Here is a 53941-nt window from a genome sequence, read left to right as displayed (position 1 = left end):
TGGAAGTGTGTCGCGACATTGGGATTTCGCGGGATGTACTGACCGAGACCGCTGGGTTGGCGGAGTCGATAGTCGATCAAATTTTGGCTGTCGGGATCGAAGAACGCCCTAAGGTCGACATTTTTAGCGAAAACGCTAACCGCTCGCATAGCTCCGAAATCTAGTTCGCCGCCAGCTAAGAACACGGCTTCCCCGGTGTGTGCGATCTCTATCCGCTTATCGAGATGGCGCACACCGGGCGCTAACATACGCGAACGATTATGAAGACGCTGTTACCGCCTTCACCCAGGCAGGCACCGCATCGATGACCCTGAGGAGCGTCACCCTTTGGCCACGGTTCGACCATACGCCGGACCTTTGCCGCCGTCACGCCGTTCACCTCACTGATCGGACAAGCTGAGTAGGTCGGGTTGCGGACAGGCGAACCCCTCTTCGCGGAAGAGCGTGTATGCCGATTCGCGTACGGCTTCATTTTGAACGCGTGAGATGAACTCCTCGGGGGAGTCGCCGCACAGTCGCCGAAGGCTGGGCGACTGTGCAAGCAGTTGGCGAATCAGCTCTGTCTGTCTGCCCAGGCGGAACGGGATGCCCGCCTGGTCCACCAGGCAGCCGTGTTTGCCGACGTAGACGTGACACGCGGGAAGGTCCACCCCGGAGGTCAGTTTGATCGGGAACCTGCTCGTGGGGAGCAGGCGCCGGTGGTAGTTCGGCTCTGTCGCGTCCAGCACGGAGAGCTGCTCGTCGTCCAGCCACAGCACGAACAGCAGGTGTGCCTTCTCGGGAGTCTCGATCGGTACCGCGGGGACGTACCCGTTCCGGTTGATGTGCGCGGACACGCCCGGCGCGATCCCGGTGACACTGGCGCGCGTCATCGGGATCACTGGCCGGGCGCCGTGACTGACGAACTTCCGATGAAGTTGGCTGGGGGCGCCGTTCGACCCCACGGCAACGACCTGGTGCCGTGTTTCAAGCGGTGCCGCGCCGAGGTCGCTGAGGTACTTGGTCAGCGTCGGCCTGGTGCCGTTCACCTCGGCATGCCACCGGCCGGCGGGTTCGCCGTCGGCCGCGCGGAGCCGTACGTAGCGGTCGCCGGTCAGGATCCCTGAGGTCTGCGGGATGCGCCCCGGGTAGGTCAGAGGCTGGGACATCGGGTCGTCGGTGAATAGGTCTTCGTCCGTGGTCGCGTCAGCGGAGGGCGGGGGGAGATCGGTCACTGGGCTTCCAGCTCGTAGACGAGGACGTGACGGTCTCCGGGAACGATCGTGATCATGACTCTGAGAGGCTTGCCGTCCTCGCCGTAACCCGTCCGGACGTGCTCGGCCACGGGAGTGCCCGCAGCAATTCCGAGCTTGCTTGACTCCTCCTTCGTCGGCATCCGGATCTCGATTTCATCGACGATCTTGATCTGCGGGTACCCGATCGACGCGAGAATCCCGCCGGGAACCGACACGTCACGTGGCTGCATGAGCAACGTCCCACGGGCAATGGATTCAGGAAAGTAGCTGTCGGCAAGCTGGAATGCTTGATCATCCACGTAGCGCACGCGACGTCGGACGACGACGAGATCATCCTGATTCAGGCCCAGTCGTTCGGCCACTTTCGGTGTCGGCACATTGATCTCAACTGTGACGTCCTGATGGGGGTTGCGCCCCTGATCTGCAACGCCGTTGCTCCACGCGTCGGCCTCTGCGCTGTGTCGCTCCTGAGTCTCAAAGTGGGAGAGCTGCCAGTGCAGCCGTGTTTGTGAGCGGACAGTTCGCCCACGGCCGCGCCCACTGAGGAGGAGCCCCTCGTTGGTGAGCTGCTGGAGCGCCTGCCGCACGGTTTGCCGACTGACTCCGTGCCGGTCGGCGAGTTCCTGCTCCGGCGAGATGGGGTCCCCCGCCTTCAGGTCTCCACGGTTGATCTCGGCCCTCAAGTCGTCCGCCACGCGCTCCCAGAGAGCGCGGGGGTCTGCTGTCCCCACTTCGAAGTCCTCCTAGTTCGCCCTGACCGGCTTGTACGTACTCACCGTACCAATCTCCTTGACAGCGCAGCCTGAAGCATAGAGAGTACGTACTCAGAAGAAAGACCGGTGAGTACGTACTCTACGTACTTGAAGGTTCTCTCTTTGCCTTTGCACAGCTGGAAGACCTGGGAAGGCGGCGCAAGCCGCGCGCCCGTCAGGCTGTCGCGCTCGTTTCTTGGCGAACTGAATACGGGCTACCGCCTCCCACCGAATAAGGCGGCCCGCGCAGAGGCGTCGTCCCTGCGCATCACCACCATGCGTCGGCCTTGACCGGCTCGCGTGTTCGCTGCGCGGCGCCGGTGATCTGACCGGCCCGTTCTTCTCAGCCCCGATGGTCGAAAGGCAGGGTTCGACTCCCTGCCGGGGCGCTCCGGCCGACCTGGCCGGTAACCGCTGAGGGCGACCCCAATCCTCCAAGACCCGGGGCCGCCCTCGTCTCCGTACAAGGAGCGCATTCATCATGACGCACCCCAAGCCCCCCGCCAACAGCCCCGGCAGGCTGCTCAGCCGCGGCGGGGTCCTGTTCACCGAGTCCGGTGAGGCACAGACCGTGCGCACCGCCTACGACGCCCAGCTCCGGGTGGAGCGGGGCCTGCCCGTCCTGGCCCCCAAGGGCGGGAAGGGCGGCAAGAAGTGACCGCCGAGGTTGAGATCGTGAGCTTCGGCTACGGCCACGACGCCCCGCCGACCGCCGACATCACGCTCGACGTCCGCACCTCTCTCCACGACCCGCACGTCGACCCGGCGATGCGGCAGATGACCGGACTCGACAAGGCGGTCCAGCGGCACGTCCTCGCCACCCGCGGCGCGAACGAAGCCGTCCGCGGCCTCGCCTCCGCCGCGCTCGGCCTGCGTATCGCCCTCGACGTCCCCGACAGACGACGGCCGATCCAGATCGCGATCGGCTGCGTCGGCGGACGGCACCGCAGCGTCGTGCTCGCCGAGGCGCTGGCCGACATCCTCAAGTGGGTTCAGGTCACCGCTTCCGTCACCCATCGGGACGTCGCCAAGCCCGTCATTCAGCGGGTGACGCGATGACGCCCGCCGAGCGGCTCGCCGCCGCCCTGGTCGCCCTCAATCAGCTGGACAGCGCCATGGTCCAGCAGCCCGCCGATGACAAGAAGGACGAGGGCAAAGGCAAGGGGGGCAAGGCCCGTGCGTAGCCGGATGACCCCTGAGCAGCTGGCCAAGCTCAAGAAATCCTCCAGCGATGCCACGTACTTCTCGCAGCTGGCCGAGGCCGCCGAGGGACTCGGCGTGACCAGGGTGCAGCGGGACAAGGCCGCCGCCGAGCTGGAGAAGGCGTTGGGCCGCCGAGGAGCCGCCGCCTACCGCGAGTCCGCTCTCCAACGGGCCGGTGCTTCTCCCAAGGGAATCCGCCGCTTCTTCGGATGACCGCGTGTTGCGGGTCCCGCCCGGTCGGTGTGGCCGGGCGGGTGCCCGGAGCAGAGCGCTCCCTCCGATCGAAGGAGAACCACATGCTCAAGCCCGTGAAGTACCGCACCGCAGGCGGCGCCGTTGTCACGTGGACACCCGCCCAAGCCCGCACCGCCCCGCAGGAGGACGGTCGCCCTGCCAAGGACGTCACCGAGGCCAAGTGGGAGTGCGCCGGATGCGGCGACGAAACCGGTGGCTTCACCCACCGGATCTACGGGAGCGAGAGCCGGATACCGGGCGGTCCTGAGCGGAACGCGGCCGAGCAGCACGCCAAACGGTGCGCTGCCCTGCCGTAGGCCCTGGTGCGGGCGCGTGCCCGGAACGTCAGTTCCACCACTCACGAAGGAGAAGCACATGGCCAAGAAGCCTGACTACCGCACGTCTCTGCAGGACTTCACCGACGAGGAGTTGCGCGACAAGGTCCGCGAAGAGGTCTTCCGGCAGGAGAAGGAGCGCCGCGAGCTGGAGTCCTTCGGCGGCAACGCCCGGGCGCGAGACCTGGCCAAGCAGCGCATCGCCGAGATGGCCCAAGCCAAGGGCAAGAAGAGACGCCGGTAGCGCTGAGGCTGCGGGTGTCCGCCCGGCCGACCTGGCCGGGCGGGCACCTCGAAGCGCAGCGGCACCAGGCGGCCACCGGCCGGTGCCGGTGGCCGCGCCCCGACGAAACCCCCTTTTGAAAGGACCCCACCATGCCCCTGACTGCCTGCCTTCCCGCCCCTTCCCCTGCGATGTCGCTGTTCGACGCCGCCGCTGATCCGCCGCCGGAGCTGGCCGACGGCGCGCTGTGCACCTGCCCCGAGCTGCACACCGGCCCCGCCTCCGAGACAGCCGAGGAGCGGGCCGCGCGGGTGCAGGTCGCGATCGAGGTCTGCGCCGAGTGTCCGGTAAGGGTGCTGTGCCTGGCCCGCGCCCTGCAGCTGCGCCCCACGGTGGGGGTGTGGGCGGGCCTGGACGCCGAGGCCGTCGACTGGGCTGAGGTCGCCCGCCTGGCCGCCGCCGCGGCTGGGGTGAGGTGAGCTGTGGTCACCGGTCTGCTGGCGTCGGCGACGTTCGCGGCGGTGTTCGCCGCGCTCTGGGCCGCGCATTCCGTAGGGGATCACTGGGCCCAAACCCACCACCAGGCGACGACCAAGGGTGCCCCGGGTTTGATCGGGCGGTTGGCGTGCCTGCGGCACGTCGTCACCCTCACCGCCACCAAGCTCGGCGCGCTTCTGCTGCTCGTCCTGGCGACCGGGCGGGTGTTGTCCCCGGTGGCCGTCGCGCTCGCGCTGGGCGTGGACGCCGCCTCCCATTACTGGGCCGACCGGTCGGCGTATCACCCCGACCGCAGGGGGGCCGTCACTCTGGAGCGGCTCGCCGGGCGGTTGCGTAAGGCCGGGTTCTACCGGCTCGGTGACCGCGCCTTGGCCCCGACCGGGACCGGCGCCTACCAGCTGGACCAGTCCTGGCACCACCTGTGGATCTTCCTCACCGCTCTGCTCATCACCGCCGGAAGCGCGTGATGCGCGCCCGCGGCTGACCGACTCCGTCTGGCTGTTCGCCACTTTGAAAGGAGAAACAAGTGAGCCTGTTCAAGCCCCGTAAGGACAAGGACGTCCCCGCCCATCGCAAGTCCTGGGTGTCGGCCGTGGAGGGTTACACCATCTACTGCGCCTCCTCCTGGCGCCAGGTCGGCACCCTCGGCCAGTGGACGTGCGGCCACTGCCAGAAGACCAGCACCGACCCCCTGTCGCCCACGCAGCCCACCACCCTGGCCGACTGCCGGGAATGCGGCCGGACCAACCGCATCTCGCTGTGAAGAGCCCCAAAACCATGAAGGTCACCCGCCCCCTGCACGCCCCGCCCATCACCGCCGACATCGCCCTCGACCCCCGCAAGGAGAACCCATGAGCCGCGTCAACGCCGGAGTGACGATCCGCGACCCGCGCGCCGCCGAAATGTCCCTACAGGCCAGTACCGCCCCCGGATCGGACGTGCTGTTCCTCACCATCTCGTGGGACCACGTCTGGTTCAGCGTGGGCGCCGAGGGAGACCTGGAGGCCGAAGCCGCCGCGATGGACCGGCTGGCCGAGCTGGCCACCGAGACCGCCGCCCGGCTGCGGTCGCTGGCCACCGCCCGAACCGAAAGGAGCGCCGCATGAAGATCCGTCTCTTCGGGCTGCCCGACGAGGTCGAGCAGGCCGTCCCCCTGATCGAAGGCGCCTTCGACGTCGTCGAGCCCTCCGACCCGTACCCGTCGCGGGGCAACAGCCGCCAGGTCCGCGTCTACATGGAGGTCCGCCTGCCCCGTCCGTGACGTGGGTAGTTCCTGCCTGTCGCCCGGCGGGCAGGCCGTTCTCACCGCGAAGGCACCCAGTGACTCTCTCCCCGTTCTGTGCCGCTGACCGCCTGCTGACCGACTCCGCCGGACTGTTCGCCACCCTGACCGGCCTGGGCCTGCCGCACGGCTCGTATGTGATCTGCGGGTCCGCGGCCCTGTATGTGCGTGGCCTGCGGGAGCGCATCACCGATCTGGACGTGCTGGCCACCGGCCCGGCCTGGCAGATCGCCACCACCCTCGGCACCCCGCGCCCGGCCCCGTCCGGGCACGGCCTGAGCGTCCACCACCCGCACGCTGCGATCGAGTTCGTGGACCGGTGGACCCCCGGCTGGCCCACCGACCGCCTGATCGGCACCGCCGACGTCATCGACGGCCTGCCGTTCATGCGGCTGGGTGACGTGCTGGCCTGGAAAGAGGCCGCCCGCCGCCCCAGGGACTTGGCCGACATCGCCGCCGTTCACCGGCTGCGCCGGATGTGGACCGGCCGGTGAAACGCCTCGACGACAGCGGTAAGCCCGCCGGGCACCTGGTGCACGGCCTGGCGCTGCCCGCCCTGAAGAAGACCGAGGACGCCTGGCTGGAGTCCGACCGCCGGCGCGGCATGACCCGCTCCGCCCGCGACGGCTACGACCGCCGTCCGGCCCCGACCAACCGCCGCCCCTGAAGGAGGCAGCACGATGACCACCATGCCCGTCCCGGACCCGAGTCCGGAGGAGGTGACGCGCGGCATCGCCGCGCTCGAACGTCACCTGGCCAACCAGGCACCACCCGAGCCTCCGTCCGAGCCCGTGCCGGCACGTCCGGCCGAGCCGCCGAATGGTGAGACCAAGCGGGTGCGGCAGCTGCGTCAGCAGGTCGCCGAGGCGCACGCGCTGGCCGTTCTTCAGGACGACGACGCGCCGCTGACGCTGGACACCGACAAGGTCCGCAAGCGGCGCCGGGCCGCGCACGAGGCGGCCCGGCTGTATGAGCTGGCTCAGGCCCCGGCCATGCAGATCTACCAGACCGTACGGGTCCGGCGACTGCTGGTCATCGCCGCGATGCTGGCCCTGACCCTCGCTCTGGCGTGGTCGACGGCCGGGGTGCAGAAGTTCGCCGCCGACGGCGCCGCCGCCGGATCGCCCGCCTGGATCTTCGCGTGGCTGGTCGAGCCGTTCATGTCCATGGCCCTGCTCGTCGTGGTCGGCGCCCGCGCCTACCTGGGCACCCGCGGCACGATGCTGGACCACCCGACCGTGATCCGCATCGAGTGGCTGTTCCTGGGACTGACCGCGACCATGAACGCCTGGCCGTACCTGCCCGGGATCGCCGAGACCTTCAGCATGGCCGCCCTGGTGCTGCACCTGCTCGGGCCGATCGTGGCGGTGGCGATCGTGACCGTCCTGCCGATCATCCTGGCCGCGTTCGCCGGGATGAACCACACCCCGCCCACCGCCCCGCCCTCGACGGCGCCTCGTGTCGCTGACCAGCGATGGAGGACCCCTGGAGGAGGGATGGAGGACCCCCGTGGAGGAGGGGCGGAGGACCCCCCCGCCGAGACCGGCCGAGGCCGGACGGCCGATGAGCACCGCGCCGAGTTGCGGCGACTGATCGCCTCCGGGCAGCTGCCCGCCGTCCCGTCGGCGAAGACGATCCAGACCGCGCTGCGCTGCCGGGAGGACCTGTCGCGCACCCTGCGCGACGAACTCCGCAACCCCTGACCCCGACCACCAACCGATCAACCGAATCGCTCACCGAGGAGCAGCCATGAAGAACACCAAGCCCTGTGGTGCCGGGTTCGTCAGCGCGGACGGCGCCGAGTCCTACACCTGCGACCGCCCGAGCAGCCCACACGTCAAGCACCGCGACGGCGACACCATCTTCGTCCGCCTCCCCGGGGGCGCCCTGATCGGCAAGCCCGCCAAGCCCGGCAAGTAGCTCCGCCCGGGGCACGGCCCTCATCCGCCAAGACTCCGGCCGTGCCCCGGCCACCCGACCCGCATCTACGAGAACGAGGTGCCCTCATCATGACCGACAACATCACCCCGACCAACACCCACAACAACCACGCTCCCGCCGGTGCGGTCCACGAGACGGCGGGAACCCCTCGGTACGGCAAGAGCACGGTCGTGCGGTGGCTTCTGGCCACCGCCCTGACCTCCGACCGCGCCCACGACGAGCGGAACGGAGGGACGGCATGAACTCCCTGATATCGGCGATGTCCTTCCTGCTGCTGATCGTCCTGCTGGCCGGATCGGTAACCGAACCGGCCCAAGGCTCACGGACCCCGGCCCAGGTCAGCGCCCAGATCGCCACCGCATCGGCGCCACGCTGGGTCGGGTGGGCGGGAGCCGTACTGATCGCCGCGCCGCTGTATGCGCTGCTGGTGGCCACCCGGGGCGTGCTCTGGCTCGGTTTGGCCGCGCTGGCCTGGACGGCATGCAGGGCGGCCACCGCCCTGGCCATGGACGGCCGCGCCCTCCGCGTGGTCCGCACGGCAGGAGGCCGCGCATGACACTCCACCACACCCCTGACCCGCTGCCCGAAGACGGTGACTCCATGGGTGAGCTGGTGCGCTTCCCTCTCCGCGACGGCGGCGAGGCTGAGCCGTTGGAGGGCACGGTGGTGCCCCGCGCCCTGCCCGACACCTCCGACGGTCCGGCGCCGTTGGTGCGGTTGCTGGGGCAGGCCGTTGAGCACGCGGTGCGCCTGCGTGATGACGAGCGCGCCGTCCGCCTGACCCGGAGTGCGCTCGGTGTCACCGTCGCGATCGGCCAGGGCGGGCATTCCTGGCTGGTGCGGGCCTGGGACGCCCTCACCCTGGGCGCCTACCGCCGCCAGATCCGGGCCGCCGAAGCCATGGGCGACCGGGCCGCGCTGGCCGAGTGGATGGACCGCAAGCAGCAAGCCGCCGACCGGCGTCACACCCGCCTGGCCGCCCTGCCCGGCCTGGCGCTGGGGCTGGCCAAGGTCGGCGCCGGAGGCGTGGCCGCCACCGGGGTCGTGCTGCTGGGCACCTCGACCCTGGTGTGGGCCACCGGAGCGGGTGAGTTCCTCACCGTCCCCACCGCCGCAGGAACCCTCCTACGGTGGGTCTTCGACGCCGTGGCGTTCGGTATCTCCCCTGCCCTGACCGTCGCGCCGGTCGCTCTGGTGTGGGCGGCTTGGCGGGAAGGACGGCGGCGCGGCGCCCCGGTTTCGTGGCTGAACACCAACGCCGATGCCGACGTGGACGTGACGATCGACGAAACGACCATCGCCCGCGCCCTGGGCTCCTTGCGCATTCCGCAGATCAACGCCTATCTCAAGCAGGGCCTGCCGCTGCAGTTCCTGGTCACCGCCCGCAGGGACGGCCGCGGCACCTACGCCGAAGTCCGCCTCCCGCTCGGCGTCACCGCCGAGGAGATCTGCCTTCCCCAGAAGCGGGCCAAGCTCTCCGCCGGGCTCTACCGGGCGGTCAAGGAGACCTGGCCGGCCGTCGGTGGCGACGCTGGAATCCTGAAGCTGTGGGTTGCCGACAAGGGGGCGCTCGCCGAGGGCGCCGGGCCGTACCCGCTGCTTGAGGACGGGTTCACCGACGTGTTCCAGGGCCTGCCGTACGGCAAGACCCTGCGCGGCGATCCGATCGTCGTGCCGTTCATCGGCCGTAACACGCTCGTCGGCGGCTTGCCCGACCAGGGCAAGAGCTCTGCCGCCCGGGTCATCATGGGGGGTGCCTGTCTGGACCCCACAGCTGAGCTGCGGATCTGGGTGCCGGATGCGAACTACGACTTCGAGGTGTTCAAGCGGCGCTGCTCCCGCTACGTGATGGGCGCCGAGGACGAGAAGATCGAGCAGATCCTCTACGACCTGCGGGAGCTGCACGCCGAAGTCCAGAAGCGCGGTGAGTTGCTGGTCCAGCACCGGGAGCCGGAGGTCACACGGAAGCTGGCCAGCGCGGGCATCGGCATGCACCCGATCGCCGCGCTGCTGGAGGAGGCGCACGTCGCGTTCCAGCACAAGGAGTTCGGCGAGGAGATCGCCGAGCTGGCCATCAGCATCGTGAAGCTGGGCCGCAAACGCGGCATCCACCTCATCGTCTCCACTCAGGCACCGACGAAGGACTCGATGCCGCGCGACATCACCCGGAACTGCAGCAACGGCATCGCGTTCGCGGTCAGTGACCACGTGGCCAACGACGCGCTGCTCGGACAGGGCGCCTACCGGGGCGGGCACCGGGCGACCGAGCTGATTGTCGGCGTGGACAAGGGGACCGCGCTGGTCAAGGGGTTCTCCGGTCAGCGGTCGGAGATGGTGCAGGCGCACTTCCTGTCCGTGGCCGAGGGCAACGACCAGGTCACCCCGCTGATTGATCGGGTGCTGGCCGAGATCGAGCGGCTCGGCACCGGCATTCCCGGCAAGGGCCGTCCGGCCCCGCAGGTCGAGACCGCGCGGGACCTGCTGGAGGACCTGGCAGCGGTGCTGGGCAGCCAGACCATCAGGGCCGCGGATGTGCCCGCGCTGCTTCGGGAGCACGCGCCGCGATGGGTGCCCTACCGGACGTTGACCGGCAAGCAGCTGGTCGCGGACCTGGCCGACCTGGGGATCAAGGTGCCCTCGACCGGCAACCAGTGGAAGATCCCTCCGGAGTTGATCCAGCAGGCCCTGATCCAGCGCCAGGCGGACGACGAAGAGACGGAGTGAAGTTAGCTCCGCCCACCCCTCGAAAGGCGCTCTGAGAGCCTCCGGGAGCACCTCGCACGCCCCGATCTAACTGGCTAACTGACCTAACTTTCCGCAGGTCAGACCGCGAATTACCCCGCCGACGACGCCGAGTGAGAAACCTAACTCGATTTCGGCGACCTAACTGCCTCCTCCTCTTCTTCGGGACGCCATCGAGTCCCTTCCGCATGCCCACGACAGGAGAACTGTCATGCCCACGCCGAAGACCCGCCCTGCCCTTCCCGCCGCTCTGTCCGAGCCCTACATCGGCTGGCTCGACCACTACCGCCTCGGCTACCAACTCGCTCTCGTCAGACTCCGCGACGGCCGCCGCGTCGCCCTCCGGCTGGGCGGCGAGGCCCCGCTGGGGCACGTTCGGCACGCAGCCGAGGCCCTCGCCGAGATCACCGGTCTGCCTGTGGTCGGAGAGCTGTCCAAGCGGGGCTTCCTGCCCCTCGCCGATGTCCCTTCGGAGACCGGTGAGGGCGGGGTGGCCTCGTGCTGACCCTGATGGACTGGTTCTGCGGAGCCGGTGGCAGCAGCCAGGGCGCCCACGCGGTGCCCGGCGTCACCGTGACCCGGGCCGCGAATCACTGGGAGCGGGCCGTCGAATCCCACGCCGCGAACTTCCCCGGCGCCGACCACTACCGGGGCGACATCCGCGACGCCCCGGTTGAGAAGTGGCCTGTCTGCGACCTGTTCTGGGCCTCGCCCGAGTGCCCCCAGTGGAGCAACGCCCGCGGCAAGAAGCGCGACTTCACCCACTCCCAGCAGGGCGAGCTGTTCGGCCCGGGGCGCGACGAGGAGGCTGAGCGCTCCCGTGCCCTGATGGAGGAGGTTCCCATGTACCTCCGCGGCGTCCAAGGCCGTGGCGGGCTCGTCCTGGCCGGTGTCGTCGAGAACGTGGTCGACGTCCGCGCCTGGGATCAGTGGGACCGGTGGCTGGGTGAGATCCGGGCTCTTGGCTACTCGACCCGCGTCATCGCGATGAACTCCATGCACGCCGACCCCGTCGCCGCTCTGCGTGCCCCGCAGTCCCGCGACCGGCTGTACGTCGCCTACTGGCACACCTGCCTGCGCCGGGACCCGGACTGGGACAAGTGGCTGCGCCCTCAGGCGTGGTGCGCCTCCTGTGGGGAGTGGGTGCGCGCCGTTCAGGTGTTCAAGGCTCCCGGCGCCGACATGGGGCGCTACCGGCAGCAGTACCTCTACCGGTGCCCCCGTACCGCCTGCCGCAACGCCGTTGTGGAACCGGCGGCGCTGCCCGCCGCCGTCGCGATCGACTGGGCGCTGCCCGGCCAGCGGATCGGCGACCGGGCCAAGCCGCTCGCCCCCAAGACGCTCGCCCGCATCCAGGCCGGGATGGAGCGGTACGCCCGGCCGTGGGTCCTCGACAACAACCACCGGAATCGTGGCCGTGACGTGGCGGAGCCGATGCCGACGCTGACCACCGCCATGACCAAAGCGCTCGCCGTTCCACCGCTTCTGGTCCCGGTCGAAGGCCGCGACGGCAAGGAGCCGGCCCCGGTGGCCGCGCCGCTGCGAACCCAGACGGCCCGCAACGAAACCGGGTTGGCCTGGCTGCCGTTCATCGCCGAGCTTCGCGGCGGCAGCTCGGACGCCCGCCCCGTGTCGGACGCTCTGGCGACGGTGACCGCGTCGGGCAACCATCACGGCCTGGTGACCCCGGCCGCGATGGTGATGCGGAACTTCACCCCTCGCGGTGACGCCGGCCAGATGTGCACCAGCCCGGCAGAGCCGCTCCGCACCCTCACCGCGAACGGGAAGCAGTCCCTCATCACCTGGGATCACCTGCTCGTCCCCTACTACGGCAACGGCACCGCCCGCCCGGTCCGCGAGCCGATCGGCACCTTGTCCACCCGCGACCGGTACGCCGTCATCAAGGGCGTGGATGAGATCGCCGTCGAGGACGTCCTGTTCCGCATGCTGGAGCCGCACGAGATCGGCCGCGCCATGAGCTTCGCCGACGACTACACCGTCCTGGGCAACAAACGCGAACGGGTCCGCCAGTACGGCAACGCCGTCACCCCACCGGTCGCCGAGGTCATCGTCTCGGCCCTGGTCGAGGCCATCACCGGCACCGACCTGGAACGCACGCCGTGACCCTCGACTGGAGCAACCGCCCCGTCCTGAATCACCCCGTCGGGTGCGTGCTGTGCTGCCAGGAACGCATCACCACCGGCTCCAGCTCACCGGCCCGTCACCCGCCCAGCTGCCGCAACTGCGTGACCTACTCCGGCCCCCGCCCTGACCCGTGCTGGGCGTGCGGCACGACCGCGCACTTCCGCGACGACCTGGGCCGCCCCACGCACAAGGTCTGCCTGGAGCAGGCCCTCACCCGCCTGAACAACCAGACCGCCGCTTGATCGGTTCTGACGAGGAGAAGCCATGTCCACCCCGCCTGCCATCGCCTGCCCGGCCTTCACCACCACGACCTGCATCGTGGCCCGCTGCTGCGACTGCGACTACACCTTCGGCTACGACGACGACACCCACTTCCTCACCCTTGAGAGCGCCCGCCGCACCATGACGGCCGATGGCTGGAGCCGCGCCCACGACGCCGAACCCGTCGGCCGCGACATCTCGGCCGACGCCGAGCGGTGGCGCTGCCAGGGCTGCACCGCCGTCCGCGCCTGCGCCACCTCCGGCCACCAGCCCTACACCCCTCAGCCGTGGATTGACCCGCGCACCGGCGTCCGCTTCCATGCCGGGCAGATCTGCGAGCGCTGCAGCGCATCCCTGACCAAGCCCACCTGTCAGCGCCCGCCCGCCGACTACCCCACCGCCGCCCCCATGGCCCGGCACCTGTACTGGGACCACACCAGCCTGCCCGAGGGCGCCGACCTGACCACCGCCGTGGCCCTGCTGATCGACCAGGCCAATGCGGTCGGCTGGCGGGAGCGCTGGGACGCCTACCTGGCCGCCCACCCCGACGCCGTCCGCCACGACGGCGACCACACGCCCGACATCGCCGCCGGGATCGCCGCCGCCGACCAGCTCATCATCCTGGTTCAGCAGCTGCGCCAGCGGCTGGCCGACACCACGATCCCGCCCGCCACCGGCCTGCCCGGCTGTCTCCCGGTGAGCCACAGGGACCTCATGACGCAGACGGTCGACGCCGTCCTCGCCGCCCTCGACGACCGGGACCTGACCGCCGCCCGTGAGCACTTCCGCCAGGCCGTCCACAGCGACCCATCGGCGGTGACCGACCTTCTCAAGCGCCTGGCCGCCGCTGTCGCCATCCCCGCCGGGCTGGTCATGGTCGGGTCCGGCATCGACATCTGGGCCAACCCGCACCGGGCCGACTGGGCATGGAGGTGCGGCGACTGCCCGTGGACCGGCAGCAACTACCGCAGCCTGGCCATCGCCCGCACCGCAGCCGAGGAGCACGCCCAAGACCACCAGGCCGACGGAACGCCCATCCCGGTGGTCGTGGAGTACGGCAGCGCCTTGCACACCGAAAGGACCTCATCGTGACGTCACCGCAGCTGCGCTGTGCGCTGGCCGCCGCCGCCCGCGGCTGGCACGTCTTCCCCGTCTCCATCGGCGACAAGACCCCGCTGTCCGGCTTCCGGTGGAAGCGGCACGCCACCACCGACCCCGAGGTGATCGGCCGGATCTGGGCGCGACGGCCGTTCAACGTCGGAATCTCCTGCGGCCCCTCCGGGCTGGTCGTGATCGACCTCGACCTGCCCAAGCCCGGCGAGCAGGTACCCGACCAGTGGCAGCGGCCCGGGGTCGAGGGCGGCGCCGATGTGTTCGCCCTGTTGTGTGAGCAGGCCAGGCAGGCGGTGCCGTGGGAGACCTTCTCCGTCCGCACCAGGAAGGGCGGAACTCACCTGTATTTCACCGCCCCGCCCGGCCTCGCCCTGACCAACACCTCCGGTGAGGCGGGCAACGGCCTGGGCTGGCGGATCGACACCCGCGCAGAGGGCGGGTACGTCGTCGGCCCCGGCAGCTACGTGGACCTGCCGGATGGCGCCGGATGGTACGAACCCCTCCACACCGCCGACCCGGCCCCGCTGCCCGGCTGGCTGGCCGAACGGCTACGCCCCGCCCCGCTTCCGCCCCAGCGGCCCGTCGTGGTCGAACTGCGGTCCGGGCGCCGGGGGACCTATCTGGAGGCGGCCATCCGCTCCGCCCTGTCGGCGATCGCCGCCGCGAACGGGAACCTGAACACCACCCTGTGGGGTGCGTCCGTCGCGCTCGGCCAACTCGTCGCCGGGGGCGCCCTGGACGCCGCCACCACCGAGAACCTGCTCACACAAGCCGCCGTCACCGCTGGACACCCGGAGGCTCCGGCCCGGCGGACCGTCCGGTCGGGGTTCCGCACCGGCGCCCAGAGGCCCCGGAGGGTGCCCGCATGACCAACACCACCCCAACCACACCCACGCCCGAGCAGCCCGAGCAGGGCACGCCCCGGGTCCAGGTCGGCTCCGGCCCGGAAACCATCCGGGTGCTCAAACGGCGCCTGGCCGAGGGGCTGCTGCCCGACACCTACGTCTCCGGCGGCGCCCTGGTCCACATGGAGACCATCTCCGGCGGCCACGCCTCCCCGGCCACTGATGAGGATTCGCCGCTGCCGACCACGGCCAGCCCGATCACCCCCGCCACCCTCGCCGGACTGCTGGCCGAGCACGTCTACGTCTACCGGATGCGCTCCCGCAAGGACAGCAACGGCGGGAGCGAGCTGGTCGAGGAGGAGGTCACCCCACCCCGGGAGATCCTCTCCTCCGTCCTGGCGGGCAAGACCTGGCCGCACCTGCCACCCTTGCGCGGCGTGATCGGCGCCCCGATCCTGCGTCGCGACGGCACCCTCCTGCAGAAGCCCGGCTACGACCCGGCGACCGGCCTGTATCTGGCGTCCAAGGTCGCGTTGCCGCCGGTCCCGGACCGGCCCACCGCCCAGCAGGTACGTGAGGCCAGGGCGTTCCTGCTCAACCGGTTCCTGCGCGACTTCCCGTGGGCGTCTCCGGCTGACCGCGCCAACTACCTGGCGCTGTTGGCCACGCCGATCCTGCGGCACTTCACCCGGTCGTTGACGCCGTTCGCGATGATCGACGCGACCATGCCCGCCTCCGGCAAGTCCATCCTGACCGGCGGCCCCGGCATGCTTTATGGCCAGCGCATCATGCCCTGGGCCGACGCCGAGGAAGAACTCCGCAAGTCGATCACGGCGGTGCTGGCCGAGCAGGTCGGCGTGGTCATCTGGGACAACCTCCCCGAAGGCACCGTGATCGACTCCGCGACTCTGGCTCTGCTGGTGACCGCCGGGGTGTGGTCGGACCGGCAGTTGGGCGCCTCCCGCAACGTCGCGGTCGTCAACGACCGGTTGTGGATGGCCACCGGCAACAACCTCCAGGTCGGCGGCGACATGGCCTCTCGCACGGTGCGGGTGCACCTCGACCCGAACATGCCCCGCCCCGACCAGCGCGACCAGAGCACGTTCGGCATCCCGCACCTCGACCAGTGGATCACCGTGCCGGGCAACCAGATGACCGTCCTGTGGCACCTGCTCATCCTGGTCCTCGACTGGACCGGCCAGGGCGCGCCCCGATCCGCCGGAATGGCCATGCGGCAGTTCACCCCCTGGACCCAAGCCCTGGGCGGATTCCTCGCCCACCACGGCGTCGAGGGGTTCCTGGCCAACGCCAGCCAGGTCCGCGACATCGACGAGGACGAATCCCGGTGGGGAGCGTTCCTGGCCTGCTGGCACCGACTGCACGGTCAGCAGCCCATGGCCGCCGCCGAACTGCGCCACTCCGGGGAGCCGGACCGGGTCGGGTTCGAGGAGGTCGATCGGTGGGACGGGATGTTCATCACCACCCCCTCCGGACGGCTGCCCAACGCGATGTCCCTGGGGCGGCTGCTGACCGGGCAGGTCGGCCGGTGGCGGGGCGAGTACGTGATCCGCTCGGGCAAGCACGAGCGGGGCAACCGGAACGTCTTCTGGGTCGAGCGCCACTCGGCCTGAGGACCGGTGCAGAGAAAAGCGCTGAAACATCTCGGCAACTCGGCAACTCGGCAAAGACGGCTCTGACCTGCACTAATTCTTGCCGAGATAACCCGAGTCCCAAACGGCTATCTCGGCATCTCGGCACCCGTTGCCGAGATAGCCAGCGTTTGCCGAGATGCCATCACCCCGGCAACTCCTATGTCGGCAGGCATCGCCCCAGGTCACGGACACTTTTGCCGACTTGCCGACTTGCCGAGATGTTTCAGCCCTCCCCACAAGAACCGCGTGACAGGAGGACATGTCATGGCCACCTCGATAGCCCTCACCGGCATCCCCGCCTCGACTCCAGCACCTTCCTTGCTGCTCACGGTGGAGGAGGCGGCCAAGCAGCTCAGGATCGGCCGAACCCAGATGTACCAACTCGTGATGACGGGGACTGTGAGGTCCGTCCTCATCGGACGCCTTCGCCGGGTGCCGATCGAGTGCCTGCGCGAGTACGTGACCGACCTGATGGCCGCTGAGGCCAGTCAGAAGACCGTGGCCTGAGGAGGCTGAATGGGGCGTAAGCCGAATGGCGCGTCAAGCATCTACCTGGGTGAGGACGGCTACTGGCACGGGAGAGTGACCGTAGGCGTCAAGGACAACGGGCAGGCCGACCGCCGTCACGTGCAGGCCAAGACCGAAGCCGAGGTCACCAGGAAGGTTCGCGCACTGGAGCGTGCGCGCGACGACGGGAACGTTCGCAAGGCTGGCCAGCGGTGGACGGTGGCCAAGTGGCTCACACACTGGATCGAGAACATCGCGGTGCCACCGGCGATCCGTGAGAGTTCCCACGCGGGCTACCGGGTGGACGTGAACACGCACCTGATCCCCGGTATCGGTGCTCACCGGCTGGACAAGCTGACCCCTGAGCACCTGGAGAAGCTCTACGCCAAGATGCAGGCCGCCGGGAAGTCTGCGGGAACCGCTCACCACGTCCATCGCACGATCCGGACCGCGCTCAACGCGGCCGTACGGCGAGGGCATCTCACCCGGAATCCCGCGACGCTCGCCAAAGCGCCGACACTTGTCGAGGAGGAGGTGGAGCCGTACGAGATCGGCGAGGTGAGGAGGCTTCTAAAGGCCGCTGAGGCGCTGCCGCGCAACAGTGCCCGGTGGGCCGTGGCGCTCGCCCTGGGGCTGCGTCAGGGCGAGGCTCTGGGGTTGCAGTGGGCCGATGTGGATCTGGAGAGGGGCGCTCTGCGCGTACGGCGGGGCCGTCAGCGTCCGAAGTACGAGCACGGCTGTGAGGGGACCTGCGGACGGAAGGCGGGCTACTGCCCGGATCGTCGGCAGACCCGGCCGGACACGTCGGATACGAAGTCCCGGGCAGGGCGACGGACGATCGGGCTTCCCGGTCAGCTTGTCACCCTGCTTCGAAAGCATCGTGAGGAGCAGGCCACAGGTCGCGCGTTGGCAGGGCAGCTCTGGGAGGAAGGGGGATGGGTCTTCGCCACCGCGACAGGCGGACCCCTCAACCCGAACACCGACTACCACCAGTGGAAGGACCTGCTGAAGGCCGCTGGACTCAGGGACGCCCGGCTGCACGACGCGAGGCACACCGCCGCGACCGTCCTTCTGATCCTGGGAGTCCCTGAGCGGACGGTGATGGCGATCATGGGGTGGGCGAGCACCGGCATGGCTCGCCGGTACCAACATGTGACCGACACCATTCGGCACACCGTCGCCAAACAGGTGGACGGGTTGCTCTGGGACGCCGACGAGGGGGCGCCAGCAGAGGTCGAACGGGCGCTCTCAGAGGCCAATTGAGACAGAAACTGAGACTGGACAGCACGAAGGGCCCGGCTGGATGGGTCCGGGCCCTTCGTGTTTGTGCTGCTCAACCAAGCGCGGAGGATAGGAGATTCGAACTCCTGAGGGGTTGCCCCCAACACGCTTTCCAAGCGTGCGCCCTAGGCCAACTAGGCGAATCCTCCGTGGAGTAGCTTACCGAACTTTCAGGACTGCGTTGACCACATATTCGAGGCATCTTCGTTGGCGGCCGTTCACTACTCCGAGCACTCGCGACAGAGGCTAGACTGTGCCAGGACCCCTCGCGCGGCGTCATCCTGTGAACCTCCCCAGGGCCGGAAGGCAGCAAGGATAAGCAGGCTCTGGCGGGTGTGCGAGGGGTCTCTTCGTTTCAGACTCCCTCGCAGGTGGGATCGTCGCATGAGTCTTGCGCTGTACCGCAAGTACCGGCCCGGGACCTTCGCCGAGGTCAAGGGGCAGGAGCACGTCACCGAGCCGTTGCGGCAGGCGCTGCGGAGCGGCCGGATCAACCACGCCTATCTGTTCAGCGGGCCCAGGGGATGCGGCAAGACGTCGAGCGCCCGCATCCTGGCCCGTTCGCTGAACTGCGAGAAGGGGCCGACCCCCGACCCCTGCGGCGAGTGCGAGTCGTGTGTGGCCCTGGCGCCGACCGGGCCCGGCCACCTGGACGTCATCGAGATCGACGCCGCCTCGCACGGTGGTGTCGACGATGCCCGCGACCTGCGGGAACGGGCCTTCTTCGCCCCCGTCTCGGCGCGCTTCAAGATCTACATCATCGACGAGGCGCACATGGTGACCCGCGAGGGGTTCAACGCGCTGCTCAAGCTCGTCGAGGAGCCCCCGCCGCACCTGAAGTTCGTCTTCGCGACCACCGAGCCGGAGAAGGTCATCGGGACGATCAAGTCCCGCACCCACCACTATCCCTTCCGGCTGATTCCGCCCGCCGCGCTGCGCACGCTCATGGAGGAGATCCTCACCTCGGAGAACGTGCCGTTCGAACCCGCCGCGCTGCCGCTGGTGGTCAGGGCGGGCGCCGGGTCGGCCCGTGACTCGCTGTCGATCCTGGACCAGCTCTTCGCCGGGTCGGACGAGGCCGGCATCACCTACGCCCGCGCGGTCTCCCTGCTCGGTTACACCGACGGCGACCTGCTCGACGACATGGTCTCCGCTTTCGCCACCCGCGACGGGGCGAAGGTCTTCCAGGCCGTGAACCGGGTGGTCGAGGGCGGTCACGACCCCCGCAGGTTCGCGATGGACCTGCTTGAGCGCTTCCGCGACCTGGTGATCCTGGCGAACGTGCCCGAGGCCGCGACCAGCGGGCTGCTCGACCGTCCCGGTGACGAGCTGGAACGGCTCCAGCAGCAGGCGGCCTCGATGGGCCCGGCCGAGCTGACCCGCGCGGCGGAGATCTTCAACGAGGGCCTGACCGAGATGCGCGGCGCGGCCTCGCCCCGGCTGCTGCTTGAGCTGATGTGCGCCAGGACCCTGCTGCCCGGGGTGGCCAGGGACGAGGCGGCGCTGCTGACCCGGCTTGAGCGGCTTGAGCGGGGCGGGGTCACGGTGGTCCAGGCGGCGGCCCCTGCAGTGGCTCCGACGGTGGCCCCGGCAGTGATCCCGGCGGTGGCCCAGGCGCCTCCCGCTCAGGCTCCCATGGCCGCCCAGGCTCCGGCCCCCACGCAGACCCCCGTACAGCCCGCCGCGCCCGCGGCCGCCGTACCGGTTCGGGCCAAGGACGACGACTGGCCGGCTCCCACGCGGCCGGGAGGGCAGGCGCCCGCCCCCGCCGCGGACCAGCCCCAGGCCCAGGCTCCTGCGGTCCCGGGAGTGTCAGGGGGTGACGCGGGAGCGGTACAGCAGGCATGGCCGCAGGTGCTCGCGGCCCTCAAACGGCGCAGCATCGTCGTCTGGGCGAACGTCAACACCAACGCCCAGGTCGTCGGGGTCGAGGGCAAGGTCGTCACGCTGGGCTTCGCCCAGGTGGGCGCGATGCGTAACTTCACCGGCGGCGGCAAGGACGTGGTGGTCGCGGGGGCGCTGCAGGACGTGCTCGGCGGCACCTGGAAAGTGGAGGCCGTCGTCGGCGGTTCGCCCATGCCGTCCGGCGCCCGGCAGCAGACGCCGCCTCCTCCTCCGCCACGCGCCGAGCCCGTCCAGAGCCCCGCGCAGAGTCCCTCGCAGGGGCCCGTCACGAGGCCGACCGCGGAGCCCCAGGCGGTTTCGCCTCCCCGTGAGGCCCAGCGAGCCCCTCAGGCCCCGCAGACGCAGCCTCGCCAGAGCCCGCAGGCCACCGACGAGTCCTGGCCCGACGCACCGCTCCCCGAGGACCCGGGTTCGCCTCCGCCGCCGAGTCCCGGCCTGGCCGCCGCGCGTTCCGCCGCCAGGACGGCCGCCCATACGGCCGCCCAGACGGGGCCGAGGGGGGCGGGGACCAAGTCGGCGTGGCCGGAGGCCGTGCCCGGCAGGTCGTCCGGCTCCGACGACGCCGGTTCGTCCGACGACGCGCTGACCGGCATGGCCCTCCTCCAGCGTGAGCTGGGCGGCCAGATCATCGAGGAGATCGGCCACGCCTGACGGTCCTGCGGGATCAGGGCGAGTCCAGGGCCGACAGGCGGATCGCGGCGGTCACGGCGCGGTGGTCGCTCCGGGGAAGCACGGCGACGAGTCGTTCCAGGACGTGGGCGTCGCCCCTGGCTCCCTCGGTCTCCGCGTAGGTCCACAGGTCGTCGGGGGACCCCCGGGTCAGGAGGCGGGCGCGGACCCGGCCTTCGAGCTCCTCGCGTTCGTCGCGCACCGCGGGGGCGTCGGAGCGGGGCAGCAGCGGCCCGCCGTACGCGCCGGCGATCGCGGTGGTGTCCTCACCGGCGAGCAGGCGTCGCAGGGTGAGGAAGTCGGCCCGCACCACACAGGTCAGCCGGTACGGCCGGGCCGCGACCACGGGGCCGAGCTGCAGGCGCAGGCGGTGGATCTCGGCGCGGGCGGTCACCGGGTTTCCCGCGTCGCCGTACAGGTGGAGGGAGAGCTGTTCGGCCGTGACGCCCTTGGGGTTGAGGGCCAGCACCGTGAGGATCTCGGCGTGACGGGGGGACAGCGGCACGTGGGCGCCGTCGAGATCGGCCGCGGGATGCCGCGTCCCGAGGAAGGACAGGGTCAGCACGGGCGTGTCCGCCGTGCCGAGGACACGCAGCAGGAAGCCGTCGCGGACGGGGGTCAGCAGCGCGGTCTCGCCGTCGGGCAGCACGACCCGGTCGCCGGAGGCGGGCAGCCGTACGCGGTCACCCCATCGCAGGGAGCGGTCGGAGGCGACGACACGGCCCGTGGCGGTGACCAGGGCGCCGGGTTCGCCGCGCAGCGCCAGCAGGTGCTCGTCGTTGCGGGCGCGGAACAGGTCGTCGCGCTCGCGCATGCGCAGAGCCAGGTGGCTCTCCGCCAGTCTGGCCGTGGTCTCGACGAGGGCGACGGTCGCCGGATGCAGGGCGTTCATGGTGCCGCTGATGTCGACGCAGCCGATCACCTCGCCGCTGTCCGGGTCGTTGATCGGCGCCGCCGAGCACGACCAGGGGTGCAGTGCCCTGACCAGGTGCTCGGCGGAGAAGACGTGGACGGGGCCCCGGGTGGCGAGCGCGGTGCCCATGCCGTTCGTCCCGATCACCTCCTCGCCCCAGTGGAAGCCGTCGGCGAGCCCGACTTCGTCGGCCATGCCCATCACCCGGTGGTCTCCGTCGCGCCAGAGCACCCGGCCCTTCTCGTCGGTGACCATCAGGATGTGCGCGCTCGCCGAGGCGGCATCCAGGAGGGTTCCGGCGACGAGCGGCAGCAGGGCGCCGACGGGATGGTGGGAACGGACGTCCTCGACGTCCTCCCGTTCGAAGGCGGGCGGGGCCGCGCTCGCCTCGGGATCGACGCCCGCGTCCATGGATCTGCGCCACGAGGCGGAGATCAGGCCGCGTAACGCCCCGTCAGGAGGTTGGGCACCGTTCAGCACGGACTCGTGCAGACGGCGCAGTCGTAACGAGTGGACGTTCAAATCCGGGACGGCTTCCCGGCGGCTGCCGGACATATGGCTCCCCAGGAATCAGACCGATTGCCGAAGCATCGGTTGTCGGGACGGGTGCACGCAACCGGTTCGGCGAAAAGGGAGTGCGAAGGGTGATTGAACGATCGCAACGTGTGTGCAACCTGGAATCGGTTACCTTCGCAGCGCACGCCGTCGTGTGCGGCCGCTCCGGCGCGTGCGCCGTCGGGTCCCGGACGTCGTGGAGGGGGGCCGGGACCCGACAGGATCGTCGTGAACCGGCGGACCGGGTTTAGTCACCACATGGGGGGAACACGGGCATGGGCCAGTACAACACCCGCCTCTGACCCCGTAGGCTCGTGACGACTGACGTCACGGACGAGGAGCACAACGACGGTGAACCCAGGGGATGTCAACCTGCAGCAGCTGCTGGAGCAGGCACAGCTCATGCAGCAGCAGCTTGTGAGCGCTCAACAGGAGCTGAACGACGCCCAGGTCGAGGGCTCGGCGGGCGGCGGGCTGGTCGTCGCCACGGTCAACGGCGGCGGCGAGCTGCTCGAACTGAGGATCAGCGCCGAGGCCGTCGACCCCGGTGACCCCCAGGACACGGCCGACACCATCGCCGACCTGGTCATCGCGGCGATCAGGGACGCGGTCCGCGCCGCGGCCGACCTCCAGCAGGAGAAGCTCGGCCCGCTCGCACAGGGACTTGGGGGCGGCAGCGGCCTCGGTCAGCTGCCCGGGTTCTGAAGCCATGTACGAGGGGGTCGTCCAGAACCTGATCGACGAGCTGGGCATGCTGCCCGGAGTCGGCCCGAAGAGCGCCCAGCGGATCGCCTTCCATCTGCTGTCCGCCGAGCCCGCCGACGTGAAGCGGCTCGCCCACGCCCTGCTTGAGGTTAAGGACAAGGTCCGTTTCTGCCGGACCTGCGGGAACGTCGCCGCCGACGAGGAGTGCCGGATCTGCCGCGACGCCCGGCGCGATCCCCACGTGATCTGCGTGGTCGAGGAGTCCAAGGACGTCGTGGCGATCGAGAAGACCCGTGAGTTCCGCGGGCGTTACCACGTGCTCGGCGGCGCGATCAGCCCGATCGACGGGGTCGGCCCCGACGACCTGCGCATCCGCGAGCTGATGACGAGACTGGCCGACGGCCAGGTCACCGAGCTGATCCTCGCCACCGACCCCAACCTTGAGGGGGAGGCGACGGCGACCTATCTCGCCCGTCTGGTGAAGCCGATGGGGCTGAGAGTCACACGACTGGCCAGCGGGCTGCCCGTGGGCGGTGACCTCGAATACGCCGACGAGGTCACCCTGGGCCGCGCGTTCGAGGGAAGGAGGCTGCTGGATGTCTGACGCATGGGGTGCTCTGGCGGAACGGGTCGCCGGGCACGCGGAGAACTACATCGACGGTCTGACCAGGCTGGCGAACGGTGAGGGCGGCGACGCCATCCTGTCGTTGCTGCTGGTCGAGGTCGCGCAGGTCAGCTCGGCGGGCGCGCAGCTCGGAGCCAGCCAGGACGTGATCCTGTCCGGCAACTGGGAGCCGCACCTGAGCGAGGACCCGGACGTCGACGCGGTCCGTACGGCCCTGGCCGAGCGGCTCGGCCCGGTCGACGACTACGCCGAGGTCTTCGACCCGTACAAGGACACCGCGGTCACGCCGTACCGGCTGTCGGACGACCTGACGGCGGTGGCCGCCGACCTTCTTCACGGGCTCAGGCACTACCAGGCGGGGCGTCCCCTTGAGGCGCTGTGGTGGTGGCAGTACTCCTACTTCAACACCTGGGGCAACCACGCCGGGGCCGCGCTGCGCGCCCTGCAGGCACTCGTCGCCCATACTCGGCTGGACGTGGCCGAAGAGCGCACAACCGTGTGATTGTCCACATAGTGGGCCAAACCAGAAGTGCGCTACCCGGGCGACAGTAGACTGAGAGCTCCACAGCCCTAGATTGCTTCGGAGACATCTCGTGGCGCTCGTTGTTCAGAAGTACGGTGGTTCGTCCGTCGCCGACGCGTCCTGCATCAAGCGGGTCGCCCAGCGGATCGTCGCGACGAAAAAAGCCGGCAACGACGTCGTGGTGATCGTCTCGGCGATGGGCGACACCACCGACGAGCTGCTCGACCTCGCCCAGCAGGTCTCGCCGCTGCCGCCGGTGCGCGAACTCGACATGCTCCTCACCTCGGGTGAGCGCATCTCGATGGCGCTGCTGGCGATGGCGATCGCGAACCTGGGCCAGGAGGCCCGCTCGTTCACCGGCTCCCAGGCCGGGGTGATCACCGACTCCTCGCACGGCCGCGCCCGCATCATCGACGTGACGCCGGGCCGCATCAGCGAGGCGATCGGCGCCGGTCAGGTGGCGATCGTGGCCGGGTTCCAGGGGGTCTCCCAGGACACCAAGGACATCACCACCCTCGGCAGGGGCGGTTCCGACACGACGGCCGTGGCGCTCGCCGCCGCCCTCGAAGCCGACGTGTGCGAGATCTACACCGACGTGGACGGGGTCTTCACCGCGGACCCGCGCATCGTCCCGGTCGCCCGCAAGATCCCCAAGGTCTCCTACGAGGAGATGATGGAGATGGCGGCCTGCGGCGCGAAGATCCTGCACCTGCGCTGCGTCGAGTACGCCCGCCGCTTCAACCTGCCGATTCACGTAAGAAGCTCGTTCAGCACCAAGGAAGGCACGTGGGTCATCTCCGACCCCGACAGTGAAGGAACACAGATGGAGCAGCCGATCATCTCCGGCGTCGCGCACGACCGGAGCGAGGCCAAGATCACCGTTGTCGGGGTGCCCGACAAGGTCGGCGAGGCTGCCACGATCTTCAAAACGCTGGCCGACGCCGAAGTCAACATCGACATGATCGTGCAGAACGTGTCGGCGGCGGCGACCGGTCGGACGGACATCTCCTTCACGCTGCCCGCGAGCGACGGCTCGACGGCGCTGACCGCACTGAAGAAGATCCAGCAGAACATCGGCTTCGAGTCGCTGCTGTTCGACGACCAGATCGGCAAGGTGTCGCTGATCGGCGCGGGCATGCGCTCGCACCCCGGCGTCACCGCGACGTTCTTCGCCGCCCTCGCCGACGCGGGGGTGAACATCGAGATGATCTCCACCTCGGAGATCCGCATCTCGGTGATCGTCGGGCAGGACGAGGTGGACTCGGCGGTCAGCGCCGCCCACCGCGCGTTCAATCTCGACGCCGACCAGGTTGAAGCTGTGATCTACGGAGGTACCGGCCGATGAGCCGCAAGCCCACCCTCGCTCTGATCGGCGCGACCGGTGCCGTCGGCACCGTCATGCGCGACATCATCTCCAACCGGGAGGACATCTACGGCGAGATCAAGCTCGTCGCGTCCGCCCGGTCCGCAGGCAAGGTCCTGCGGGTCCGCGGTGAGGACCTGGTCGTCCAGGAGCTGACCGCCGAGGTCTTCGACGGCGTCGACATCGCGATCTTCGACGTGCCCGACGAGGTCTCCGCCGTGTGGGTGCCGATCGCCGCCGAGCGCGGCGCGGTCGCCATCGACAAGTCCGGCACCTTCCGGATGAACCCCGAGGTGCCGCTGGTGGTGCCCGAGGTCAACCCGCAGGCGGCGCGCAACCGCCCGCTGGGCATCATCTCGACCCCCAACTGCACCACGCTGTCGATGATGGCCGCGATGGGCGCCCTGCACACCGAGTACGGCCTGCGCGAGCTGGTCGTCTCCTCCTACCAGGCGGTCTCCGGCGCGGGTGTCGCCGGTTCGGGACGTCTCTACGACGAGGTCGAGGCGCTCGCCGGCGACCGGACGGTCGGCCAGAGCGCCGGTGACGTGCGCAAGGCCCTGCAGAACAAGCTCGGTGACGGCGAGTCTCCCTTCCCCGCGCCGATCGCGTTCAACGTCGTGCCGTGGGCGGGTTCGCTCAAGGACGGCGGCTGGGCCTCGGAGGAGATCAAGCTCCGCAACGAGTCCAGGAAGATCCTCGGCATCGACGACCTGAAGGTCTCCGCGACCTGCGTCCGTGTCCCGGTGATCACGACCCACTCGCTGGCCGTGCACGCGACCTTCGAGCGGGAGATCACCGTCGCCGACGCGCACCGCATCCTGGAGGCGGCGCCGACGGTGGTCGTCATGGACGACCCGGCCAACGGAGTCTTCCCGACCCCGGCCGACGTCGTCGGCACCGACCCCACCTACGTGGGCCGGGTTCGCCAGGCGCTCGACTTCCCCAACACCCTCGACCTGTTCGTCTGCGGCGACAACCTCCGTAAGGGAGCCGCCCTGAACGCGGCGGAGATCGCCGAGCTGGTCGTGGCCGAGCTCTTCTAGCACGTCGTCGTCACCGGGCGGGTCGTCTCATGGACGGCCCGCCCGGTGCGGTTTTCCGGGCATCCGGTTTCCCGGGTGACAGCGGCGTTCCCGGGCGTCAGCGGAAGAGGATGTCCCAGTGGTCGGACTCCCTGGCGTAGACGGTCTGTGAGTCCCCGTAGAGCGGGGCGCCGTCACCCCTGACCCGCTGGTAGGGATACTTGCTCTTGATGTAGCGGCTGACGCACCGGTTGGGCTTGATGTCCAGCTTGTAGCCCTCGTAGTGGCTGTACAGGCCGGGGGCGTGGCCGACCTCGGTGCCTCCGGTGATCACGATGGGGCACCCGCTCTCGCGCTTCAGGCCGATCACCCTGTTCACCGTGTCCGTCCTGACGGCCTCAAGTGAGGTGCACCGCCCGTTGTCTCGGCTGGCGCACCGGCCTGAGGACTTCCGGCCGAGACCGGCCCGCTTCAGCAACTGGGCGGCCTGTGTGTGGGCGAGCCGTACCGAGGGCAGGCGGTGGGCCGTCTGGGCGCTGGTCCGCGCCTGGCTCTTTCTGACCGGGGCCTTGGCCTCGGGCTGCCGGGCCTCACTCAGCCCTTCCCGTTCCCACAGTCCCGTGCCGAGGTCGGCGGGCTCGCGCAGGGCTACGGCCTTCAGGTACAGGTCACGGGTGTAGCGCCTGGCGGCCTCCAGGGCGTTGATGTCGTAGCGGCCGGTGCTCGGCACCCGTGCGGACGCGTCGGACGAGTCCGCGATCATGACGGCGACCGGCGAACTGGCGGCCCCGGTCTCGGCGTTTCCGTCCGAGGCCAGGGCGATGAACGATATCTGCAGAGCCAGAAGTGCTCCCGCCGTAAGCCGGGCCGCTCTCCGTCTACAGGGACGTTTCCCCATTTTCTATCCCTTGTCGCGGAAGCCCTTCCACAAGAAGGATCAATCCCACGCCGAACCGGTGGTGACCCCCGAACATCGCGAAATTTGCCCCGTGCTGGCGATCACCGTGCCCCCCGCTGAACAGGCCTTACGCCAACAAACGCGACAAAGTAGCCGGTTTCCGCAGGGTGTGCCGTACGGCCTCGGGGAGAGAAGATCGCCGAAACGGACGGGGAAAGTGTGCCCGCCGTACCGGGTCATCCGGGATCGCCGATTTCGTGAGTGAACTGTGGCGGAACCGTAGGCATCTGTGTAATGAAAAGATTACCCTAAGTAGTTACATTCATGGTTGATCCGAGGGAGTCCCATGGGCTGGATAAGCGTGCTGGTGGTAGTCGCCGTCGCGATCACGCTGATCGCGCTTCTCGTCCTCAGGAGGAGGGGGCACGAGGGAGAGGACAACGGCTCGGCGTCGATCGACTTCGCGGCCAACCTCGCCCTCGCCATCTACCTGCTGGTCCTGGCCTACGCCGTCGTGCTGTGCCGGGACGCCATCTCCACCTCGCAGACCGACGTCCAGGCGGAGACGGAGGCCCTCAGCGAGCTGTACTGGTCGGTCGCGCCCATCCCCGAGGCGGGGCCCATCCGGGCCCAGATCAGGGACTACTCCGCCAAGAGCGTCTCCCTCGACTGGCCGCTCATGGCCCACGGTGAGATGTCCCCGGTCCCCACGAAGCTGCTTGAGAACATGCGTGCCGAGGTGCTCAGACTCAAGCCGGCCGACGACGTGGGCAAGACCCTCCAGCAGGACGCCCTCAGCCACATCTCCGACGTCTTCCACTCCCGCGCCGTACGGGCCGACGACGCCAACACCGGTCTTGAGAGCATCTTCGTGATCTCCATGCTCATCTCCGGGCTGCTGGTCGTCGTGCTTCCCTGGACGGTCGGGAACCGGCCGACGGGCGCCTCGGTCGTCGGTGACCTGGTCAGGGTGACCGTGGTCGTCGTCGGGGTCGGCTTCATCATGCTGACCGGTCGCCCGTTCAACGGCCTGGGCTCGGTCGGGCCCGACGACTTCGTTGCCGTGCAGCAGCAGTACGACCAGATCGACGCCCAGTTCCCCGCGAAGCTGCCCGAGGGCTGAACGGGGCACACGTAGGAGGCCCGGTTGGCGACCGATCGCCAACCGGGCCTCACGCGTTTATCTGCGCGGCCTGCGCTTGAGCAGGGCGACCGCGGTGACCGAGATGACGCCGGTGAAGAGCACCAGGATGACCAGCCTGCGGTCGGTTCCCTGACGCCGTTCGGCGAAGCGGTCCTGGATGCGCTGCCGTCGCATCCCGAGGACCGAACTCTCCGGGCTCGGCGACACCGTGGGAGACGCTGTGGGAGGCGGCGTCGGCGGAGTCGGGGTGGGTGTCGGCGGTGCCGGGACGACGGCGACGGGCGAGACCTGGACGGGTCTCGGCGGTGGCGGTGGCGCGGGTGGCTCCGGAGTGGTGGGCGGCGTCGGAGCGGGTGGCTCCGGGGTCGTGGGCGGGGGTGTCGGGGTGGGGGCAGGCGGCTCAGGCGTCTGGGGAGGCGTCGGAGCCGGGGTCTGCGTGGGCGGGGGTGTCGGGGTGGGCGTGGGGGTCGGCGTGGGCGGAGGAGCCGGGGGCGGGGACGTCGGGGTGAGGGTCCGTGCGGGCGGCGGAGTCGGCGTGGGGGCCGGGGGCTCGACCGTCGGGGTGGGGTGGGGAGCGTGACAGGACTCCCCACCGAGCAGCAGCGAGACGATGGGCAGGCAGATGACGGGTCTCACGGCCTTGGTGAGCGGCTCGCAGTGCGGGACCAGGCCGAGCAGCGACCCCAGCAGGCCGTGCCCGCAGGACGGCGGCCCGACCCTGACCCCGGACCCGGCCTCCTCGTCGGCGGCCTCGCCCTGGCCCGTGCCTTGGGTTCCGTCCTGGGCTTCGTCCTGAGCCCCGTCTTGGGTCTCGTCTTGGGTCCCGTCCTGGGCCTCGCTCTGGGCTCCACCTTGGGTTTTGGCCGGGGCCTCTTGGGCTTTGGCCGGGGCCTCCGGGGAGGTCTTGGGCGGAGCCTCGGCCGGAGTGTCGGCAGAGGCGTCACTCCCGCCCGCGGGGCCGGGCCTGTCGGGAAGGTCGGCTTCGGGCTTCACCCGGGCCTGCGTCGTGACCGACGTGGCCGGGGGCCCGGTCCGGGATGCCTGATGAGTCTGGGGCGTCCCCTCGGTTTGAGGCGGGGAGGCCTCGGGGGTGGTGTCCTGGCCCGCGTCGTACGGCGGGGCGCACTCGGGCGTCCCGTTCCGGGTGGCCGTCAGACATTGGCCGGGAGAGTCCTGGACACCGGCGAACGCCGCGACGGCTCCCCCCGTCACCGGGGCGGCCACACAGGTCGCCAGCACCGCCGTACCCAGAAGTGCGTGTCGTCGTTTTCCGCGCCGGTTTTTCGTCACATAAACGTTCTAACATTTAACAGAGTGTCACGGTAGGGTAATGAAACCCTTGCGAAGATCCACCCACGGAACCACGTTTCCCACCTGGATCGGGAAGGATGTGGCCACGGCCTCGAAAGGCCCCGAGAGCCTTTCGAAGGGGTGCGTTCGGCAAGGAGTGAGGCGTTGGACGAACTGTTCGACCTCGACGCGGTCGGCCAGGCGGAGGCGGTGCGCGCCGGTGACGTCTCGCCGAGAGAGCTCGCCGAGGCGGCGATCGCGAGGATCGAGGCGCACGACGGGGAGATCAACGCGGTCGTCCACCGCAGGTTCGAGCGGGCGCTCGCGGAGGCCGACAGGCTCACCGGGGACGCCCCCTTCCTGGGGGTGCCGACCCTGCTGAAGGACCTGGGCTGGAGCATGGCGGGTGAGCCGTACCGGGCGGGCTCCCGGGTGCTCGACGGCGTCGAGGTGGCACGGGACGGCTACGCGCCGGCCAAGCTGCGCGCGGCGGGGTTCGTGGTCCTCGGCCGGACGAACACCCCCGAGTTCGGCACCGCGATCACCACGGAGCCCAGGGCCTTCGGGCCGACGCGTAACCCCCATGACGTCCGCTACAGCCCCGGCGGGTCGAGCGGCGGGTCGGCCGCGGCGGTCGCCTCGGGCATGGTCCCGGTGGCCGCGGGCAGCGACGGCGGCGGGTCGATCCGCATCCCGGCGAGCCTGTGCGGGCTGGTCGGCCTCAAGCCGAGCCGGGGGCGGGTGAGCTACGGGCCGGCCGTCGGCGAGGCCTGGGCGGGCTTCTCCACGCCGGGCATGCTCTGCCGTACGGTCAGGGACAGCGCGGCGACCCTCGACGTGATCGCCGGGGCGATGCCGGGCGACCCGTACGGCGCGCCCGCCTGGCCCCGGAGCCTGGCTCAGGAGGTCGGGGCCGACCCCGGACGGCTGCGGATCGGCTTCCTCACCGAGCACCCGGGGCGCCCCGGCGAGACCGACCCCGACCTGACGGCCGCCGTGTTCGGCGCGGCCCGGCTCCTTGAGTCGCTCGGTCACGGCGTCGAGTCCGGCGGCCCCGAGGCGCTCACGGAGAAGGACTTCGCGCTGCACTTCGGCACGGTCGTCGCGGCCCACCTGGCCGCCGACCTTGAGGACTTCGGGCGCTGGCGCGGCAGGCCCGTCGATCTCGACGAGCTTGAGGAGCGCAACCGCATCCTCGGGGCGACCGGGCGAAGGCTCAGCGCGGTCGACTACGTGGCCTCACGCGACTGGATCGACGGGTTCCGCCGCAGGATGGCCACCTGGTGGGAGTCCTTCGACCTGCTGCTCACCCCGTCCCTGGGGGCGGCGCCGTTCCCCATCGGCTGGCTCGCCTCCGACGACGTCAGCATGGCGCGGGGCCGGATGAACCAGGCCGTGGCGTTCAGCTCGCCGGTCAACGCCACCGGCCAGCCCGCGATCTCCCTGCCGCTTCACCGGACCTCGGGGGGGATGCCGGTCGGCGTCCAGCTGGTCGCGGCGGCGGGCCGGGAGGACCTGCTGATCCGGGTCGCCTCCCAGATCGAGGCCGCGGCCCCCTTCGAGCACACCGCGATCAGGCACGCGACCTCCCGCTGACCGCGTCGATCTCCGAGGCGAGGAAGGCGACGGTCAGCTCCGCCCTGAGTGTGGGCCATCCGTCGTCCTGGACCGGGCCGGGCCGGGCGTAGCGCCGCCGTTCGATGTCGTCGACGATCCGTGTGGGGGCGCCCATCTCCCTCAGTACGGCCAGCGCCCGGTGTTTGGTGACGAGCCTCCCCTCCCTGAGGGTCACCGTGGCCCGGGCCAGGGTGAGCATGGCCGCGTCCACCCAGATGTCACGGAGCCACAGGTCGGGGCGGTCGAGCAGCGGGCGCCAGAACTCCCGCAGGTCCCAGGCCACGAACCCGGCGAGCTCCTCGTCGGTCACCGGCGGCAGGAGGGTCGCGGGGGGCGGGCCGTACAGGACCAGGCCGAACTCGTGGAGCTCGCGCCTGGTCACCGGGGTGATCGGCCGGTGGGTGACCTCCTCGTGCGCCCAGGCGAGGTGGGGCCGTGCGGGGTCGTCCAGTTCGGTCGTGACGACGTAGCCGCAGTGCAGCTTCGCCGCGAGCGGTACGGCGGCGCCGAGGCGTTCGTGCATCAGGGTGAGGCCGGACTTCTCCTCGGGGGAGCAGGGGCGGCTGAGGACCGCCACGAGATCGAGGTCGCTGCGGCCCGGCTGGTAGTCGCCCGCGGCCAGGGAGCCGTGCGCCCAGACCGCGAGCAGCGGGACCATGGGGACGAGGCCGGTGACGAAGCGGTCGACGAGGGCGGCGGTGGGGGCGTGTTCGGTCACGGTCATCCCTTTCCCCGGCCGCCCGTGCGTCAGCCCTGGCTTCGGTTCTGGCTGAGGAAGACTTCGAGCTGGATGCCGTCGGGGTCCCGGAAGGCGAGCAGGGCGAAGCCCACCTCGGGGATGTCCTGGACGCCGGAGTGGGTGACCCCGGCCTCGGTGAGGCGGGTGGCCCAGGCGTCGAGCTCCTGCCGGGTGTCCACGGTGAACGCCAGGTGGTCGAGGCCGGTCCTGCGCTCGTTGAACTCCGCGTCGCCGTCCTCGTGCTTGTGCCTGGTCAGCCCGATGATGACCCCGCTGGGGTGCCGCATGAGCTGCCGTTCGAAGCCCGCGTTGTTCCAGGGGAACAGGGGTGCGAAGTCCAGGACGTCGCCGTACCACCGCACGGAGGCGTCGAGGTCGCGCACGTTCAGCGCGATGTGGTGAACCCCGGAGAAAGTCGTCATCTGTCTCACCTTTCACGTGATGGACATAACCCTAGATTCCTCGGGAACCGTCCACGAAGAGTACGCGTTATATCTTGAGGCGACGGGGTAGAAGGCCGTCGACGAGCGTGCCCCCCGAGGAGGGTTCCCATGGCGAAGGCAGCGCGTGCGGCACAGGCATGGCGGGTCTACAAGCAGGTGTCCCAGCCGGGTTCACCGGGACTCATCACCAGACTGCGCACCGTTCCGAGGATGGTCGGCGCGGTGACGCGGGGCCGGTACCCCGGCATGAGCAAGAGCAGGCTGGCCATGCTCGGCCTGGGCGTGGTCTACATCCTCTCGCCGATCGACGTCATCCCCGACTTCCTGGCGCTCGTCGGGGTGGCCGACGACTTCGGTGTCCTGCTGTGGCTCACGGCCTCGCTGCTCGGCGAGAGCGGACGCTATCTCGACTGGGAGCGCAGGAACATCCAGGCGAGCGTCTTCCCTCCCGAGCACGGACGCTAGAGCTGTTCCATCCTGAGCCAGGCCCGTGACGGCAGCGGGTGGCCGAACAGGCGGGCGGCGTTGCCGTAGGCGACCCTGGCGATGTCGGCCGGGGGCAGGTTGCCAAGGTTCGTCGCCACGGTCTGCTGGGTGTCGGGCCAGGTGGAGTCGGAGTGCGGGTAGCCGCTCTCCAGCAGCACGTGTTCGAGGCCGACCGCGAAGCGCACCCCGGACAGGGCGTGGTCGTTGAGCGTGCCGAAGAAGAAGTTGCGCCGCAGGACCTCGCTGGGCTTGAGCCCGCCCTCCCAGGCGGCCTCCCCGGCGACCGGGTGGTCGAGCGCGTAGTCGGCGCGCTCGGCGAGCATCGGCAGCCAGCCGACCCCGCCCTCCACGATGAGGATCCGCAGCGCCGGGAAGCGCAGCGGGATGCCCGACCAGAGCCAGTCGGCGCAGGCGAACATGGCGCTCGCGGGCATCAGCGTGGTGATCGCCTCGATCGGTGTGTCGGTCGAGGGGACGGGGGTCCAGGAGGCGGAGCCGGTGTGCAGGCACACGACGGTGCCGGTCTCCTCGCAGGCCTGGAAGAACGGGTCCCAGTGGTCGGTGTGGATGGACGGCAGCCGCAGCCGGGTGGGGAACTCGGGGAAGAGCACGGCCTTGAACCCCCTGGCCGCGTTGTCCCTGATCTCCTTGGCCGCGACCTCGGGGTCGGTCAGCCAGGGCAGTTGCAGGGCGATGATCCGCTCGGGGTAGGTGCCGGCCCAGACGTCCACGTGCCAGTCGTTCCATGCCCGCGTGATCGCGAGGCCGAGCTCCTGGTCGCGGGTCTTGGCGAAGACCATCCCCGACTGCCCGGCGAGCATGCCGGGAAAGCACAGCGCCGCCCAGACACCCGCGCGGTCCATGTCCTCGACCCGCGCGTGGATGTCGTGGCAGCCGGGCCGCATGTGCTCGAAACGCACCGGGTCGAGCGTCCACTGCTCACGGGGCAGCCCCGCGCCCACGTCGAGACCCGCACACGGGTAGGTCGCGCCGCCGTACCGCCAGACCTGGTGCCCGGAGTCGGTCTCGACCACCTTGGGGGCGAGATCGGCGTATTTCTCGGGGAGCCGGTCGAGGAACATGTCGGGTGGCTCGATGAGGTGGTCGTCAGCGGAAATGATCACATAGTCCCGCCGCCGTGGCTCGGGGTCGGGCAGCAGCGGCGTAGTCACGCGGTAAACCGTACGTCGCTGACGTCACACTGAACAACCTGCGAGATATCCGCTTGGTATCTGTGTCTCATCCCATCTACCCCTGTGTGTCCGGTAACCGGCGGAAGGCCCACAGGAGGGTGTCCGGAGGGGTGCGTCCTGGTTTCTCGCGTTCGTGTGTGTCGCGATGGGAATGCGGTCGTGTGCCCTTGTAGGGAGCCCCTAATCTATCCGGCGGCGGACATCTCGCGATGGGGGCGGACATGCAGATCCCGAAGGGCATCCCGTACGGCGCGCGGATCGCCCTGTTGTTCGTCCTGGCGCTGTCCACGATCGTGGTCCACCTGAACCAGGACCCTCGGTTGCGCGAGGCCGAGGAACTCATCTCCGACCTGCGGGCCGGTACGGTGACCAAGGTCGTCTACGACCGGGACTGGCCCGCATACGGCACGCTGACCTGGTCGAACGGTCCTCTTTCGTGGAACGAGGCCTACTTCGACCCGCCGGACGACGTGTGGGACCCGGTGACCACGAGGCTGGTGCCGAGCGAGCTCCGGCGGGTCCAGACGGCCTTCCTGGCCCGGGTCGGGGAGGCGGCGGGCCCGTCGGTCGAGATCGGGCAGGCCCGGGGACCCCAGCGGTTCGGGCTGGCCGGGATGTTCATGGGCTCGCCCGCCTACGCCCGCTGGTGGGAGCCGTTCGCCCCGGTCGCGGTCGCCGCCGAGGTGATCGCCTGGCTGCTGATGCTCACCCGGCGGGACAACCGCTACGCCGGTCGCTGGGCGTGGACGTGGATGTTCCTGGTCGGGGGGTCGTGGCTCTACGTGCTGCTTGAGCCGTACCCGCTGTGGCGTGGGTCGTCCGAGGTGCCGTCCGAGCGGGTCAGGCTCAACGGGACGCAGGGGTTCGCCCTCGCCGTGGCCGTCTTCTTCGGCATAGGGATGATCAGCGCCTGGACGTCATGAGGTAGTAAAGAAGCATGACCTCTGAAGTGGGGGACTTATCGCCCCGATGGCGTGAGGCGCGCTGGGGGTGGTGGCTCGCCGGGACGGTCGTCAGGGTCGTGTTGCTGTTGGTCCTGTTGTTCGGCGCCCTGCTCGTGGTGGCGGCCGCGGCGCCGACGGGGAGGACGCTTTCCGACTTCCGTGCGGCCCTGAAGGCGGACAGGGTCACGGTCGTCGTCTACCGGGCGTCCCGGCAGGGGACGGTATCCACGGACCAGCCGCCCGCAGCGGTGCAGCCGCCCTCGGTGGAGCAGCCACCCCCGGAGGCGGAGGCCCCTGACTCGTCGGACTCGCCGGAGGTGGTGTACGCGCTGAGGTGGGCCGAGGGGCCCCTGGTCTGGCACCGGATCGACCAGGGACCGGTGTCGGACGGCAAGGGCGCCTACACCTTCGACCGGTTCGGCGCCGACATCGGCGACTCCGAGGTCAGGCTGGTCCAGGAGAGCGTTCGACAACCCTCCTGGTGGTACGCCACCTGGCCCTTCGAGATCCCCCCGACGCTGGGGATGTGGTGGGTCGGGGCCGCCTGGGTGGCGACCCTCATGATCATGCTCGGCTCGACCCCCAGGCTGGGCAACAGGTGGGCGTGGTTCTGGCTGTTCGGCGTCGGCCAGATCGGCGCGTTCGCCTTCCTCCTGCTCGAACCCCGGCCGCTGTGGCACCGGTACGGGCGGCCCCCACCCGAGCGGGGACGGATGCGGGGCGGTACCGGCTGCCTGGTGTCGATCGTGACGTCCGTGGTCGCCGCGGCCGTCGGCGGCCTTCTGAACCTGCTGTTCCCCTGACGACCGTTCTAGGCGTCGACCGTCTCCTTCTCGCCCTTGGCCGCCTCGGCTCGCAGGTCCGCGGCCTCCCGGCGGATCAACAGGATCCAGCCGCCGATCGCGATGCCGATGAACAGCCACCACTGCACGCCGTACGCCAGGTTGAGGCCGCCGCCTCCGCCGACGTCCGGCGCGGGCACCGGGGCGGGCGCGGCCTGGGCCTGCGGCTGCTGGCCGGTCAGCTCGACGTACCCGTCGAGCAGCTTGTACGGCAGGCCTCGCCCGACCGACTCGGTGTTGATCAGCAGGACCTGGCCGGGGGGAAGGCCGGGCCGGTTCCTGATGCCGGTCGTCTCCTCGGTCTCGCTGGGCTGCAGCCGCCCGGTGACGGTCACCTCGCCGGTGCTCGGCGGCGGGACCTCGGGAGGCGCGTCCGCCGTCGCGCCCGCCTTGACCCAGCCCCGGTTGACCAGGACGCCGACGCCGTCGGCCGTCCGCAGCGGGGTGAGCACGTAGAAGCCGACCCTGGTGTCCTGGACGCGTCTGCGGACCAGCAACTGGGCGCCCGCGTCGAACGTGCCGGTGACCGTCACGGGACGGTACCTGTCGTGTGCCCGCATCGGGGCGCCGGGAGGCACGAGGCCTTCGAGGGGGACGGGGGCCGCGGACATGTTGGCGGTGGTCTGGTGGCTGCTGCTCGACCGTTCCTCGTAACGTCCGAACTGCCATCGGCCAAGGAACACGAAGGCGGGGATGACCAGCAGAACCACCACGTGGAGCGCCAGCCATCGGGGAGTCAGAAGGAACCGGTACACGCTCCCAAGGGTAGGCACCGTACGCACCGCTCTCTCCTTCGGCCGGTGCCGGATGTCCGGGAAAGGCTGTCGGACACTCCGGACATCGCGTACGGTCGGATGGATCCGCCCCCCTCGGACCGTTCCATCTCCCCCTCCGGAGCCCGCGCACGATGACCTTGGTCCTGTCGCCCCCCGCGGCTCCGGTCGCACTGCCCCGCCTCGGGGCGCTGCTGCGGCACGCCGCCCCGAGGGTGCTGGAGGGCATGATCCTGCCGGTCGCCGTCTTCTACGCGGGCCTGATGTTCTTCGGTCTGTACGGCGCGCTCGCGGTCGCGGTGGCGTGGGTCTACGGCGGCATCGTCTGGCGGCTGGTCAGGCGTGAGCCGGTGCCGGGGACCGTGCTGCTGGCGGCGGGGACGATCACGGTCAGGGCGGTGCTGGCCGCGGCCACCGGCAGCCCGGTGCTGTTCTTCCTGCAGCCCTGTCTGGGGGTGCTCTGCGCGAGCCTGGGCTTCCTGCTCACCGCCCCGACACGCAGGCCGCTCGTCCAGCGGGTGGCGACCGACCTGGTCCCGCTGCCCGAGCACCTGCTCGAACATCCCCGGATGCGCCGCTTCTTCGTGTGGCAGTCGCTGCTGTGGGGCGGCGCGCAGCTCCTCAACGCCTCACTCAGCGTGTGGCTGCTGCTCACCCAGACGCTGGAGACCTATCTCGTGGTGCGGACCTCGCTGGTGGCCGTGCTGCTCGGCGGGGCGGGGCTGGTCTCCGTGCTCGGCCTCAGGCGTTGCCTGCGGGCACTGGACCACGGGTACGGCACGCTCCAGGACCGGGCGACGCCGTGATGTCCCTCGGGCCGGAGATCTCGTGCCCGTCCGCGCAGCGGAAGTGCTGTTCGATCGCGGCACCGCAGTCACGGTGGGTGAGCAGCATCGGGGGCCCCTCGGGGTCGGCGAGATAGCGGTCGCCCCACTGCATCAGGGCGACCAGAGCCGGGTAGAGGTCACGGCCCATCTGGGTCAGCCGATATTCGTCGCGTCTGCGCTGACCGGGCTCGCGGTAGGGGACCTTGCGCAGCAGCCCCTCCTCGACCAGGCGCGTCAGCCGGGCGCTGAGGATCTGTTTCGGGGCCCCGGTGAAGGCCTGCATCTCGGCGAACCTGCGCACCCCGAGAAAGGCCTCCCTGAGCACCAGGAGCGTCCACTTCTCGCCCACGATCGTCAGCGCCCGCTCGATGGAGCAGTTGTCGGGGCGCGGGAGCGCGTCGCTCATGACCGCATCGTAGGTCGTCACGGCGTCACCTCCAACGCAGCTAAGTCTACTTGACATACTCAGCTGCCGGGCGGAAGTCTAGGTTCATGTTGCGAACTCAGGGGGTGCTCGCAGGAACCGTCGTCGAGATCAGGTCCGCCGGGCCGGGCGACGGGGAGCGGATTCGCCACTTCCTCGCGGAACTGTCGCCAAGGACGCGGCACCTGCGCTTCCTCACCGCCGTGGACGAGGACATGGCGGGCAGGCTCCTGGCGGAGACCGGCCGGGGGGACGTGCTGCTCGCCGTCGCGGGGGAGAAGGTCGTCGGGCATGCCGTGGGAGCCAGGGCCGGCGCCGAGGTGGAGATCGCGGTGGTCGTCGCCGACGCCTGGCAGGGAAGGGGCATCGGCTCCCGCCTGGTCCGCAGGCTGCTGCGCCGCGCCTCGGTCAACGGAGCCAGGACCGTGAACATGGACGTCCTCGGCGACAACCACCGGGTTCTGGCGATGATCCGGGGCCTGTGGCCGGGGGCCGTCACCCGGACCTCCCAGGGGAGTGTGGAGGTGAACGCGCCGGTCGAACCGGCCCTCGGAGGGGGCGTCGCGCCGGGTGGTGGCGGCGAACGGAGCGTTATCATCGGCGGGGAGTCCGGTGGCCGGACACCATTTGCGGAACAAGGTTCTGTTGGCGCACCATTGACACCGTGAAAAGTGCCAAGAACGGACGCGACGGCCGCACCAGGATCATCGAGGGCGCACTGCGCCGGTTCAGCCAGGACGGCGTCTCGGCCACCACGCTCGCCAGCCTCCGCGAGGAGAGCGGCGTCAGCGTCGGCAGTTTCTACCACCACTTCGCGAGCAAGGAACACGTCTTCGGGGTGCTCTACGCCGACACCCTCAGGATGTACCAGGAGGTCTTCCTCACCGAGCTGCGGCGTCACGAGGGGGCCAAGGAGGGCATCGAGGCCATCGTCGCCCTGCACATGAGGTGGTACGACGACAACAGGGAGCGGGCGCACCTGCTGCTCAGCGAGCGCCCGCCGAAGCGCGACGAGCCGGGCGGCACCGAGGTCTCCGAGCTGCGCAGGGCCTTCTTCCGCAAGGTCGCCGACTGGTGGCGGCCCCACATGAAGAACGGCCTGCTCCAGCCCGTCCCCCCCACCATGTGCTACGTGCTCTGGCTCGGCCCCGCGACCGAGATGTGCCGCCTGTGGTTCGCGGGCGCTCACCAGCCGACGCCCGAGGAGATCGCGGGCCTGTGCGAGGCCGCCTGGCACAGCCTGCGCCAGCGTCCCGCCCCCGCCTGACCGTACGGCTTCGCCCACCTGGCCCCCGTCGCCGCACCCGTCACCCGCCGCCCACGGCCCCGCGCCGCCCGGCGCCGTCGTCCGTGAGAGCCCCGGTTTTCGGGCGTCTGAGAGCTCCGGCCCGGAGTCCGGGGGTTCGTCCGGGCCGGAGCGGTCTCAGCGTGCTCCCGCGAGCTGCCGTAGCCGGGTTGGCACCCGCCAGACCTTCTCGTCCAGCGAGATGTCCAGCCGCAGGTCCTGGCGTCGTCGCCGCAGACCGGGCACGCGGACCCGGTCGCTGACGTCGAACCCGCCGTGTCCGCCGTTCGCGGAGTATCCGAAGCCCAGCTCGCCCGGCAGGACCCGTAACTCGTCCCGGTTGCCGCACCTCGGGCAGGTCCACGCGACCATGTCCCGGCCACGGTTGTAGTCGTGGCAGGCGCGGAAGTACTCGTCGGGCCGGAAACGGGACTCACAGGCGAAACAGGGGATCAACATCTCGGAAACCTCAGGACGGGTGGAGCGACTCCTCATTGGTACCGTCTCCCACTTGTGCCGTGCTTGCAGAACGCTTACGGCGGTCTGCAACGATCGGGTCACCCCCGGCTGGGAGGGCTGCGGGAGGATGGTCGGGTGAGAGATCTTCCCGCCCGTCTCAGAGAGCTGCTGCTCGAAACCGGCTACACCGTCGACGGCGTCCGCGACCGCCTCGGCACGGTCGCCGCGACCGCGCTCTCCCGTGAGGAGACGACACCCGCGCTGCGCGTCACCCGCGACGGCGACCCGCTCGGCACGCTGATCCGGCTGTGGTGGCTCGGAGTGCCGGTCGAGGCGCCGGAATGGCTCCCGGTCGAGGCGCTCGCCGAGGGCGGGCTGGTGACCGTACAGGACGGTCTGGTCAGCGCGGCGGTGCACCTGCAGCCGTGGGAGACGGGTGGCTACGTCGTCTCCGACCGCAAGGTCAGGCCGGGCGATCCCGCGTTGCGCGAGGACCACGTCGTCGGTGCGGGAGGGGCGTCGGCGAACCTGGCCCAGCTCGTCTCGCGCCGCCCGGCCGGGCGCGTCCTCGACCTCGGCACCGGGTGCGGTGTGCAGGTGCTGCACCTGGCCGGCCGGGCGGAGGAGGTCGTGGCGACCGACGTCAATCCCCGCGCGCTCAGGATGGCCCGGCTGAGCTGGGCGCTGTCCGGGATCGAGGGCGTCGAGGCCAGGCAGGGGTCGCTGTTCGAGCCCGTCGAGGGGGAGCGGTTCGACCTGGTCGTCTCGAACCCGCCGTTCGTGATCTCCCCTCGGGGCCGGTTCACCTACCGGGAGTCGGGCTTCGAGGCCGACGGTTTCTGCCGCGACCTCGTACGGCTCGCCCCCCGCTTCCTCTCCCCGGGCGGCACCTGCCAGTTGCTGGCCAACTGGCTGCACGTCGACGGAGAGGACTGGCGTGACCGGGTCGGCGGATGGCTCGCGGGGACCGGCTGCGACGGCTGGGTGGTGCAGCGGGACGTGCAGGACCCGGCCGAGTACGCGGAACTGTGGCTGAGGGACGCCGCCGAGCAGGGCACCCCCCGTTACCGGGAGCTCTACGACGACTGGCTCGACTGGTTCGAGACCATGAAGGTCACCGGGATCGGCTTCGGCTGGATCACGCTGCACGACTCCGGCAGCCTCGACCCGGTGGTCAGGGTCGAGGAACTGGGGCAGCGGGTCGAGTTGCCGGTCGGCGGCTACGTGGACGAGGTGCTGGCCTCGGTCGGCCTGGCCCACCGTCTCACCGACGAGGAACTGCTCGGTGCCCGGCTCGCACTGGCCGAGGGCGTGGCCGAGGAGCGTACGGGGCCGCCCGGCGCCGAGGACCCGTCGCGGATCGTGCTCAGGCAGACGCGGGGGCTGCGCCGCGCCACCCAGGTGGGAACGGTCGAGGCGGCCCTGGCGGGGGTCTGTGACGGTGATTATCCACTGGCCCCGCTGCTGGCGGCCATCGCGGAACTCACCGGCCAGGACGCCGATGACCTGCTGGTTCGTGCTCCCGAAGCGCTCCGCCCGTTGATCGCCGAGGGATTTTTCCACATATCGACCCCCTGATTATCCACAGGCTGTGCATATCCCTGGATGTCCCCACCGATCGGTTGTTGATCCGATGTTGACCGCCGGAAGGGATGCTCTGGACGTGGGCACGGCGTGGACCCGGGGGGTAAGGGACCACGCCGAGTCCGGCCGGTCGTCACAGTGAGGCGGCCGGTCGTCGAAGACGCACCGGATGACCGGGCCCCCTAACGCGTCTTCGACGGCCAGACGGCCGGCCGGGCGCCCCGCATCCGATCTCAGGTTCCAGAGCGACGGGAATTCCAGTGATCAACCACTTTTGGATGACACGGCTCGACGACGATCTGTACGACCTGTATGACGTGTCGTGGTCAGTTACCGACGGGGTCACGGTCGAGCAGAGCGCGGATGTCCGCGGCCTCGGGGGCGCCGAGCCTGTCGAAGATGTCGTGCGCCCGCTGAAGGCAGTCACGGCTGCGCCGGATGTCACCCTGCCCCGCGAGCGCTCTGCCTAGCACCCACAGCGACAGCGCCTCGCCGTACGGGTGGCCGATCTCGACGCTGACCGCCAGTGCCTGCTCCGCGTGCCGGGTCGCGTCCCCGAAGCGGTTGGCCGTGATGAACGTCTCGGCGAGCCGTGAGCAGACGCGCTGCTCCCACACCCGCTGTCCGCTGGTGCGGAAGAAGGCCAGGCACTCGGCGTGGTGGTGCACCGCCTCGTTGAGCCGTCCCACCCGGGACAGCACCATCCCCAGGTGGTAGCGCGCCCGCGCGGTGCCCGGACTTGAGCCGATCTCGGTGAAGATGGTCAGCCCCTGCTCCGCGGCGGCGATCGCCTCCTCGGCCTGGCCGAGGAAGAGGTGGTCCCTGGCCGAGTAGCTGAGCGTCAGGGCCTCACCTCCCGGCGCGCCCATCTCCCTGAAGACCTCGCGGGCCGCGTCGAACAGGGCGAGCGCCTCCTGGTGACGGCGCTGACGGCCCGCGACGACGGCCAGCGCGTTGAGCACCTCGCCGCTGACGATGCGGTCGCCCTCGACCGCAAGGCCGAGCGAGGCCTCGAACTCCTTGCGGGCCTCGACCAGCCGATTCGCGCCGAACAGCACCCTGCCCAGCACGTAGCGGCAGCGCAGCTCGCTGGAGGGCGCGCCGAACCGCTGGGCGGCGGCCAGGGTCTCCCTGGCCCGCCGCTCGAACTCACGGGCGTGGCTGCCGGACTCAAGCAACGGCTCCATGGCCAGCAGCAGGTCGGCCGCCGGCAGCAACGCCTGGGCCGTCGTCTGGGCCGTCGTCTGGGCCGCCGCCTGAGCGGTCGTCTGGGCGATGGCCGCGAACAGCGACTCCGCCTCGATCGACAGCCACGCCACGGCCTCGTCGGCGGAGGCGAACGTGTGGCCGGGGCCGGTCACCGAGAGCTGTTCGGCGAGCGTGCTGCCGTCGTAGGCCAGCCGGTGCGCCGACTGCGCCGACGCCAGATAGAAGTCGAGCAGCCGCCGCAGCGCGGGCCCGCCCGCCTCGGCGTCCGCACCGCGCTCCGCCGTACGGCGGGCGAAGAGCCGCAGCAGGTCGTGGAAGCGGTAACGCCCCGGCGCGGGCGCCTCAAGCAGGCTCGCGTCCACCAGGGACTCAAGGATGTCCTCGGTCTCCGTCGGGTTCAGCGCGAGGACGGCGGAGGCGGCCCCGACGGAGATGTCGGGACCGCCGGGCAACGACAGCAGCCGGAAGGCCCGTGCCTGGGGTGGGGCGAGCTGGCCGTACCCGAGGGCGAAGGTCGCCTCGACGGCGAGGTTGCCCACCCGCAACTCGTCGAGGCGGCGGCGCTCGTCGGCCAGCCTGGGCACCAGCGAGGCGACCGTCCACGACGGCCTGGCCGCCAGCCGCGCCGCGACGATCCGTACGGCCAGCGGCAGGAAACCACAGGCGGCGACCACCTCCATGGCGGCCGTGCGCTCCGCGGCCACCCGGTCGGCGCCCGCGACCGTGGCGAACAGCGACAACGCCTCGTCGGACTCCATCACGTCCAGATCGACCAGCCTGGCGGCGGGCAGGTCGGCGAGCTTGGGGCGACTGGTCACGATCGCCGCGCAGCCCGTCGTGCCGGGCAACAGGGGACCGACCTGGGCGGCGTCACGGGCGTTGTCGAGCAGCACGAGCATCCGCCGCTCGGCCAGCAGCGAGCGGTACAGCGCCGCCCGCTCGGCCAGACCGTCGGGAATGACGTCGGGGGGCAGGCCGAGCCCGCGCAGGAACGCCGCGAGCACCGACTCGGCCGCGGCCGGCTCGTCGCCGTAACCGCGCAGGTCGGCGTAGAGCTGACCGTCGGGGAACAGGTCCTGCATGGTGTGCGCCAGGTGCACCGCCAGGGCCGTCTTGCCGACGCCGCCGATGCCGGAGATGGCGGCGACCGGCACACCGTCGGAACCCGCCTGCGACAGCAGGGTGCGCAGCCTGGCGACGACGTGACGGCGGCCGGTGAAGTCACTGACGGCCGCGGGCAGCTGCGCGGGACGGGGCAGCTCGGGGACCTCGACCTCGGTCGGCTCGGGCGGGGCCGTACGCTCCTCGGGCACGGAGACGGCGGCACGCGCGGGCACGAGAGCCGGGTCGCCGGAGAGGATGCGCCGGTGCAGGGTGGTCAGCTCGGGCCCCGGCTCGATGCCGAGCTCGTCGATCAGCGCGGTCCGGGTCTCGGCGAAGACGGCCAGGGCGTCGGCCTGCCTGCCGCACCGGTAGTAGGCCAGCATCAGCTGGGCGCGCAGCCGTTCCCGCAGCGGGTGGTCGGCGGTCAGCGCGACCAGCTCGGAGACCACGTCGGCGTGCCTGCCGAGCTCAAGGTCCAGGTCCATGAGCGTCTCCACGACGCTCATCCTGCGTTCGACGAGCCTGCCGCGCTGGTGTTCGGCGTAGGGGCCGACGGCCCCGGCCAGCGGTTCCCCGGTGCACAGCTCCAGACTGGCGCGCAGACTCTCCGCCGCCCCCCTGCCGTCTCCCGTACGGCGGGCGGTCTCGGCCTCGTGGACACCCCGCTCGAACTGCGTCAGGTCGAGGGTGACGTCGTTCAGCCGCAGAGCGTATCCACGGCCGACCGAGGTGAGAAGCTCCGGGCGGGTCCGGGGGGATCTGCCCGGTTCCAGGACGGCCCGCAGCCGCGAGACGTAGGTGCGCAGCGCGCCGAGAGCCCTGGGCGGCGCGTCCTCGCCCCAGACCGCGTCGATCATCTCCGTGGGAGTGACCGCCCTGCCCTCACGCAGCAGCAACATCGTCAGGATGGAGCGTTGCAGCGGCGTGCCGAGGTCGAGTTCGACGCCGTCACGCCAGGCCTGGACGGGGCCGAGCAAGGCGAAGCGCAACCCCTCTTCGCTGCTGTGAGCAGCCATTTCCTGGATCTCCGCCCTCAAGAAAAAGCCTTACCACCGAAATGATAGGTCCTGCAATGCTGTCACCACAGGAAACCGCCCACTCGTTAACCCTGGTGTTGATTCATCGTCAATCGGGCGTTGAACCGCTTCCCGGATGCTGTGACATGCCGGGCATGGCCCCATACGGGGGCGGTCATGCCCGGTGTTTCACCAGGTTGCAGGCGTTGATTCAATCGTCTGCAGGCGTCGATAAAGGCGCTGTAAGCGCGGTGCAGGGACCTCGTCCTATCAATGGGTCATGACTTCCACCAAGGAACGGGAAGTCCGGCCCTCTGGGAGAGGAACCATGAACCGCACCATCCGCAGCCTGCTCGGCGTCGCCGCGGCGACCGCCGTCCTCGCGGTCGGCGTCCCGGCGCTGACCTCCTCGGCCTCGGCCGCGACGACCGGCACCGCGACCGCCGGTGCCCTCGACGTCGACTTCTGGGGCTCCTACTACTCCAAGTACCGCAACGGCTCCCGGGCCAAGGCCAACGGCCAGGTGTGGGACGACGGCTCCGAGGTCCACGTCCAGGGGCGCCTCTACGACAAGAACAGTCCGTGGCGGCTGTGCGGCTACGTCCAGGTCAAGTTCGAGAACGCCGACGGCGACGAGTCCTACGACTGGGCCAGGCAGTGCGTCTCGTCCGGCTACCGGTCCTTCCACTTCTCCGAGGAGGACGTCGACAACGTCCAGGTCCGGGTCTGCTACTGGGAACGGCCCGGGGCCCAGCGCGTTTCCTGCGGCCGGTGGAACTACATCTACGAGGCCGATGACGACGAGTGACGCCTGACGGACGATGAGGTCATCGGGGCGGCCTTGGAAAAGGCCGGGAAGACGAACATCGGGCCCGCCCGGAACTCCGGGCGGGCCTTTTGTTCCATGGTTCATCGGAAGTGATGGGGCTCCGTCACGCCGCCTCGAACAGGCCGAGTCGCGTGTGGAGCCGTTCTCGTACGGCAGGCCACTCGCCGCTCAGGATCGAGTAGTACGCGGTATCTCGGACCGTGTCGTCGGCGCCTCGGGTTTCCGCCCGCCGCACACCGTCGAGGTGTGCGCCGAGGGCCTCGATGGCGGCCCGGGATCGTGCGTTGCGTACGTCGGCTTTGAGCGTGATGCGGTGGACCTGCCAGGTCTCGAAGGCGAGCGAGAGCATCAGGTACTTGCTCTCCCGGTTGACACCCGTGCCCTGGGCCGAGGCGGCCAGCCAGGTGTAACCGATGTCCGCCACGGACGGGACCTCGCCCACCGCTCCACGCGCACCCGGCGGCCAGGGCATGGGGCCCTGCCAGTACTCCAGGTGCATGAGGCGGGTGGCACCGACTATGCGGTCGGTGTGTAGCCACCGGACGGCGAAGGGCAACGTGCGGCCCTCCGCCTGCTCAGCCAGAGCGGCCTCCACGTAGGAGACCATCTCTTCCCGGCCTTGGGGAACGCGAGTGAAGGCGTAAGTAGAACGGTCCTCACTCGCCGCGGTGACGAGGTCGTCGACCACCGCGAGGCTGAGCGGTTCCAGGCGCACGGAGCGCCCGGACAGGGTGACAAAAGCGGGCATGAGCACATGATGGGGGCTGACAGGCATGCCTGGTGCCAAATGACACAAGACATCTTGGTTAAGCCCCTGGTGCCCCCTGCTCGGAGGGGTGAAATCGCAGGTCAGAGCATGCGGATGCTATCCCGGATGTGCCTGCTCACGGGGTAAAGTTTCCTTAAAGTGATCTCCTGAAAGATCAGCCCGTCACGGGGCTGGGAACGGCGCCGGAAACACGGCGTCCACCGGGTGCCGGCCGGGCCCCCGCCAGGCCGGTCAGGGCCTCGCTCAGGTGGTCGAGCGCGGCCGAGATCCAGGGCAGTTCCAGCGGGTCGGCGGCGTGCAACGCGGCCAGTCGCCGCTCGGTCGTCTCGCCGTACAGCAGGCTCGTCGCCACCCGCACCCGCAGGGCCCTGACGTCGTCGCCGAAGACGTGTCCGGCGAGCACCCCGACCCCGTGCCGGTCGAGCAGCGCCGCGGCCAGTTCGGCGGAGGTTGTGAAGTCATGTCCGGCGAAGTCGGGATAGAGGTAGAAACCGCCGAGCGGCGCCTCGGTCCGCACTCCCGCCCGGACGAGCCTGTCGTGCACCGCCCGCGCGACCGTGCCGTGCAGCCGCCTGCTCAGGTCGATCCGCTCGACGATCTCGGCGGGCTCGGTGTAGGCGTAGGCCGCGGCCCGCTGGACGGGCGCCGCCGGACTCGACCAGATCTCACTGGCCACCGCGAGCAGCCGGTCACGCAGCTCGGCGGAGGGAAGCCTGGCCACGCCGATCCGCCAGCCGCCCAGGGCCAGGCTCTTGCTGAGCCCACTGGTGATCACCGTGCGCTCGGGGGCGACGTCGGCGGGACTGACGAAGCCGGTCGCCGGATCGTGCAGGAGATCGCGGTAGATCTCGTCGGAGATGACGATCAGACCGAGATCACGGGCGATCCTCGCCAGCCGGGTGACCGTGGCCGGGGAGGCCAGCGTGCCGGTCGGGTTGTCCGGCAGCGTGAGCAGGATGGAACGGACGTCACGCCCCCGCGCCCGCGCGTGCAGTACGGCGGAGGCGACCCGGTCGGGATCGGGCACCCCGCCCTCGCCAGGAGGGGCGGGAACCGGCAGTGGACGGGCCCCGACCAGGTCGGCCTGGGCGGCGTAGCTCACCCAGCTCGGCATCGGCAGCACGACGTCACCGCCGATCGCCAGCAGCAGGCCGTACAGCAGGGGCTTGCTCCCGGGGCCGCAGACCACCAGGTCGGGGTCCGTCGGCAGGCCACGCCTGTCCCAGTAGCCCGCCGCTGCCTCGCGCAGCGGCGTGATCCCCGCGACCGGGCCGTACCCGTTGTGCTCGGAGGCGGCGGCCAGCCGTTCGCGTAGCGCCGGATGAACGGGCAGACCCGCCTCACCGAAGGCCAGGTGGAGCACCCGCTCACCGGCGCGCCGTCTTCGTTCGATGTCCTCGTTCGCCGCCAGCGTGGCGGAAAGCGTCACGTTCATCAGTGTCCCTTTCCGATCAATGCGGAACGTTCCCAAGCGTGATGGGATGCAGGCATCGGAACAAGCACTGGTTGGTGTGGGTGGGCGTAAGGAAGTCCGATGCTTGATTTTCGTCGGCTTGTGGTGATCTGTGAGTTCGCCAGGAGAGGGAGCATCGCCGCGACGGCGGCCTCCCTCGGCTACAGCCCGTCCGCGGTCTCCCAGCAGCTCGCGACCCTCGAACGGGAGGCCGGAGCCGTGCTGCTCGACCGTTCCGCGCGCAGCGCCGAGCTCACCGACGCCGGACGCCGCCTGGTCGAGCACGCCCAGCGCATCCTGGCGATGGTCGAGAACGCGGAGTCGGACCTGTCCGCCCACCAGGGAACCCCGTCGGGGCGCGTCACCGTGACCGCCTTCCCCACCGCCGCCGTCGCCTTCGCGCCCGCCCTCGCCAGGACGCTGCGCAGGCACACCGCGCTGACCCTGCGGATGGGTCAGGGACGCTCAGGACGGGGGATGCGCGAGGTCAGGTCGGGCGAGGTGGACATCGCGCTGGTCGACGACTGGTACGGCAGGGTGCGCGAGACGGACACGCTGCGGGTCTTCCCGCTGCTGCACGACCCACTGGTGCTCGTGGTGCCGCGCAGGCACCGGCTCGCCTCCCTCGACGAGCCCGTCGACCTGCGCGAACTACGTGACGAGCCGTGGATGGCCACCCCGGACGGCGAACCCTCCCGGCTGGCCGTCGACCGCATGCTGGCCGACTTCGGCGGGGCCCAGCCGGTGCCGTGGGAGTTCGAGGGGCTGGGGACGATCCTCGGCCTGGTCGCCAAGGGCATCGGCATCGCGGCCGTCCCGGCCCTGGCCCTGGCCGCCGGGGTCAGGGGGATCGTCGTGCGGGAGTTCCCCGGCGATCCGGTCAGCCGCGTCGTCCATGCCGTCGCCCGCGCGTCGAGCGTCAACCGGCCCGCCGTCTCCGTCACCCTGCGGGCCGTACACGTGGCCGCCCGGATGCTGGTCGACGACCTGGCCGCCGTCCGGCTGGCCGAACGGTAACGTCTTCAGCCATGCCTCCCACATACGCGCTCGAACGGCTGCTGTCCGGCAACGGGTCGAAGACCGTCGCCGGGATCGACGAGGTCGGCCGGGGCGCCTGGGCCGGACCCGTCGCGGTCTGCGCGGTGGTCACCGACCTGTCCGAGCCGCCCGCCGGACTGACCGACTCCAAGATGCTCACCCCGGCCCGCCGTACCGCCATGTTCGACGAGATCGTCACCTGGGCCGTCGGCGTCGGTTACGGCGAGGCCACCCACGCCGAGATCGACGAACTCGGCATGACCGAGGCACTGCGCAGGGCGGCGGGCCGGGCCCTGGCCGAACTGCCCGTCCGGCCCGACGTGGTCATCCTCGACGGCAAACACGACTATCTCGGGGCACCCTGGCCGGTCCGGTGCGAGATCAAGGGAGACCTGTCCTGCGTCTCGGTCGCCGCGGCCTCGGTGGTGGCCAAGGTCCGCCGCGACGCCTACATGGCCTCTCTGGCCGGTGTCGAGGAGTACGGCTTCGCCGACAACGCGGGCTACCCCTCGCCGATCCACCAACAGGCCCTGGAACGCCTCGGCCCCACCGAACACCACCGCCTGTCCTGGTCCTACCTGGACGACCTCCCTCGCTGGCGCCACCTCAAGAGGCACCGGAACCCGCTGGCGGGGGAAGGTCAGCTCGGGCTTTTCGGATAGGCCGTGCCCATCTCCGTCTCCGTGCCCTGACGACCGGGACCTGGTCCGCGCGCTCATCAGGTGATCCGAGCGAGGGTCGGTCACGTCAGAAGGTCGCGCCGGCGGTCGGCGGCCTCGATCACGTCGAGGCTGACCTGTTCCAGGAACGCCGCCGCTTTGGTCAGTCGTTCCCGCACGGGACTGTCGAGCTCGTAGGCCTGAGCCGCCACCTTGGCGGCCCGCACCGTCTGGAGCGTCTGGCGGCTACCGGTCACGACCGAGTTGTACCAGGCGTCGGCGTCGACCACGTAGACGTCGCGTCGTCGCCGGGGGTCGCGCTCGCGCCGGAGGAATCCCAGTTGGATCAGGAAATTGACGGCGACGGAGACGGTGGCCGGGCTGATCTTCAGCCTGTTGGCCAGTTCAGCCGCGGTGCGTCTGCCGTCCTGGGACAGCAGAAGGTCGATGTGTACGCGGGCGCTCGTCCTGGGCAGTCCGGTTTTGACCGACAGCTCGACGAGTTCGTCCTCCATCGCGCCGCTCAGTGATCCGGCCGGGCGTGGGGGCGCCGGTGTGCCGCGCCGGGCCCGCCGGGTCGTCGCCTGGTGGGCCTGCTGGGGCCGATAGCCGCCGGGGCCGCCGTTGCGGCCGATCTCGCGGGTGATCGTCGAGGTCGGCCGGTTGAGCCTCCTGGCGATCTCACCATAGGAGAGCCCGTCGGCGAGGCCAGCTGCGATGCGCTCGCGGTCCTGCTGGGTCAATCGTCCTCCTGGCATGGCGCCAGTATTGCCTTCGGCGGCATTCATTGCAACGCCCCCTTGCATTCGGGTGCAGTGTCATTGCGTCAATTTATCGCCGTTTACCTGGGATTATGCGCCGCATCAGGTTGACCGAATTTCGAATGCAACATAGCTTTTGATCCGCACGAAACACGTACTATCGTGAATTTGAGGAATGGTCATGAACAAAACCCCTCGCCCGGCCGAAAACGCGACCCGAACACCGTGCATCCGCCGACGTGCGGCGGCCGCAACACTGACGGCCACAGCACTGGCGGCCGCCCTCCTGACCGGGACCGTCGCACCCGCGGCAGCCGCCGCACGCAGCCAGGCCGCACACGGCGCCGGCACCGGGCAAGACCGCCCGCGGCTGCAAAAGGCCCTCCAGGACCTTGCCGACCTAGGCCTGGCCGGAGTACAGCTGCGCGTACACGACGAACAAGGCGATTGGGCCGACAGCGCCGGCGTACGCAAGCTCGGCCAGACCGCCAGACCTCCCACAAACGGACGCTTTTGGGCAGGCAGCGTCAACAAGACCCTCACCGCGACCCTGGTGCTGCAACTGGTGGCCGAGAGCAAGATCGAACTCGATGATCCGGTGGCCGACCACCTGCCCGAACTAGGACTCGACCAGCGGATCACCGTACGGATGATGCTGCGCCACACCACCGGACTGTTCAACTACACCGGCGACTTCGACGCCAACGGGCAATGGGAGCCAGGCATCCCCGGCCACGGCGAGGAGTGGCTGGCCAACCGCTTCCGCAGCTACCGGCCCGAGGAACTGCTCCGCCTGGCACTGTCCAAGAAGCCCCGATTCGAACCGGGAACAGACCAAAGGTATGCCAACACCAACTACACGCTGGCCCTGCTGCTGATCGAGAAGGTCACCGGCCACTCCTACGCCGAGGAGATGCGGCGCCGCATCTTAAGGCCCCTCGGTATGCGAAACACCGTGATACCGGGCGACCGCACACAGCTCCCCGGACCGTACGCCCACGGCTACTTCCGCTACCAGGAAGGCGGTCAGTGGAAGGTGGTCGACGTCTCCCGCCAGAACCCCTCCCTGCTGGCCGGCGCCGGAGCCCTCATCTCGACCACCCAAGATCTCCAGACGTTCATCTCCGCGCTGATGGGCGGCAAGCTCCTGCCGGCCCCGCTGCTGGCCGAGATGCGCAAGCCGTACGGCGATCTCGGCTACGGCCTCGGACTGTGGGTACAGGACCTGGGCCCCGGCTGTGGCGGCATCGTCTACCAGCACAACGGCAGCCCTCCGGCGGGCTACGGCGCGCTGATGTACAGCTCACCTGACGGCAGGAAGACCCTGACCGCCTCACTCACCACCGGGGACGCCGCGGTCGATCCGGCGGCGCTGTACCCGAGGGTGGTGGAAAGGCTCCTCAAGGAGGTGTTCTGCGGCGGGAAGACCGCACGCTGACGGGCCGCCCGGCTGGTGGGGTCGAACCGCCGATGTTTCCGCGGGGGCGCGCCATCGGGCCCTGCTCGGCTGAGGCGGGTCGTCCGGTCCACGTCCAGGGCGGGTGAGTTCCATGTGACAGAAGAGGGCCACTTCGTAATCCTTCGACTCGCTCATATCAACATGAAGGGGGCGAAGTGGCCGTCAATGGCATTGTTCCCACCGGTCGCGCGGCATTGTGGCACTCGCTGGTTTCGTGGAGGTCGCGCGCCAGGGCCTGCCGGGAAAACGCCGGCACCGCGCGGGGATGAGTCGATCTTCGGCGGCCTGCCTTCACGGGAGCCGAGGTTCTTGCGGTTGCCGTCCTCTCCGGAGTAGCTCAGGTGATCCGGCGTCTGCGCAGGTAGGCGCGGTTCGCGCGGAAACCGTAAGCCTTGTCGCCCCAGACCTTGTCGGGCCGGGTACGCGGAGGGAAGGGGGATATGCCCTTTTCTGTCGGGGGGCGGTGGCGCATGGTGGGCAGCATGCGGGTTGGGATCTTCCTCATCGCGGCCGGATTCCCCGGCAGGGAGCCGGGACAGGTGTTGCGGGACACGGTCGAGGCGGTGGTCGCCGCCGAGGAGGCAGGCTTCGACGACGCGTGGATCGCCGAGCACCACTTCATGTCGTACGGCGTGTGCCCCTCGGCGGTGACCTTGGCGGGGGTCGCGCTCGGCCGTACGGACCGGATCGGGGTGGGGACGGCGGTGAGCGTACTGTCGACGCGGCACCCCGTTGAGCTGGCCGAACAGGCGGCGATCCTGGACCAGGTCTCCGGCGGGCGGTTCACGCTCGGGGTCGGGCGGGGCGGTCCCTGGATGGAGCTTGAGGTGTTCGGGACGGGGCTGCCCAGGTTCGAGCGGGGGTTTCCCGAGTCGCTCGACCTGCTGTGCGCGGCCCTCGGGCAGGACACGGTCCGTGCGGACGGGGAGTTCTTCCGGTTCCGGGAGGTACCGATGGTCCCGGCCGCCAGACTCAGGCCGGTCGTGGCGTGCACCTCGCCGGGGACGGTCGCACTGGCCGCCGGGCGGGGGCTGCCGATGCTGTTGGGGATGCACCTCGACGACGAGGGGAAGGCCGGGCTGCTGCGGGAGTACGGCGAGGCCTACGGCGCTGGGGGCGGCGCCCGGGGTGGCGGCTGTGACGACGGGAATCCAGGGCATCGTGGTGTCCGTGGAGGCGGGGACCTGGGGCGTGGTGAGGCCCATGGCGATGGGGATCAAGGGTGTGGTGAGGCCTGGGACGGTGAGGGCCCTGGACATGTGGCGGCGGTGGTCGGGCATGTGGCGGACTCGACGCGGGAGGCCGTCGCGGAGTTGAGGGCGGCGATGCCGGGCTGGCTCGGGCCGGGGCTCGCGGGGTACGTGCCCGTTGACGGGCGCCCCACGCCGCGCCGTGACATCGCGGACTACGTGGACTTTCTCTGCCGGACGCACCCGGTCGGCTCGGCCGACCTCTGCGTCGAGCGGATCGAACGGACCGTCAACAAGACGGGGCTCGGCCACCTGATCCTCATGGTCGAGGGGGCGGGCTCACGGGAGCGAACCCTCGAAACGATCAGACGGCTGGGGGCTGAGGTGCTGCCCCGCGTCAGGAATGGGAAAGCGCCCTCGTCAGGCCGGGGTGCGGCTTGACGAGGGCGGGAGGGGTCAGCAGTCGACGAGTTCGGGGCTCTGGTTGAGGATCTGGGACCTGGCGGTGATGAACTCGGCGTGGGCCTTGACGGCCGCCGGGTCGAAGACCGCGACCCGGTGGCAGTTCTGGAAGGCCAGTTTCACCCCGAAGTGACGCTCAAGCGCGCCGCGCATGGAGTCGCTGGCGAGGCAGCGCAGGAGCTGGCCGCGGGCGGCCTCGTCCGGCGGCGGGACGGTGTTGTCGGTGAACTCGGCGCCGGTGCGCTCACGCTCCCCCACCAGGTCACTGATGAGCGTCCATGCATATGGCAGGGAGTCACGGACACAGGCGACGAACGTCGCGTCGTCCACCTCTCCTGCCTTCGCCTGGTCGAGAAGCTCGTTCGGAACGGTCAGCGACATGCTGCCTTCTCCTCTCAGAAGGGAACTTACAGACACTAGGCCGGGCCCGATCGACCTCCAGCTAGCGCTGGAGGGACACTCGTGTGGGCCCGAAGACGAATTCGGGGTCGATCTGCGCCGCGAGATCCTCC

The 53941-nt window shown here is 70.2% G+C and carries 64 protein-coding genes, 1 tRNA gene and 1 other RNA gene (1 of these 66 cut by a window edge); 48 read left to right on the top strand and 18 right to left on the bottom strand.

Features of this window, described 5'->3' with window-relative positions; all coding sequences use genetic code 11:
* Positions 1-164, top strand: the 3' end of a protein-coding gene (locus ACFOYY_RS20275) for a helix-turn-helix domain-containing protein (RefSeq protein WP_386190783.1). Its footprint begins 910 nt before the window's first position; 164 of the gene's 1074 nt are visible here — the last part of the coding sequence; its start codon lies off the left edge, out of view; it ends in the stop codon at positions 162-164.
* Between the two features lie 216 nt (positions 165-380).
* Here ACFOYY_RS20275 and ACFOYY_RS20270 read toward each other — a convergent pair whose 3' ends face one another.
* Positions 381-1214, bottom strand: a complete 834-nt coding sequence (locus tag ACFOYY_RS20270) for a hypothetical protein (RefSeq protein WP_386190780.1) — start codon at positions 1212-1214, stop codon at positions 381-383.
* A complete protein-coding gene (locus ACFOYY_RS20265) occupies positions 1211-1966 on the bottom strand; it encodes a GntR family transcriptional regulator (RefSeq protein WP_386190777.1) in 756 nt (251 codons plus the stop codon). Before ACFOYY_RS20265 ends, ACFOYY_RS20270 begins: the two co-directional genes overlap by 4 nt.
* Positions 1967-2468: 502 nt before the next feature.
* Here ACFOYY_RS20265 and ACFOYY_RS20260 point away from each other — a divergent pair.
* The 26 genes from ACFOYY_RS20260 (at position 2469) to ACFOYY_RS20135 (ending at position 18231) form a co-directional block, all read left to right on the top strand.
* Entirely contained in the window at positions 2469-2645 is a 177-nt protein-coding gene (locus ACFOYY_RS20260; RefSeq protein ID WP_386190774.1) for a hypothetical protein, read from the top strand.
* Entirely contained in the window at positions 2642-3046 is a 405-nt protein-coding gene (locus tag ACFOYY_RS20255) for a RapZ C-terminal domain-containing protein (protein WP_386190771.1), read from the top strand. The genes ACFOYY_RS20260 and ACFOYY_RS20255 overlap by 4 nt, the downstream gene beginning before the upstream one ends.
* Positions 3043-3171, top strand: coding sequence for a hypothetical protein (locus ACFOYY_RS20250; RefSeq protein WP_386190768.1), 129 nt, complete (start codon positions 3043-3045; stop codon positions 3169-3171). The genes ACFOYY_RS20255 and ACFOYY_RS20250 overlap by 4 nt, the downstream gene beginning before the upstream one ends.
* Positions 3172-3175: 4 nt before the next feature.
* Positions 3176-3403 carry a hypothetical protein gene (locus ACFOYY_RS20245; protein WP_386190766.1) on the top strand — a complete coding sequence of 76 codons (228 nt, stop codon included), beginning with the start codon at positions 3176-3178 and terminating at the stop codon, positions 3401-3403.
* A gap of 83 nt (positions 3404-3486) precedes the next feature.
* Entirely contained in the window at positions 3487-3741 is a 255-nt protein-coding gene (locus tag ACFOYY_RS20240) for a hypothetical protein (RefSeq protein ID WP_386190763.1), read from the top strand.
* A gap of 58 nt (positions 3742-3799) precedes the next feature.
* Positions 3800-4003: a hypothetical protein gene (locus ACFOYY_RS20235; protein WP_386190761.1), complete on the top strand. Its 204-nt coding sequence runs from the start codon at positions 3800-3802 to the stop codon at positions 4001-4003.
* A gap of 131 nt (positions 4004-4134) precedes the next feature.
* Complete coding sequence (locus ACFOYY_RS20230; RefSeq protein ID WP_386190759.1) at positions 4135-4461, top strand: WhiB family transcriptional regulator; 327 nt, start codon at positions 4135-4137, stop codon at positions 4459-4461.
* A gap of 3 nt (positions 4462-4464) precedes the next feature.
* Positions 4465-4947, top strand: coding sequence for a transcriptional regulator (locus tag ACFOYY_RS20225; protein ID WP_386190756.1), 483 nt, complete (start codon positions 4465-4467; stop codon positions 4945-4947).
* 59 nt (positions 4948-5006) lie between these two features.
* Positions 5007-5243: a hypothetical protein gene (locus ACFOYY_RS20220; RefSeq protein WP_386190754.1), complete on the top strand. Its 237-nt coding sequence runs from the start codon at positions 5007-5009 to the stop codon at positions 5241-5243.
* A gap of 88 nt (positions 5244-5331) precedes the next feature.
* Positions 5332-5586, top strand: a complete 255-nt coding sequence (locus ACFOYY_RS20215; RefSeq protein WP_386190752.1) for a hypothetical protein — start codon at positions 5332-5334, stop codon at positions 5584-5586.
* Complete coding sequence (locus ACFOYY_RS20210; RefSeq protein ID WP_386190749.1) at positions 5583-5741, top strand: hypothetical protein; 159 nt, start codon at positions 5583-5585, stop codon at positions 5739-5741. The genes ACFOYY_RS20215 and ACFOYY_RS20210 overlap by 4 nt, the downstream gene beginning before the upstream one ends.
* A gap of 59 nt (positions 5742-5800) precedes the next feature.
* On the top strand, positions 5801-6256 hold the full coding sequence (locus ACFOYY_RS20205; protein ID WP_386190747.1) for a hypothetical protein: 456 nt from the start codon (positions 5801-5803) through the stop codon (positions 6254-6256).
* Positions 6253-6429, top strand: coding sequence for a hypothetical protein (locus tag ACFOYY_RS20200; protein ID WP_386190744.1), 177 nt, complete (start codon positions 6253-6255; stop codon positions 6427-6429). Before ACFOYY_RS20205 ends, ACFOYY_RS20200 begins: the two co-directional genes overlap by 4 nt.
* 13 nt (positions 6430-6442) lie before the next feature.
* Positions 6443-7465 carry a hypothetical protein gene (locus tag ACFOYY_RS20195; RefSeq protein ID WP_386190741.1) on the top strand — a complete coding sequence of 341 codons (1023 nt, stop codon included), beginning with the start codon at positions 6443-6445 and terminating at the stop codon, positions 7463-7465.
* Positions 7466-7511: 46 nt separating this feature from the next.
* Positions 7512-7682 (top strand): hypothetical protein, encoded by a 171-nt coding sequence (locus ACFOYY_RS20190; RefSeq protein ID WP_386190739.1) that lies wholly within the window; start codon positions 7512-7514, stop codon positions 7680-7682.
* A gap of 89 nt (positions 7683-7771) precedes the next feature.
* Entirely contained in the window at positions 7772-7945 is a 174-nt protein-coding gene (locus ACFOYY_RS20185) for a hypothetical protein (RefSeq protein WP_386190736.1), read from the top strand.
* Entirely contained in the window at positions 7942-8259 is a 318-nt protein-coding gene (locus ACFOYY_RS20180) for a hypothetical protein (protein WP_386190733.1), read from the top strand. The genes ACFOYY_RS20185 and ACFOYY_RS20180 overlap by 4 nt, the downstream gene beginning before the upstream one ends.
* Complete coding sequence (locus tag ACFOYY_RS20175) at positions 8256-10427, top strand: hypothetical protein (RefSeq protein WP_386190730.1); 2172 nt, start codon at positions 8256-8258, stop codon at positions 10425-10427. Before ACFOYY_RS20180 ends, ACFOYY_RS20175 begins: the two co-directional genes overlap by 4 nt.
* Positions 10428-10656: 229 nt before the next feature.
* Positions 10657-10950 (top strand): hypothetical protein, encoded by a 294-nt coding sequence (locus tag ACFOYY_RS20170; RefSeq protein WP_386190727.1) that lies wholly within the window; start codon positions 10657-10659, stop codon positions 10948-10950.
* Positions 10944-12569 carry a DNA cytosine methyltransferase gene (locus ACFOYY_RS20165; RefSeq protein ID WP_386190724.1) on the top strand — a complete coding sequence of 542 codons (1626 nt, stop codon included), beginning with the start codon at positions 10944-10946 and terminating at the stop codon, positions 12567-12569. Before ACFOYY_RS20170 ends, ACFOYY_RS20165 begins: the two co-directional genes overlap by 7 nt.
* Complete coding sequence (locus ACFOYY_RS20160; protein ID WP_386190721.1) at positions 12566-12832, top strand: hypothetical protein; 267 nt, start codon at positions 12566-12568, stop codon at positions 12830-12832. Before ACFOYY_RS20165 ends, ACFOYY_RS20160 begins: the two co-directional genes overlap by 4 nt.
* 22 nt (positions 12833-12854) lie before the next feature.
* Positions 12855-13943: a hypothetical protein gene (locus tag ACFOYY_RS20155; RefSeq protein ID WP_386190718.1), complete on the top strand. Its 1089-nt coding sequence runs from the start codon at positions 12855-12857 to the stop codon at positions 13941-13943.
* Positions 13940-14833 carry a bifunctional DNA primase/polymerase gene (locus ACFOYY_RS20150; RefSeq protein WP_386190717.1) on the top strand — a complete coding sequence of 298 codons (894 nt, stop codon included), beginning with the start codon at positions 13940-13942 and terminating at the stop codon, positions 14831-14833. The genes ACFOYY_RS20155 and ACFOYY_RS20150 overlap by 4 nt, the downstream gene beginning before the upstream one ends.
* Positions 14830-16440 (top strand): hypothetical protein, encoded by a 1611-nt coding sequence (locus tag ACFOYY_RS20145; RefSeq protein ID WP_386190715.1) that lies wholly within the window; start codon positions 14830-14832, stop codon positions 16438-16440. Before ACFOYY_RS20150 ends, ACFOYY_RS20145 begins: the two co-directional genes overlap by 4 nt.
* 285 nt (positions 16441-16725) lie before the next feature.
* Entirely contained in the window at positions 16726-16968 is a 243-nt protein-coding gene (locus ACFOYY_RS20140) for a helix-turn-helix domain-containing protein (RefSeq protein WP_386190712.1), read from the top strand.
* Positions 16969-16977: 9 nt separating this feature from the next.
* On the top strand, positions 16978-18231 hold the full coding sequence (locus ACFOYY_RS20135; protein ID WP_386190709.1) for a tyrosine-type recombinase/integrase: 1254 nt from the start codon (positions 16978-16980) through the stop codon (positions 18229-18231).
* 81 nt (positions 18232-18312) lie between these two features.
* On the opposite strand, the gene ACFOYY_RS20130 is transcribed toward ACFOYY_RS20135, so the two are convergent.
* Positions 18313-18398 (bottom strand) — tRNA-Ser (locus ACFOYY_RS20130).
* 108 nt (positions 18399-18506) lie between these two features.
* Between ACFOYY_RS20130 and ffs the strand changes: the two genes are divergently transcribed.
* Both ffs and ACFOYY_RS20120 read left to right on the top strand, forming a co-directional pair.
* An RNA gene (gene ffs, locus ACFOYY_RS20125) (signal recognition particle sRNA small type) lies at positions 18507-18602 on the top strand.
* Positions 18603-18633: 31 nt separating this feature from the next.
* Positions 18634-20805 (top strand): DNA polymerase III subunit gamma and tau, encoded by a 2172-nt coding sequence (locus ACFOYY_RS20120; protein ID WP_386190706.1) that lies wholly within the window; start codon positions 18634-18636, stop codon positions 20803-20805.
* Positions 20806-20818: 13 nt separating this feature from the next.
* Here the strand turns inward: ACFOYY_RS20120 and ACFOYY_RS20115 are convergent, their stop codons facing one another.
* Complete coding sequence (locus ACFOYY_RS20115) at positions 20819-22291, bottom strand: GAF domain-containing protein (protein ID WP_386190704.1); 1473 nt, start codon at positions 22289-22291, stop codon at positions 20819-20821.
* Between the two features lie 351 nt (positions 22292-22642).
* On the opposite strand from ACFOYY_RS20115, the gene ACFOYY_RS20110 reads away from it, so the two are divergent.
* From ACFOYY_RS20110 to ACFOYY_RS20090, 5 genes are all read left to right on the top strand, one after another.
* Positions 22643-22996: a YbaB/EbfC family nucleoid-associated protein gene (locus ACFOYY_RS20110; RefSeq protein WP_352013692.1), complete on the top strand. Its 354-nt coding sequence runs from the start codon at positions 22643-22645 to the stop codon at positions 22994-22996.
* Between the two features lie 4 nt (positions 22997-23000).
* Positions 23001-23600: a recombination mediator RecR gene (gene recR, locus ACFOYY_RS20105; protein WP_352013693.1), complete on the top strand. Its 600-nt coding sequence runs from the start codon at positions 23001-23003 to the stop codon at positions 23598-23600.
* Entirely contained in the window at positions 23593-24123 is a 531-nt protein-coding gene (locus tag ACFOYY_RS20100) for a DUF5063 domain-containing protein (protein WP_352013694.1), read from the top strand. The genes recR and ACFOYY_RS20100 overlap by 8 nt, the downstream gene beginning before the upstream one ends.
* Before the next feature lie 91 nt (positions 24124-24214).
* Positions 24215-25489: an aspartate kinase gene (locus ACFOYY_RS20095; RefSeq protein WP_352013695.1), complete on the top strand. Its 1275-nt coding sequence runs from the start codon at positions 24215-24217 to the stop codon at positions 25487-25489.
* Positions 25486-26553: an aspartate-semialdehyde dehydrogenase gene (locus tag ACFOYY_RS20090; protein WP_352013696.1), complete on the top strand. Its 1068-nt coding sequence runs from the start codon at positions 25486-25488 to the stop codon at positions 26551-26553. The genes ACFOYY_RS20095 and ACFOYY_RS20090 overlap by 4 nt, the downstream gene beginning before the upstream one ends.
* 97 nt (positions 26554-26650) lie before the next feature.
* On the opposite strand, the gene ACFOYY_RS20085 is transcribed toward ACFOYY_RS20090, so the two are convergent.
* Entirely contained in the window at positions 26651-27295 is a 645-nt protein-coding gene (locus ACFOYY_RS20085; protein ID WP_352013697.1) for a hypothetical protein, read from the bottom strand.
* Between the two features lie 481 nt (positions 27296-27776).
* On the opposite strand from ACFOYY_RS20085, the gene ACFOYY_RS20080 reads away from it, so the two are divergent.
* Positions 27777-28553, top strand: a complete 777-nt coding sequence (locus tag ACFOYY_RS20080; RefSeq protein WP_386190697.1) for a bestrophin-like domain — start codon at positions 27777-27779, stop codon at positions 28551-28553.
* Between the two features lie 57 nt (positions 28554-28610).
* Here ACFOYY_RS20080 and ACFOYY_RS20075 read toward each other — a convergent pair whose 3' ends face one another.
* Positions 28611-29813 carry a hypothetical protein gene (locus ACFOYY_RS20075; RefSeq protein WP_386190694.1) on the bottom strand — a complete coding sequence of 401 codons (1203 nt, stop codon included), beginning with the start codon at positions 29811-29813 and terminating at the stop codon, positions 28611-28613.
* A 216-nt stretch (positions 29814-30029) separates the two neighbouring features.
* Between ACFOYY_RS20075 and ACFOYY_RS20070 the strand changes: the two genes are divergently transcribed.
* Positions 30030-31460 carry an amidase gene (locus tag ACFOYY_RS20070; protein ID WP_386190691.1) on the top strand — a complete coding sequence of 477 codons (1431 nt, stop codon included), beginning with the start codon at positions 30030-30032 and terminating at the stop codon, positions 31458-31460.
* On the opposite strand, the gene ACFOYY_RS20065 is transcribed toward ACFOYY_RS20070, so the two are convergent.
* Both ACFOYY_RS20065 and ACFOYY_RS20060 read right to left on the bottom strand, forming a co-directional pair.
* The gene (locus ACFOYY_RS20065; RefSeq protein WP_386190689.1) at positions 31438-32205 is read right to left on the bottom strand and encodes a nucleotidyltransferase; all 768 of its coding nucleotides are present in this window, start codon (positions 32203-32205) and stop codon (positions 31438-31440) included. The genes ACFOYY_RS20070 and ACFOYY_RS20065 overlap by 23 nt on opposite strands.
* A gap of 23 nt (positions 32206-32228) precedes the next feature.
* Positions 32229-32642 carry a VOC family protein gene (locus ACFOYY_RS20060; protein WP_386190687.1) on the bottom strand — a complete coding sequence of 138 codons (414 nt, stop codon included), beginning with the start codon at positions 32640-32642 and terminating at the stop codon, positions 32229-32231.
* A gap of 129 nt (positions 32643-32771) precedes the next feature.
* Between ACFOYY_RS20060 and ACFOYY_RS20055 the strand changes: the two genes are divergently transcribed.
* Positions 32772-33128, top strand: coding sequence for a YkvA family protein (locus ACFOYY_RS20055; RefSeq protein WP_352013703.1), 357 nt, complete (start codon positions 32772-32774; stop codon positions 33126-33128).
* Here the strand turns inward: ACFOYY_RS20055 and ACFOYY_RS20050 are convergent.
* On the bottom strand, positions 33125-34321 hold the full coding sequence (locus ACFOYY_RS20050) for an amidohydrolase family protein (RefSeq protein WP_352013704.1): 1197 nt from the start codon (positions 34319-34321) through the stop codon (positions 33125-33127). The two genes, ACFOYY_RS20055 and ACFOYY_RS20050, sit on opposite strands and share 4 nt — an antisense overlap.
* A gap of 242 nt (positions 34322-34563) precedes the next feature.
* Between ACFOYY_RS20050 and ACFOYY_RS20045 the strand changes: the two genes are divergently transcribed.
* A complete protein-coding gene (locus ACFOYY_RS20045; protein WP_386190683.1) occupies positions 34564-35265 on the top strand; it encodes a hypothetical protein in 702 nt (233 codons plus the stop codon).
* A 14-nt stretch (positions 35266-35279) separates the two neighbouring features.
* Positions 35280-36089, top strand: a complete 810-nt coding sequence (locus ACFOYY_RS20040) for a hypothetical protein (protein WP_386190681.1) — start codon at positions 35280-35282, stop codon at positions 36087-36089.
* A gap of 8 nt (positions 36090-36097) precedes the next feature.
* Here the strand turns inward: ACFOYY_RS20040 and ACFOYY_RS20035 are convergent, their stop codons facing one another.
* Entirely contained in the window at positions 36098-36883 is a 786-nt protein-coding gene (locus tag ACFOYY_RS20035; protein WP_352013707.1) for an SURF1 family cytochrome oxidase biogenesis protein, read from the bottom strand.
* Positions 36884-37035: 152 nt separating this feature from the next.
* Here ACFOYY_RS20035 and ACFOYY_RS20030 point away from each other — a divergent pair, with 152 nt between their 5' ends.
* Positions 37036-37707: a VC0807 family protein gene (locus ACFOYY_RS20030; protein ID WP_352013708.1), complete on the top strand. Its 672-nt coding sequence runs from the start codon at positions 37036-37038 to the stop codon at positions 37705-37707.
* Here ACFOYY_RS20030 and ACFOYY_RS20025 read toward each other — a convergent pair.
* On the bottom strand, positions 37643-38155 hold the full coding sequence (locus tag ACFOYY_RS20025; protein WP_352013709.1) for a winged helix-turn-helix transcriptional regulator: 513 nt from the start codon (positions 38153-38155) through the stop codon (positions 37643-37645). The two genes, ACFOYY_RS20030 and ACFOYY_RS20025, sit on opposite strands and share 65 nt — an antisense overlap.
* 65 nt (positions 38156-38220) lie before the next feature.
* On the opposite strand from ACFOYY_RS20025, the gene ACFOYY_RS20020 reads away from it, so the two are divergent.
* Both ACFOYY_RS20020 and ACFOYY_RS20015 read left to right on the top strand, forming a co-directional pair.
* The gene (locus ACFOYY_RS20020; RefSeq protein WP_386190676.1) at positions 38221-38820 is read left to right on the top strand and encodes a GNAT family N-acetyltransferase; all 600 of its coding nucleotides are present in this window, start codon (positions 38221-38223) and stop codon (positions 38818-38820) included.
* Entirely contained in the window at positions 38817-39419 is a 603-nt protein-coding gene (locus ACFOYY_RS20015; RefSeq protein WP_352013711.1) for a TetR/AcrR family transcriptional regulator, read from the top strand. Before ACFOYY_RS20020 ends, ACFOYY_RS20015 begins: the two co-directional genes overlap by 4 nt.
* 156 nt (positions 39420-39575) lie before the next feature.
* Here the strand turns inward: ACFOYY_RS20015 and ACFOYY_RS20010 are convergent, their stop codons facing one another.
* Positions 39576-39896 (bottom strand): hypothetical protein, encoded by a 321-nt coding sequence (locus ACFOYY_RS20010; RefSeq protein WP_352013712.1) that lies wholly within the window; start codon positions 39894-39896, stop codon positions 39576-39578.
* Positions 39897-40031: 135 nt separating this feature from the next.
* On the opposite strand from ACFOYY_RS20010, the gene ACFOYY_RS20005 reads away from it, so the two are divergent.
* On the top strand, positions 40032-41474 hold the full coding sequence (locus ACFOYY_RS20005; protein WP_386190672.1) for a DUF7059 domain-containing protein: 1443 nt from the start codon (positions 40032-40034) through the stop codon (positions 41472-41474).
* 332 nt (positions 41475-41806) lie between these two features.
* On the opposite strand, the gene ACFOYY_RS20000 is transcribed toward ACFOYY_RS20005, so the two are convergent.
* Positions 41807-44809, bottom strand: coding sequence for an AfsR/SARP family transcriptional regulator (locus ACFOYY_RS20000; RefSeq protein WP_386190669.1), 3003 nt, complete (start codon positions 44807-44809; stop codon positions 41807-41809).
* 328 nt (positions 44810-45137) lie between these two features.
* Here ACFOYY_RS20000 and ACFOYY_RS19995 point away from each other — a divergent pair, with 328 nt between their 5' ends.
* Entirely contained in the window at positions 45138-45617 is a 480-nt protein-coding gene (locus ACFOYY_RS19995) for a hypothetical protein (protein WP_352013715.1), read from the top strand.
* Positions 45618-45741: 124 nt separating this feature from the next.
* Here ACFOYY_RS19995 and ACFOYY_RS19990 read toward each other — a convergent pair whose 3' ends face one another.
* Both ACFOYY_RS19990 and ACFOYY_RS19985 read right to left on the bottom strand, forming a co-directional pair.
* Positions 45742-46386 carry a GNAT family N-acetyltransferase gene (locus tag ACFOYY_RS19990; RefSeq protein WP_362782096.1) on the bottom strand — a complete coding sequence of 215 codons (645 nt, stop codon included), beginning with the start codon at positions 46384-46386 and terminating at the stop codon, positions 45742-45744.
* Positions 46387-46561: 175 nt separating this feature from the next.
* The gene (locus ACFOYY_RS19985) at positions 46562-47842 is read right to left on the bottom strand and encodes a pyridoxal phosphate-dependent aminotransferase (protein WP_386190664.1); all 1281 of its coding nucleotides are present in this window, start codon (positions 47840-47842) and stop codon (positions 46562-46564) included.
* Between the two features lie 99 nt (positions 47843-47941).
* On the opposite strand from ACFOYY_RS19985, the gene ACFOYY_RS19980 reads away from it, so the two are divergent.
* Both ACFOYY_RS19980 and ACFOYY_RS19975 read left to right on the top strand, forming a co-directional pair.
* A complete protein-coding gene (locus tag ACFOYY_RS19980) occupies positions 47942-48877 on the top strand; it encodes a LysR family transcriptional regulator (RefSeq protein ID WP_386190661.1) in 936 nt (311 codons plus the stop codon).
* 11 nt (positions 48878-48888) lie between these two features.
* A complete protein-coding gene (locus tag ACFOYY_RS19975) occupies positions 48889-49560 on the top strand; it encodes a ribonuclease HII (RefSeq protein WP_386190658.1) in 672 nt (223 codons plus the stop codon).
* A gap of 80 nt (positions 49561-49640) precedes the next feature.
* Here the strand turns inward: ACFOYY_RS19975 and ACFOYY_RS19970 are convergent, their stop codons facing one another.
* Entirely contained in the window at positions 49641-50300 is a 660-nt protein-coding gene (locus tag ACFOYY_RS19970) for a helix-turn-helix domain-containing protein (protein ID WP_352013720.1), read from the bottom strand.
* 388 nt (positions 50301-50688) lie between these two features.
* On the opposite strand from ACFOYY_RS19970, the gene ACFOYY_RS19965 reads away from it, so the two are divergent.
* A complete protein-coding gene (locus tag ACFOYY_RS19965) occupies positions 50689-51756 on the top strand; it encodes a serine hydrolase domain-containing protein (RefSeq protein WP_386190964.1) in 1068 nt (355 codons plus the stop codon).
* A 358-nt stretch (positions 51757-52114) separates the two neighbouring features.
* Here ACFOYY_RS19965 and ACFOYY_RS19960 read toward each other — a convergent pair whose 3' ends face one another.
* Entirely contained in the window at positions 52115-52249 is a 135-nt protein-coding gene (locus ACFOYY_RS19960; RefSeq protein ID WP_386190655.1) for a hypothetical protein, read from the bottom strand.
* 10 nt (positions 52250-52259) lie between these two features.
* Here ACFOYY_RS19960 and ACFOYY_RS19955 point away from each other — a divergent pair, with 10 nt between their 5' ends.
* Positions 52260-53408, top strand: coding sequence for an LLM class flavin-dependent oxidoreductase (locus tag ACFOYY_RS19955; RefSeq protein WP_386190652.1), 1149 nt, complete (start codon positions 52260-52262; stop codon positions 53406-53408).
* A gap of 15 nt (positions 53409-53423) precedes the next feature.
* On the opposite strand, the gene ACFOYY_RS19950 is transcribed toward ACFOYY_RS19955, so the two are convergent.
* On the bottom strand, positions 53424-53810 hold the full coding sequence (locus ACFOYY_RS19950) for an SCO5389 family protein (RefSeq protein WP_352013722.1): 387 nt from the start codon (positions 53808-53810) through the stop codon (positions 53424-53426).
* Between the last annotated feature and the right edge of the window lie 131 nt (positions 53811-53941).

Source organism: Streptosporangium jomthongense, from assembly GCF_042650425.1.
Lineage (GTDB): Bacteria > Actinomycetota > Actinomycetes > Streptosporangiales > Streptosporangiaceae > Streptosporangium.
Note: the sequence above shows the minus strand (reverse complement) of the source record. Positions and strands in the feature narration are given on the sequence as shown.

Excerpts from the sequence above, each read along its gene's own strand:
- ACFOYY_RS20145 (WP_386190715.1), top strand. The coding sequence starts at position 14,830 with ATGACCAACACCACCCCAACCACACCCACGCCCGAGCAGCCCGAGCAG.
- ACFOYY_RS19975 (WP_386190658.1), top strand. The coding sequence starts at position 48,889 with ATGCCTCCCACATACGCGCTCGAACGGCTGCTGTCCGGCAACGGGTCG.
- ACFOYY_RS20065 (WP_386190689.1), bottom strand. The coding sequence starts at position 32,205 with ATGACCGTGACCGAACACGCCCCCACCGCCGCCCTCGTCGACCGCTTC.
- ACFOYY_RS20135 (WP_386190709.1), top strand. The coding sequence starts at position 16,978 with ATGGGGCGTAAGCCGAATGGCGCGTCAAGCATCTACCTGGGTGAGGAC.
- ACFOYY_RS20140 (WP_386190712.1), top strand. The coding sequence starts at position 16,726 with ATGGCCACCTCGATAGCCCTCACCGGCATCCCCGCCTCGACTCCAGCA.
- ACFOYY_RS20215 (WP_386190752.1), top strand. The coding sequence starts at position 5,332 with ATGAGCCGCGTCAACGCCGGAGTGACGATCCGCGACCCGCGCGCCGCC.
- ACFOYY_RS20100 (WP_352013694.1), top strand. The coding sequence starts at position 23,593 with ATGTCTGACGCATGGGGTGCTCTGGCGGAACGGGTCGCCGGGCACGCG.
- ACFOYY_RS20195 (WP_386190741.1), top strand. The coding sequence starts at position 6,443 with ATGACCACCATGCCCGTCCCGGACCCGAGTCCGGAGGAGGTGACGCGC.
- ACFOYY_RS19990 (WP_362782096.1), bottom strand. The coding sequence starts at position 46,386 with ATGCCCGCTTTTGTCACCCTGTCCGGGCGCTCCGTGCGCCTGGAACCG.
- ACFOYY_RS19995 (WP_352013715.1), top strand. The coding sequence starts at position 45,138 with ATGAACCGCACCATCCGCAGCCTGCTCGGCGTCGCCGCGGCGACCGCC.
- ACFOYY_RS20240 (WP_386190763.1), top strand. The coding sequence starts at position 3,487 with ATGCTCAAGCCCGTGAAGTACCGCACCGCAGGCGGCGCCGTTGTCACG.
- ACFOYY_RS19980 (WP_386190661.1), top strand. The coding sequence starts at position 47,942 with ATGCTTGATTTTCGTCGGCTTGTGGTGATCTGTGAGTTCGCCAGGAGA.
- ACFOYY_RS20080 (WP_386190697.1), top strand. The coding sequence starts at position 27,777 with ATGGGCTGGATAAGCGTGCTGGTGGTAGTCGCCGTCGCGATCACGCTG.
- ACFOYY_RS19960 (WP_386190655.1), bottom strand. The coding sequence starts at position 52,249 with ATGCGCCACCGCCCCCCGACAGAAAAGGGCATATCCCCCTTCCCTCCG.
- ACFOYY_RS20085 (WP_352013697.1), bottom strand. The coding sequence starts at position 27,295 with ATGATCGCGGACTCGTCCGACGCGTCCGCACGGGTGCCGAGCACCGGC.
- ACFOYY_RS20250 (WP_386190768.1), top strand. The coding sequence starts at position 3,043 with ATGACGCCCGCCGAGCGGCTCGCCGCCGCCCTGGTCGCCCTCAATCAG.
- recR (WP_352013693.1), top strand. The coding sequence starts at position 23,001 with ATGTACGAGGGGGTCGTCCAGAACCTGATCGACGAGCTGGGCATGCTG.
- ACFOYY_RS20030 (WP_352013708.1), top strand. The coding sequence starts at position 37,036 with ATGACCTTGGTCCTGTCGCCCCCCGCGGCTCCGGTCGCACTGCCCCGC.
- ACFOYY_RS20060 (WP_386190687.1), bottom strand. The coding sequence starts at position 32,642 with ATGACGACTTTCTCCGGGGTTCACCACATCGCGCTGAACGTGCGCGAC.
- ACFOYY_RS20175 (WP_386190730.1), top strand. The coding sequence starts at position 8,256 with ATGACACTCCACCACACCCCTGACCCGCTGCCCGAAGACGGTGACTCC.
- ACFOYY_RS20120 (WP_386190706.1), top strand. The coding sequence starts at position 18,634 with ATGAGTCTTGCGCTGTACCGCAAGTACCGGCCCGGGACCTTCGCCGAG.
- ACFOYY_RS20000 (WP_386190669.1), bottom strand. The coding sequence starts at position 44,809 with ATGGCTGCTCACAGCAGCGAAGAGGGGTTGCGCTTCGCCTTGCTCGGC.
- ACFOYY_RS20210 (WP_386190749.1), top strand. The coding sequence starts at position 5,583 with ATGAAGATCCGTCTCTTCGGGCTGCCCGACGAGGTCGAGCAGGCCGTC.
- ACFOYY_RS20190 (WP_386190739.1), top strand. The coding sequence starts at position 7,512 with ATGAAGAACACCAAGCCCTGTGGTGCCGGGTTCGTCAGCGCGGACGGC.
- ACFOYY_RS20260 (WP_386190774.1), top strand. The coding sequence starts at position 2,469 with ATGACGCACCCCAAGCCCCCCGCCAACAGCCCCGGCAGGCTGCTCAGC.
- ACFOYY_RS20115 (WP_386190704.1), bottom strand. The coding sequence starts at position 22,291 with ATGTCCGGCAGCCGCCGGGAAGCCGTCCCGGATTTGAACGTCCACTCG.
- ACFOYY_RS20040 (WP_386190681.1), top strand. The coding sequence starts at position 35,280 with ATGACCTCTGAAGTGGGGGACTTATCGCCCCGATGGCGTGAGGCGCGC.
- ACFOYY_RS20180 (WP_386190733.1), top strand. The coding sequence starts at position 7,942 with ATGAACTCCCTGATATCGGCGATGTCCTTCCTGCTGCTGATCGTCCTG.
- ACFOYY_RS20235 (WP_386190761.1), top strand. The coding sequence starts at position 3,800 with ATGGCCAAGAAGCCTGACTACCGCACGTCTCTGCAGGACTTCACCGAC.
- ACFOYY_RS20010 (WP_352013712.1), bottom strand. The coding sequence starts at position 39,896 with ATGTTGATCCCCTGTTTCGCCTGTGAGTCCCGTTTCCGGCCCGACGAG.
- ACFOYY_RS20185 (WP_386190736.1), top strand. The coding sequence starts at position 7,772 with ATGACCGACAACATCACCCCGACCAACACCCACAACAACCACGCTCCC.
- ACFOYY_RS20155 (WP_386190718.1), top strand. The coding sequence starts at position 12,855 with ATGTCCACCCCGCCTGCCATCGCCTGCCCGGCCTTCACCACCACGACC.
- ACFOYY_RS19955 (WP_386190652.1), top strand. The coding sequence starts at position 52,260 with ATGCGGGTTGGGATCTTCCTCATCGCGGCCGGATTCCCCGGCAGGGAG.
- ACFOYY_RS20170 (WP_386190727.1), top strand. The coding sequence starts at position 10,657 with ATGCCCACGCCGAAGACCCGCCCTGCCCTTCCCGCCGCTCTGTCCGAG.
- ACFOYY_RS19985 (WP_386190664.1), bottom strand. The coding sequence starts at position 47,842 with ATGAACGTGACGCTTTCCGCCACGCTGGCGGCGAACGAGGACATCGAA.
- ACFOYY_RS20230 (WP_386190759.1), top strand. The coding sequence starts at position 4,135 with ATGCCCCTGACTGCCTGCCTTCCCGCCCCTTCCCCTGCGATGTCGCTG.
- ACFOYY_RS20055 (WP_352013703.1), top strand. The coding sequence starts at position 32,772 with ATGGCGAAGGCAGCGCGTGCGGCACAGGCATGGCGGGTCTACAAGCAG.
- ACFOYY_RS19950 (WP_352013722.1), bottom strand. The coding sequence starts at position 53,810 with ATGTCGCTGACCGTTCCGAACGAGCTTCTCGACCAGGCGAAGGCAGGA.
- ACFOYY_RS20090 (WP_352013696.1), top strand. The coding sequence starts at position 25,486 with ATGAGCCGCAAGCCCACCCTCGCTCTGATCGGCGCGACCGGTGCCGTC.
- ACFOYY_RS20045 (WP_386190683.1), top strand. The coding sequence starts at position 34,564 with ATGCAGATCCCGAAGGGCATCCCGTACGGCGCGCGGATCGCCCTGTTG.
- ACFOYY_RS20020 (WP_386190676.1), top strand. The coding sequence starts at position 38,221 with ATGTTGCGAACTCAGGGGGTGCTCGCAGGAACCGTCGTCGAGATCAGG.
- ACFOYY_RS20245 (WP_386190766.1), top strand. The coding sequence starts at position 3,176 with ATGACCCCTGAGCAGCTGGCCAAGCTCAAGAAATCCTCCAGCGATGCC.